The organism is Kribbella orskensis, assembly GCF_004342085.1.
GTDB classification, from domain to species: Bacteria; Actinomycetota; Actinomycetes; order Propionibacteriales; family Kribbellaceae; genus Kribbella; species Kribbella orskensis.
This window is the reverse complement of record NZ_SLWM01000001.1, coordinates 563,652-620,666: the sequence shown is the minus strand read 5'-3', so window position 1 is coordinate 620,666 and position 57,015 is coordinate 563,652. Positions and strand designations below refer to the sequence as shown.

General features: G+C 69.3%; 50 protein-coding genes and 1 pseudogene (2 of these 51 running past the window's edge). 28 read left to right on the top strand and 23 right to left on the bottom strand.

The features are described from left to right. Both EV644_RS03030 and EV644_RS03025 read left to right on the top strand, forming a co-directional pair. On the top strand, positions 1-1,148 hold the 3' portion of the coding sequence (locus EV644_RS03030) for an LCP family glycopolymer transferase (protein WP_132187061.1). The gene continues 325 nt to the left of window position 1, outside the view; only the last 1,148 of its 1,473 coding nucleotides appear in the window; its start codon lies beyond the left edge, outside the window; its stop codon occupies positions 1,146-1,148. A 7-nt stretch (positions 1,149-1,155) separates the two neighbouring features. Further along, entirely contained in the window at positions 1,156-2,187 is a 1,032-nt protein-coding gene (locus EV644_RS03025; protein WP_132187062.1) for a glycosyltransferase family 2 protein, read from the top strand. A 312-nt stretch (positions 2,188-2,499) separates the two neighbouring features. On the opposite strand, the gene EV644_RS03020 is transcribed toward EV644_RS03025, so the two are convergent. The 5 genes from EV644_RS03020 to EV644_RS03000 all read right to left on the bottom strand — a co-directional run bounded on the left by EV644_RS03020 (position 2,500) and on the right by EV644_RS03000 (position 6,853). After that, the gene (locus EV644_RS03020; protein WP_132187063.1) at positions 2,500-3,264 is read right to left on the bottom strand and encodes an ABC transporter ATP-binding protein; all 765 of its coding nucleotides are present in this window, start codon (positions 3,262-3,264) and stop codon (positions 2,500-2,502) included. Beyond that, positions 3,257-4,147, bottom strand: a complete 891-nt coding sequence (locus tag EV644_RS03015) for an ABC transporter permease (RefSeq protein WP_132187064.1) — start codon at positions 4,145-4,147, stop codon at positions 3,257-3,259. Before EV644_RS03015 ends, EV644_RS03020 begins: the two co-directional genes overlap by 8 nt. A gap of 152 nt (positions 4,148-4,299) precedes the next feature. Continuing rightward, positions 4,300-5,019 carry a tyrosine-protein phosphatase gene (locus EV644_RS03010; protein ID WP_241997790.1) on the bottom strand — a complete coding sequence of 240 codons (720 nt, stop codon included), beginning with the start codon at positions 5,017-5,019 and terminating at the stop codon, positions 4,300-4,302. Continuing rightward, positions 5,016-6,128 carry an iron-containing alcohol dehydrogenase family protein gene (locus EV644_RS03005; RefSeq protein WP_132187065.1) on the bottom strand — a complete coding sequence of 371 codons (1,113 nt, stop codon included), beginning with the start codon at positions 6,126-6,128 and terminating at the stop codon, positions 5,016-5,018. Before EV644_RS03005 ends, EV644_RS03010 begins: the two co-directional genes overlap by 4 nt. Further along, positions 6,116-6,853, bottom strand: coding sequence for a phosphocholine cytidylyltransferase family protein (locus EV644_RS03000; RefSeq protein ID WP_132187066.1), 738 nt, complete (start codon positions 6,851-6,853; stop codon positions 6,116-6,118). Before EV644_RS03000 ends, EV644_RS03005 begins: the two co-directional genes overlap by 13 nt. A gap of 159 nt (positions 6,854-7,012) precedes the next feature. Between EV644_RS03000 and galE the strand changes: the two genes are divergently transcribed. Continuing rightward, entirely contained in the window at positions 7,013-7,984 is a 972-nt protein-coding gene (galE, locus tag EV644_RS02995; protein WP_132187067.1) for a UDP-glucose 4-epimerase GalE, read from the top strand. Positions 7,985-7,990: 6 nt separating this feature from the next. On the opposite strand, the gene EV644_RS02990 is transcribed toward galE, so the two are convergent. Genes EV644_RS02990 through EV644_RS02980 form a run of 3 tightly spaced genes read right to left on the bottom strand, consistent with a single transcriptional unit; the run spans position 7,991 to position 10,264 of the window. Continuing rightward, entirely contained in the window at positions 7,991-8,764 is a 774-nt protein-coding gene (locus EV644_RS02990; protein ID WP_132187068.1) for a class I SAM-dependent methyltransferase, read from the bottom strand. A 34-nt stretch (positions 8,765-8,798) separates the two neighbouring features. Further along, a complete protein-coding gene (locus EV644_RS02985) occupies positions 8,799-9,581 on the bottom strand; it encodes an SDR family NAD(P)-dependent oxidoreductase (protein ID WP_132187069.1) in 783 nt (260 codons plus the stop codon). Continuing rightward, entirely contained in the window at positions 9,581-10,264 is a 684-nt protein-coding gene (locus EV644_RS02980; protein WP_132187070.1) for a TIGR03089 family protein, read from the bottom strand. The genes EV644_RS02985 and EV644_RS02980 overlap by 1 nt, the downstream gene beginning before the upstream one ends. Before the next feature lie 63 nt (positions 10,265-10,327). On the opposite strand from EV644_RS02980, the pseudogene EV644_RS47640 reads away from it, so the two are divergent. Continuing rightward, positions 10,328-10,459: pseudogene (locus tag EV644_RS47640) on the top strand (twin-arginine translocase TatA/TatE family subunit); the annotation flags it as partial. A 27-nt stretch (positions 10,460-10,486) separates the two neighbouring features. Here EV644_RS47640 and EV644_RS02970 read toward each other — a convergent pair. Further along, the gene (locus EV644_RS02970) at positions 10,487-11,392 is read right to left on the bottom strand and encodes a LysR family transcriptional regulator (RefSeq protein ID WP_132187072.1); all 906 of its coding nucleotides are present in this window, start codon (positions 11,390-11,392) and stop codon (positions 10,487-10,489) included. Between the two features lie 70 nt (positions 11,393-11,462). Here EV644_RS02970 and EV644_RS02965 point away from each other — a divergent pair, with 70 nt between their 5' ends. The 6 genes from EV644_RS02965 (at position 11,463) to EV644_RS02940 (ending at position 18,375) form a co-directional block, all read left to right on the top strand. Then, the gene (locus tag EV644_RS02965) at positions 11,463-12,311 is read left to right on the top strand and encodes an SDR family NAD(P)-dependent oxidoreductase (RefSeq protein ID WP_132187073.1); all 849 of its coding nucleotides are present in this window, start codon (positions 11,463-11,465) and stop codon (positions 12,309-12,311) included. A 24-nt stretch (positions 12,312-12,335) separates the two neighbouring features. Beyond that, positions 12,336-13,673 carry a hemolysin family protein gene (locus EV644_RS02960; RefSeq protein WP_132187074.1) on the top strand — a complete coding sequence of 446 codons (1,338 nt, stop codon included), beginning with the start codon at positions 12,336-12,338 and terminating at the stop codon, positions 13,671-13,673. Further along, positions 13,670-14,746: a hemolysin family protein gene (locus EV644_RS02955; RefSeq protein ID WP_132187075.1), complete on the top strand. Its 1,077-nt coding sequence runs from the start codon at positions 13,670-13,672 to the stop codon at positions 14,744-14,746. Before EV644_RS02960 ends, EV644_RS02955 begins: the two co-directional genes overlap by 4 nt. A 134-nt stretch (positions 14,747-14,880) precedes the next feature. Continuing rightward, positions 14,881-16,014: an NAD(+)/NADH kinase gene (locus EV644_RS02950; protein WP_241997794.1), complete on the top strand. Its 1,134-nt coding sequence runs from the start codon at positions 14,881-14,883 to the stop codon at positions 16,012-16,014. Beyond that, the gene (locus EV644_RS02945) at positions 15,998-17,266 is read left to right on the top strand and encodes an alpha-amylase family protein (RefSeq protein WP_132187076.1); all 1,269 of its coding nucleotides are present in this window, start codon (positions 15,998-16,000) and stop codon (positions 17,264-17,266) included. Before EV644_RS02950 ends, EV644_RS02945 begins: the two co-directional genes overlap by 17 nt. 11 nt (positions 17,267-17,277) lie before the next feature. Next, a complete protein-coding gene (locus EV644_RS02940; RefSeq protein WP_132187077.1) occupies positions 17,278-18,375 on the top strand; it encodes a mannose-1-phosphate guanylyltransferase in 1,098 nt (365 codons plus the stop codon). A gap of 83 nt (positions 18,376-18,458) precedes the next feature. Here EV644_RS02940 and EV644_RS02935 read toward each other — a convergent pair whose 3' ends face one another. The 3 genes from EV644_RS02935 to cofD all read right to left on the bottom strand — a co-directional run bounded on the left by EV644_RS02935 (position 18,459) and on the right by cofD (position 21,218). Further along, the gene (locus EV644_RS02935) at positions 18,459-19,181 is read right to left on the bottom strand and encodes a thioredoxin-like domain-containing protein (RefSeq protein ID WP_132187078.1); all 723 of its coding nucleotides are present in this window, start codon (positions 19,179-19,181) and stop codon (positions 18,459-18,461) included. Positions 19,182-19,269: 88 nt separating this feature from the next. Continuing rightward, on the bottom strand, positions 19,270-20,244 hold the full coding sequence (locus EV644_RS02930; RefSeq protein WP_132187079.1) for a coenzyme F420-0:L-glutamate ligase: 975 nt from the start codon (positions 20,242-20,244) through the stop codon (positions 19,270-19,272). Further along, the gene (gene cofD, locus EV644_RS02925; protein WP_132187080.1) at positions 20,241-21,218 is read right to left on the bottom strand and encodes a 2-phospho-L-lactate transferase; all 978 of its coding nucleotides are present in this window, start codon (positions 21,216-21,218) and stop codon (positions 20,241-20,243) included. Before cofD ends, EV644_RS02930 begins: the two co-directional genes overlap by 4 nt. 115 nt (positions 21,219-21,333) lie before the next feature. Between cofD and EV644_RS02920 the strand changes: the two genes are divergently transcribed. The 4 genes from EV644_RS02920 to EV644_RS02905 all read left to right on the top strand — a co-directional run bounded on the left by EV644_RS02920 (position 21,334) and on the right by EV644_RS02905 (position 27,830). Next, on the top strand, positions 21,334-22,596 hold the full coding sequence (locus EV644_RS02920) for a hypothetical protein (RefSeq protein ID WP_132187081.1): 1,263 nt from the start codon (positions 21,334-21,336) through the stop codon (positions 22,594-22,596). A 308-nt stretch (positions 22,597-22,904) separates the two neighbouring features. Beyond that, positions 22,905-23,156 carry a WhiB family transcriptional regulator gene (locus EV644_RS02915; protein ID WP_020389877.1) on the top strand — a complete coding sequence of 84 codons (252 nt, stop codon included), beginning with the start codon at positions 22,905-22,907 and terminating at the stop codon, positions 23,154-23,156. Positions 23,157-23,442: 286 nt separating this feature from the next. Beyond that, the gene (locus EV644_RS02910; protein WP_132187082.1) at positions 23,443-26,355 is read left to right on the top strand and encodes a glycosyltransferase family 2 protein; all 2,913 of its coding nucleotides are present in this window, start codon (positions 23,443-23,445) and stop codon (positions 26,353-26,355) included. Next, the gene (locus EV644_RS02905) at positions 26,352-27,830 is read left to right on the top strand and encodes a DUF5719 family protein (RefSeq protein ID WP_132187083.1); all 1,479 of its coding nucleotides are present in this window, start codon (positions 26,352-26,354) and stop codon (positions 27,828-27,830) included. Before EV644_RS02910 ends, EV644_RS02905 begins: the two co-directional genes overlap by 4 nt. A gap of 1 nt (position 27,831) precedes the next feature. Here EV644_RS02905 and EV644_RS02900 read toward each other — a convergent pair whose 3' ends face one another. Beyond that, positions 27,832-28,278, bottom strand: a complete 447-nt coding sequence (locus EV644_RS02900; RefSeq protein ID WP_241996013.1) for a metallopeptidase family protein — start codon at positions 28,276-28,278, stop codon at positions 27,832-27,834. A gap of 31 nt (positions 28,279-28,309) precedes the next feature. Between EV644_RS02900 and EV644_RS02895 the strand changes: the two genes are divergently transcribed. The 8 genes from EV644_RS02895 (at position 28,310) to EV644_RS02860 (ending at position 35,496) form a co-directional block, all read left to right on the top strand. Further along, on the top strand, positions 28,310-28,702 hold the full coding sequence (locus tag EV644_RS02895) for a DUF3499 domain-containing protein (protein ID WP_132187084.1): 393 nt from the start codon (positions 28,310-28,312) through the stop codon (positions 28,700-28,702). 99 nt (positions 28,703-28,801) lie between these two features. Then, on the top strand, positions 28,802-29,890 hold the full coding sequence (locus EV644_RS02890; RefSeq protein WP_132187085.1) for a Gfo/Idh/MocA family protein: 1,089 nt from the start codon (positions 28,802-28,804) through the stop codon (positions 29,888-29,890). Next, positions 29,883-30,626 (top strand): ThuA domain-containing protein, encoded by a 744-nt coding sequence (locus EV644_RS02885; RefSeq protein WP_132187086.1) that lies wholly within the window; start codon positions 29,883-29,885, stop codon positions 30,624-30,626. The genes EV644_RS02890 and EV644_RS02885 overlap by 8 nt, the downstream gene beginning before the upstream one ends. 37 nt (positions 30,627-30,663) lie before the next feature. After that, on the top strand, positions 30,664-32,040 hold the full coding sequence (locus EV644_RS02880; protein WP_132187087.1) for a phosphomannomutase/phosphoglucomutase: 1,377 nt from the start codon (positions 30,664-30,666) through the stop codon (positions 32,038-32,040). Between the two features lie 10 nt (positions 32,041-32,050). Further along, positions 32,051-32,263 (top strand): Trm112 family protein, encoded by a 213-nt coding sequence (locus EV644_RS02875; protein ID WP_241996012.1) that lies wholly within the window; start codon positions 32,051-32,053, stop codon positions 32,261-32,263. Next, on the top strand, positions 32,260-33,339 hold the full coding sequence (locus tag EV644_RS02870) for an SIS domain-containing protein (protein WP_132187088.1): 1,080 nt from the start codon (positions 32,260-32,262) through the stop codon (positions 33,337-33,339). The genes EV644_RS02875 and EV644_RS02870 overlap by 4 nt, the downstream gene beginning before the upstream one ends. Next, positions 33,333-34,505, top strand: coding sequence for a mannose-6-phosphate isomerase, class I (gene manA / locus EV644_RS02865; RefSeq protein WP_132187089.1), 1,173 nt, complete (start codon positions 33,333-33,335; stop codon positions 34,503-34,505). Before EV644_RS02870 ends, manA begins: the two co-directional genes overlap by 7 nt. 31 nt (positions 34,506-34,536) lie before the next feature. Further along, entirely contained in the window at positions 34,537-35,496 is a 960-nt protein-coding gene (locus EV644_RS02860; RefSeq protein ID WP_132187090.1) for a cation diffusion facilitator family transporter, read from the top strand. A gap of 15 nt (positions 35,497-35,511) precedes the next feature. Here the strand turns inward: EV644_RS02860 and EV644_RS02855 are convergent, their stop codons facing one another. Further along, positions 35,512-35,880 (bottom strand): MerR family transcriptional regulator, encoded by a 369-nt coding sequence (locus EV644_RS02855; protein WP_132187091.1) that lies wholly within the window; start codon positions 35,878-35,880, stop codon positions 35,512-35,514. Positions 35,881-35,998: 118 nt separating this feature from the next. Here EV644_RS02855 and ahcY point away from each other — a divergent pair, with 118 nt between their 5' ends. Continuing rightward, the gene (gene ahcY / locus EV644_RS02850) at positions 35,999-37,435 is read left to right on the top strand and encodes an adenosylhomocysteinase (protein ID WP_132187092.1); all 1,437 of its coding nucleotides are present in this window, start codon (positions 35,999-36,001) and stop codon (positions 37,433-37,435) included. An 88-nt stretch (positions 37,436-37,523) separates the two neighbouring features. Here the strand turns inward: ahcY and EV644_RS02845 are convergent, their stop codons facing one another. Continuing rightward, positions 37,524-38,486 (bottom strand): RDD family protein, encoded by a 963-nt coding sequence (locus EV644_RS02845; protein ID WP_241997796.1) that lies wholly within the window; start codon positions 38,484-38,486, stop codon positions 37,524-37,526. An 81-nt stretch (positions 38,487-38,567) separates the two neighbouring features. On the opposite strand from EV644_RS02845, the gene EV644_RS02840 reads away from it, so the two are divergent. Continuing rightward, positions 38,568-39,566, top strand: coding sequence for a stage II sporulation protein M (locus EV644_RS02840; RefSeq protein ID WP_132187093.1), 999 nt, complete (start codon positions 38,568-38,570; stop codon positions 39,564-39,566). A gap of 31 nt (positions 39,567-39,597) precedes the next feature. Further along, positions 39,598-40,365: a DUF1206 domain-containing protein gene (locus tag EV644_RS02835; RefSeq protein WP_132187094.1), complete on the top strand. Its 768-nt coding sequence runs from the start codon at positions 39,598-39,600 to the stop codon at positions 40,363-40,365. Here EV644_RS02835 and EV644_RS02830 read toward each other — a convergent pair whose 3' ends face one another. From EV644_RS02830 to EV644_RS02820, 3 genes are read right to left on the bottom strand one after another with little or no spacing between them, the layout of a single operon-like run. Continuing rightward, entirely contained in the window at positions 40,366-41,958 is a 1,593-nt protein-coding gene (locus EV644_RS02830; protein WP_132187095.1) for an ABC transporter permease, read from the bottom strand. Beyond that, positions 41,955-42,851 carry an ABC transporter ATP-binding protein gene (locus tag EV644_RS02825; protein WP_132187096.1) on the bottom strand — a complete coding sequence of 299 codons (897 nt, stop codon included), beginning with the start codon at positions 42,849-42,851 and terminating at the stop codon, positions 41,955-41,957. Before EV644_RS02825 ends, EV644_RS02830 begins: the two co-directional genes overlap by 4 nt. Then, on the bottom strand, positions 42,848-43,483 hold the full coding sequence (locus EV644_RS02820; RefSeq protein ID WP_132187097.1) for a TetR/AcrR family transcriptional regulator: 636 nt from the start codon (positions 43,481-43,483) through the stop codon (positions 42,848-42,850). Before EV644_RS02820 ends, EV644_RS02825 begins: the two co-directional genes overlap by 4 nt. Positions 43,484-44,336: 853 nt before the next feature. Here EV644_RS02820 and EV644_RS02810 point away from each other — a divergent pair. Together EV644_RS02810 and EV644_RS02805 are read left to right on the top strand one after the other, a co-directional pair. Further along, positions 44,337-45,002 carry a response regulator transcription factor gene (locus tag EV644_RS02810; RefSeq protein ID WP_158292727.1) on the top strand — a complete coding sequence of 222 codons (666 nt, stop codon included), beginning with the start codon at positions 44,337-44,339 and terminating at the stop codon, positions 45,000-45,002. Between the two features lie 70 nt (positions 45,003-45,072). Then, positions 45,073-46,074, top strand: coding sequence for a sensor histidine kinase (locus EV644_RS02805; protein ID WP_132187099.1), 1,002 nt, complete (start codon positions 45,073-45,075; stop codon positions 46,072-46,074). A gap of 63 nt (positions 46,075-46,137) precedes the next feature. On the opposite strand, the gene EV644_RS02800 is transcribed toward EV644_RS02805, so the two are convergent. From EV644_RS02800 to EV644_RS02780, 5 genes are read right to left on the bottom strand one after another with little or no spacing between them, the layout of a single operon-like run. Beyond that, positions 46,138-46,623: a hypothetical protein gene (locus EV644_RS02800; RefSeq protein ID WP_132187100.1), complete on the bottom strand. Its 486-nt coding sequence runs from the start codon at positions 46,621-46,623 to the stop codon at positions 46,138-46,140. Next, entirely contained in the window at positions 46,620-47,594 is a 975-nt protein-coding gene (locus EV644_RS02795; protein WP_158292726.1) for a multicopper oxidase domain-containing protein, read from the bottom strand. The genes EV644_RS02800 and EV644_RS02795 overlap by 4 nt, the downstream gene beginning before the upstream one ends. Before the next feature lie 29 nt (positions 47,595-47,623). Continuing rightward, positions 47,624-49,624 (bottom strand): multicopper oxidase domain-containing protein, encoded by a 2,001-nt coding sequence (locus EV644_RS02790; protein WP_158292725.1) that lies wholly within the window; start codon positions 49,622-49,624, stop codon positions 47,624-47,626. A 13-nt stretch (positions 49,625-49,637) separates the two neighbouring features. Further along, entirely contained in the window at positions 49,638-50,909 is a 1,272-nt protein-coding gene (locus EV644_RS02785; RefSeq protein ID WP_158292724.1) for a multicopper oxidase domain-containing protein, read from the bottom strand. A 57-nt stretch (positions 50,910-50,966) separates the two neighbouring features. Beyond that, positions 50,967-56,213, bottom strand: a complete 5,247-nt coding sequence (locus EV644_RS02780; RefSeq protein WP_158292723.1) for a hypothetical protein — start codon at positions 56,211-56,213, stop codon at positions 50,967-50,969. 265 nt (positions 56,214-56,478) lie between these two features. Here EV644_RS02780 and EV644_RS02775 point away from each other — a divergent pair, with 265 nt between their 5' ends. Beyond that, positions 56,479-57,015, top strand: the 5' portion of a protein-coding gene (locus EV644_RS02775) for a copper resistance CopC/CopD family protein (RefSeq protein ID WP_158292722.1). It continues 1,212 nt past the right edge of the window; the window shows 537 of its 1,749 coding nt (coding positions 1-537); it begins with the start codon at positions 56,479-56,481; its stop codon lies beyond the right edge, outside the window.

The window sequence follows — 57,015 nt, the reverse complement described above, 5'->3', positions numbered from 1 at the left end:
CGCTGACGCTGGAGCGCAGGCACCGGCTCACCGCGAGCATCCTGGACGGCGTCCTGGTCTTCCTGGTCGTCGGCGCGCTGATCTGGGGCAGCACGATCGTCTCCTCCCAGCGCGACTTCGTCGCCAGCGTGTTCGGCAACGGGAAGAAGTCCGAGGCGGACAAGGGCCGCTACAACGTGTTGCTGCTCGGTGGCGACTCCGGCGCGGACCGGATCGGCACCCGGCCGGACAGCATCACACTGGCCAGCGTCGACGCGAACACCGGCCGGACCGTGCTGATCGGGCTGCCGCGGAACATGGCCAAGGTGCCGTTCCCGGACGGCACCCCGATGGCCAAGCAGTTCCCGGACGGCTTCAAATGGGCGGACTGCGCCGAGAACTGCCTGCTGAACGGCGTCTACACCTTCGCCGACGGACACAAGCAGTTGTTCCCCAGCGACCCGAACCCCGGCGTCACCGCGACCAAGCAGGCGGTCGAGGCGATCACCGGGCTGAAGGTCAGCTACCACGTGCTGATCGACCTGGCCGGCTTCCGCGACCTGCTGAACGCGGTCGGCGGGATCACCCTGGACGTCGGCAAGCGCGTCCCGATCGGCGGCATCGGCTCGCCCATCAAGGGCTACATCGAAACCGGCAAGAACCAGCATCTGGACGGCTATCACGCCCTCTGGTTCGCGCGGTCGAGGGCCGGTGCGACAGACTACGAGCGGATGACCCGGCAGAAGTGCGTGATGACGGCGATGCTGAACCAGCTGTCGCCGCAGAAGGTGCTGACCAAGTTCCAGGGCATCGCGAAGGCGAGCAAGAAGGTCGTCAACACCGACATCCCGTCGGGTGAACTGGGCACCTTCACGGATCTCGCGCTGGACGCGAAGAAGCTGCCGGTGTCAAGCTTCTCCGCGGTCCCACCGCTGATCCGCACCAGCAACCCCGATTTCGAGCTGATCCGGAGCAAGGTGGCCGAGGCGATCGGAAAGTCCGAAGCGCTGGACAAGGCGACCGATGACGGAGACGGTAAGAGCGCGAACACCCCGAGTAGTACTCCGGTGAAGAAGCCGAGCACCTCGGCCGACCCCGGCAAGACCAGCAGCACCCCGTCCAAACCCGGCAACGACGTCGACGACGTCGCCTCGATCTGTAAGGCCTGACCTGAACATGTCCTTGTCCCCTTGGCCCCCCGTGTCCGTCGTGATGCCGGTGCTGAACGAGGAACGCCACCTCGAAGAGGCGGTCGGCCGCGTCCTCGACCAGGAGTACCCCGGCGAGCTGGAAGTGGTGCTGGCGATCGGTCCGAGCAAGGACCGGACCCAGGAGATCGCGGACCGCCTGGCCGAGGCCGACAAGCGGATCACGATCGTGGCGAACCCGTCCGGCAAGACGCCGTCGGGCCTGAACACCGGGATCGCCCACGCCCGCCACGACATCGTCGTACGGGTCGACGGGCACGGTGTGCTGACGCAGGGCTACATCACCCGGGCGGTCGAGGTGCTGCACGAGAGCGGCGCGGACAACGTCGGCGGCGTGATGGCGGCCGAGGGACGCACCCCGATCGAGATGGCCGTCGCCTGCGCATACCGGTCCCGGCTCGGGCTGGGCGCCTCGACGTTCCACCAGGGCGGCAAGGCCGGGCCGGCCGACACGGTGTACCTCGGCGTCTTCCGCCGGGCCGCGCTCGAACGCGTCGGCGGCTTCGACGAGACGATGCACCGGGCCCAGGACTGGGAGCTGAACTACCGGATCCGCAAGACCGGCGGGCTGATCTGGTTCAGCCCCGACCTGTCCGTCACCTACCGGCCGCGCTCGTCCTTGCAGGACGTGGCGAAGCAGTTCTTCCACACCGGCCAGTGGCGCCGCGAGGTGATCCGCCGGCACCCGGAAACCGCCAACAAGCGCTACCTGGCCCCACCGGTCGCGGTAATCCTCCTCGCCCTCGGCACGATCCTGGGCATCATCGGCCTCGCCACCGGCATCAGCTGGCTCGACATCGGCTTCCTGGCGCCCCTCGGCTACGCCCTCCTCCTCCTGGTCGGCTCAGCCATGGAAGGCCGCTACCTCCCCTGGAAAGCCCTCTTCTGGCTCCCGTTGGTGTGCGCCACCATGCACGTCTCCTGGGGCCTAGGCTTCCTCATCGGCCTCCAGGAGCGCCCCGTCCCGCCCGCAGCCACCGCCCCACCCGCCACGGCCTAGTACGGCGCCCCCTGTGGCTCCTCGTCGCCGCTCAGGGAGGCCAACTGGTCGCGGTGGAGCGCGTGATCGCCGGACGGGCTAGGGGTGGTGACATGACCGCGGGGGAGGTGGCCAGGCGGCCCGACTCGCCTCGCCCGTCCTCAGCGATTACCGGGCACGCCGTTGCCTGTGAGGCGACGTAGGAGCCCGATGTCACCCATCCACTACCTGATCCGATCCAACCCACCTGCACCCACCCGCCCACGGGACGTAGGAGCGCGCGCAGGGGGTAGGTCAACCGGGTGACGAGGAGCCGCGCGGCGGGTCGTTGTGCTAGCGGGCGGCCGTTGCTTCTCGGTTGTAGGCGTGGACCACCTCGCGGACCTCGCCGTCCATGCGGAGGACGCCTTTGTCGAGCCAGATGGCTCGGTTGCAGGTGTCCAGGACGACGTCGAGGCTGTGGCTGACCAGGAACACGGTGCCGGCTTCGGTGCGGAGATCTTTGATCTTCTGTTCGGAGCGGACGCGGAACTCGGCGTCGCCGGTGGCCAGGGCCTCGTCGACGAGGAGGATGTCGTGGGTCTTGGCGGAGGCGATCGCGAACTTCAGCCGGGCGGACATGCCGGAGGAGTAGGTCGACATCGGCAGGTCGATGAACTCGCCGATCCCGGAGAACTCCACGATCTCGTCGTACCGCTGCTGGATCTCGTCCGGGGACATCCCCATCGCCAGGCAACCCAGTACGACGTTCCGGTCGCCGGTCAGGTCGTTCATCATCGCCGCGTTGACGCCGAGCAGGGACGGCTGGCCGCCGGTGTAGATCGCGCCGGAGGCGGGCGGCAGCAGCCCGGCGATCGCCCGGAGCAGGGTCGACTTGCCGGAGCCGTTGCGGCCGATCACGCCGATCGCGTCGCCCTTGTACGCCGTGAAGGTGACGTTCTTGACCGCGTGCACCTCGCGGATGGTCGGGCGGTCCTGGCGTTTCAGGATCCGGCGGAACGCGGTCGCCGCGGTGCCCTTGCCGCCCTGGCCCGCGATCACTTTGTAGATGATGTTGACGCCGTCGGCGATCACCGTCGGCACTGCTTCTTCAGCCACGGCCGTACCTGTCCTCCGCGCGCCAGAAGTAGATGAACCCGCCGACCAGCGCGATCACGGCCCACGCGGCCGCGATCGGCCAGGCGTACGGCAGTTGGTGCTGCTCGTGCTGGTCGAGCAGCGCCCGCCGGACGATGTCGATGTACGCCGTGATCGGGTTCAGCGCGAGCAGGTGGATCACCCAGGGCGGCGCATCCAGCGCGGCCAGCTTGTCGGGGATCGAGAAGAAGATGCCCGAGGCGTACAGCCAGGTCCGGGTGACGAACGGGAGCAACTGGCTGATGTCGGAGACGAAGGTGCCGAGCCGGGCGAAGATCAGTGTCATACCGATGTTGAACATCGTCTGCAGTGCCAGCGCCGGGATGACCAGGAACCACTTCAAGGACACCCCGTCGGTGAATCCGACCAGCAAGAACAGGATGCCCATCGAGACGGCCATCTGGTTCAGCTCGTTCACCACGTACGCCAGCGGCAGGGTGGCGCGCGGGAAGTGCAGGGTGCGGATCAGCGACATGTTCAGCGAGATCGCCCGGGAACCCTCGGTCATCGAGCGCTGCGTGTAGGTGAAGACGAACATCCCGCAGATCAGGAACGCGGGGTAGTTGGGGATGCCGTTCTTGGTGCCCAGCAGCACCCCGAAGGCCAGGTAGTACACAGCTGCGTTCAGTAGCGGGGTGAGCACCTGCCAGACCGACCCCAGCCGCGCACCGGCGTACATCGCGTAGGTGCGCGCCCGGGCATAGCTGACGATGAACTGGCGGCGGCTCCACAGTTCGCGGAGGTAGCCCGGGAGCTCCGGTCGTGCTGAGCTCCTGGACAACCCGTGGCGCTCGGCCATGGCCGCCAGCTCAGCGGTCCCGGCCGGGTCGGCGGCGGTTGACATGCGGGCCAATCTACTGGCCACCACCTACCCGTTTCACACCGGCAGCCTCTGTGTCGCTCAACCGCCGGGGCGGCATGGTGGTCACTGTCCGTTCTTGACCTCGCGCAGCCGTCCGGTCTCGGCCTGAATGGCGGCCTTTTGCGTCGCCGCGGTCAGGCGAGCAAGCGGGCCTTGAGGGTTTCTAGTTGGGCTTCGGTGAGGCCGCCGTGGTGGAGGTAGGGGACGGGGCCGCCGTACTTCGTGTCCAGGTGGCGGAGGATGGCGGTGAGGGAGGCGGGGCGGGTGTCGCGGAACTCGATCATCTCGGGGTGGAGGGACTCGTCGGGTTCGGCGGCTAGTTGTTCGGCGAGCATCGGGGCCAGGCGGGCCTGGGTGAGGGCATAGTCGGCGACGATCTCGTCCTCCGGTACTCCGGCCGCCGCCAGCGCGAGGGCGACCACCATGCCGGTCCGGTCCTTGCCGCCGTAGCAGTGCACGACCACCGCGCCCTCGGGGGCTTCCGCGATCGCGAGGACCGCGGCCGCGAAGTACTCCGGGCGCTGGTCGAGCATGGCGATGCAGGTGCCGACGATGGTGGTTTGGTCGCCGGGGTCGGCAGTGTCCTGGACCGGCACGTGCATCCCGATCGGGTCGGCCGTGAAGGGCGTCGGGAAGCCGGTGACCTCGGCCTCCGACCGCAGATCGACGACCCGGCTCACTCCGGCCTTCCGGACGATGGCGACACCTTCAGGCGTCAGGAACTGCAGACAGTCCGAGCGGATCAGGGCGCCGGTCCGGATCACCCGGCCGTCGCTGGTCGGCAGTCCACCGAGATCGCGGGCGTTGCGGCAGTCCGGCCAGTCCAGGTGACGGTCCACGGGCGCTGAGCTCACAGGTCCTCCAGAACGGTTCCCTCAGGGCTGATGGCAGGCGACGCGATCCGCGCAGAGGCGTGGTCGTTGAACGCGCTCACCTTGGCCTCGATCCGGGCGGGCGTCAACGCCGCCTCCTCCAGCACGGTGAACCGGCCGGGCCTGGTCTGCGGCGCGTACGCGACGATCGCCTCGAACTCCTCCAGGCTGAACCCCAGATCCGCCGGCCGTACCGGCAACCCGTGCCGGTACAGGCAGTCCACGGTCGCGTGGAACGTGTCGAGGTCCCCGCGCAGGAACCACGCGAACGCGGCGCCGAGCCCGACCTGCTCGCCGTGGTAGGCGCGCCGGGTCGGGTGCAGCAGGTCGATCGCGTGCGAGATCTCGTGGCAGGCGCCGGACGACGGCCGCGACGAACCGGCCACGACCATCGAGATGCCGGACAGCACCAGCCCTTCGGCCAGTACGGCAAGGAAGGTGTCCTCGAGGATGCTGCCCGGGTGGTTCATCACCGCTTGCGCCGCGGTCCTGGCCAGCGATACCGCGAGCCCGTCGATCTCCTCGCCGCGCAGGCTGTGCGCGGCCTCCCAGTCGGCGATCGCGGACAGGTTCGAGACGATCTCGCCGATGCCCGACCGGACCGATCGCGGCGGCGCCTGCGCGATCAGGTCGAGGTCGACGAGGACGGCGATCGGCGCCGGTACGCCGTACGAGCCGCGGCCGGCGTCGTTGTCGAGGGTGCTGATCGGCGAGGCGATGCCGTCGTGCGCGAGGTTCGTCGCGACGGCGACCATCGGCAGCCCGAGCCGCGCGGCGGCGAACTTGGTCACGTCGAGCACGGTGCCGCCGCCGATTCCGACGACCGCGTCGTACCGCTGCCGGCGGATCTGATGGACCAGCTTGATCGCGGTGTTGATCGAGCCGCCGTCGACGGTGAACCAGTCCGCGCCGGCCAGCCCGTGCCGGAAGGTCTCCCGCACCACCGGCCCGTACGTCGCGCCGACGGCGATCGCCACCCGCCCCGAGGTGGAGATGCGCTGGTCCGCCAGGATCGCCCGCAGCTCCGCCAGCGCGCCACGCCGTACGTCGACGACCAGCGGCGCGGGGATCATCCGGGCTAGGAGGGGCATACGATCTCGCGGGCTCGGGCTAGGTCGTCGTGGTTGTCGATCTCTACCCAGTCGACCTTGCCGATCGGGGCGACGTCGATCCGGAGGCCCTGGTCGGCGAGCAGCTGGTAGCCGTCTTCGTAGTACAGGTTGGGATCTCGTTGCCAGGTGAGCTTCAGCGCTTCCGTGAGGGCGGCCGCGGCGTCCGGTTCGATCAGGGTGACGCCGATGTACTCACCCGTGGCCTCGGCCGGATCCATCAGTTTGGTGATGGTGCGAACGCCGTTCTCGGACGTCCAGATCACCTTCATCTCCTCCTCGGCGAGGGACTTCTCGGTGTCGAGGGCGAGGATGATCTGCCGGTCCTCGCCGCGCGCGTCGAGCAGCGTCCGCTGGACCGAGGCCGGGTGGACGGTGTCGCCGTTGGCCAGCATCACCCCCTGGCTCAGCAGGTCGCGGGCGCACCAGAGGGAGTATGCGTTGTTCCAGGTCAGGGCCTTGTCGTTCGGCACCAGCTCCAGCGTCACGCCGTACCGGTCCTGGAAGTCGTTCACTCGGCCTGCGATAGCGTCTGCGGCGTACCCGACCACGATCGCGACGTCGGTGATGCCGACCTCGGCGTAGTTCGCCAGCGTCAGGTCGAGCACTGTTGTGGTCGCGTCGATCGGGACCAGCGCCTTCGGCAATGTGTCGGTATACGGGCGGAGGCGGCGGCCGGCACCGGCGGCGAGGACTAGTCCCATCATCCGCGCATCCTAAGCGCAGACCACGCCTTTCCTCCCGGTTCGGAACAGCCTGCGCAGGCGAGCTGGATGTGTATTTGTGAGTGAATCTGATCGTTTATGTGGTTAAATGATGGTGAGGGCGGCGCCAACGCCGGACCGGGTAGATGGGAGCATCTGGGTATGACATGGCTGGTGACTGGCGGGGCGGGATACATCGGGTCGCACGTGGTGCGCGCGTTCCTGGCGGACGGGATCGACGTGGTCGTGATCGACGACCTGTCCAGCGGCAAGGCCGAGTTCCTGGTCGAGGGCGTGCCGTTCGTCGAGGCGAACCTGCTCGACGGTGAGGCCACCCGCAAGGCGCTGGAAGGCGTCAGCGGCGTCGTGCACCTGGCCGGCTACAAGTACGCCGGGGTCTCGGTCGAGAAGCCCATGCACACCTACACCCAGAACGTCACCGCGATGGTCTCGCTGCTCACCGCGATGGCCGACACCGGCGTGCGCAACATCGTCTTCTCCTCCAGCGCCGGCGTCTACGGCACCCCCGAGGACGAGGTGGTCACCGAGCAGACCGCGCCGAACCCGCAGAGCCCGTACGGCGAGACGAAGCTCATCGGCGAGTGGCTCCTTGCGGACCAGGCGAAGGCGCTCGAGTCGCAAGGCGGCAAGCTGAACCACACCTCGCTGCGCTACTTCAACGTCGTCGGCTCGGGTGACCCGAAGGTCTACGACGCCAGCCCGTACAACCTCTTCCCGATCGTGTGCAACCTGTTGAGCCAGCGCAAGGTGCCGCAGATCTACGGCACCGACCACCCGACGCCGGACGGCACCTCGGTGAAGGACTACGTGCACGTGGCCGACCTGGCCCGGGCGCACGTCGCCGCCGCGCGTGCCCTCGACTCGGGCAAGACGCTCGAGCGGGTCTACAACCTCGGCAGCGGCACGGGCACCTCGGTCCGCGAGATCATGGACGCCGCCCGCCGCGTCACCGGCATCGACTTCACCCCGACCGAAGGCCCGCGCCGCCCGGGCGACCCCTCGCGCGTCGTCGCCTCCGGCGAACTCGCCGCCCGCGACCTCGAGTGGAAGAACACCCATACCGTCGACGAGATGTTCGCCACCGCGTGGGAAGCCTGGCCGAAGAAGCCCTGACCTGCTTCAGGGTTTGACGCCCTCGAAGCAGGCGGCGGGGATGGTGAGCGTCACCCCGCCGCGCCGGTTGAGCTCTTCCTCGACGGCAACCAGTACTTCGTCGCCCGCGACCGTCTGCCAGCCGTCGAGGAACCCGAGCCGGATGAAGTAGTGGTTGAAGAGCGCGGTGCCGTCGACGTACCGCTGGGTGAAGGTGTCCCGGCCGGCAACCGTCGCGGTGAACCCGGCCGATTCCAGCAGAGCAAGGGTTCCGGCGACAGTGGCCCGGTGGTTGACGTGCTCGTCCAAGGGCTTGCGATCCTGGCCGAGTCGGTCGAGCACCTCACCGAAGACGTCGTAGAACTCCGCCATGTGCCCGACCAGGTTGGTGCTGATCAACAGCCGACCTCCAGGCCGCAGTACACGATGGCACTCCCGCAGTACGACATCCGCGTTGTCGAAGTTGTTGATGCCGAGGTTGGACACCACGACATCAACCGACCCGTCGTCGAGGTCGAGCTCGGACGCATCCCCAACCACCACGTCGACATTCCTCAACTTCAAGAACTCGACCTTGCGCCGCAACACCTCCATCGCATCGCCCCAGGGATCGACTGCAACCACCCGCCCAGCCCCACTCCGCTGCGCAAGCTCCACCGTCAGAAACCCAGTCCCCGCCCCGACGTCCACGATGGTCTGCCCCCGGCGCAACGGCACATGCTCCAACAGCAGCTGCCCAAACGGCGCCGACCACAACGGCAGTTCGTCGTAATTCGCAGCAACCCCAGCGTCGATCTCCACGTTGCCGACATTACGTGGCGAGAGTGTCCGCGGCTCAGTACTCCTTGTGGGCCGGGCCCGAGGTGGTCAGGTCGAAGAGGCCGGGGCCGGTGAGGATGCCGCCTTCCACCGGGAGGGTGTGGCCGGTGATCCAGGCGGCGTCGTCGGAGGAGAGGAAGGCGACCGCGGCCGCGATGTCCTCGGGCTCGCCGACCCGGCCGAGCGGGTACATGGTCTCGAACCTCTCCAGCGTGCCCGGCTGGTTGTCCCAGTTCGGCGTCCGGACGGTGCCGGGGGCAACGACATTGAAGCGCACCCCGAGAGGGCCGTACCGCGCGGCGAAGTTCTGCGACATGACGATCTGGCCGGCCTTGGCGGCGGCGTACTCGATGTTGCCGAAGGCGGCCACGCCGTTGACCGAGCTGATCGTGACCACGTTGCCGCGGGTCTTGACCAGGTGCGGGAGCGAGGCCTGGATGCAGCGCGCGGCGCCGACCAGGGTCAGGTCGAGCTGACGGTGCCACTCCTCGTCCGTGGTGTCCTCGGGCACCGTGCTGACGATGCAGCCGCCCGCGTTGTTCACCAGTACGTCCAGCCGGCCGAACCGCTCGGCCGCCGCTGCCACCGCCGCGTCGACGTCATCCCGCGACGTCACGTCGACCTTGATCGCGAGAGCCCGGTCAGCGCCGATCTCCTCGGCCACAGCCGCGATCTTGTCCTCCTGCAAGTCGGTCACGACCACGGACCCACCCTCGGCCGCGATCCGCCGCGCCACGGCCAGGCCGATGCCCTGGGCCCCCGCGGTGACCAGCGCGACCTTCCCCTCGAATCGCTGCATCAGCTCTCCTCCAGTACTCGGTCGACCTTCTCGTCGGCGATCCGCCGGTCCAGCTTGGTTGGGTCCAGGTTCCGGCAGAGCACGATCGAACCGCCTCCGGCGACCACGCCGACGAGGGTGCCGAGGCCGTCGGGCGAGACCAGGTCGACGGTGGTGAGCACCCGGTCCGTGATCGGCGTCGCAGCTTCGATCACCTCGGCGTGCGTCTTCTCGTCGTACGCCGGAGAGCCGGGCGTGGGCGGATCGAAGGGGACGAACAGGTCCGGGTGGTTGTAGACCTCGGCGCCGTAGTCGTGCACGCCATCGGGCAACGGCTCGCGGAACCGGCCGCCCAGGGGCAGCAGCGCGGACGCGATCGTCTCGCGCGAGCCCCGGACGCCGAAGTCGGGCCCGGTGATCGCCAGCGAGCCCTCGCCGGTGGTCACGGCCGCTCCGGCGGACCACGCGGACAGCGCCCAGACCACGCCCAGCCAGTGCGGCGGCAGGCCGAGCGCGACGGTCTCGCCCGACTCCAGGTCGTACTCGTCGACGAGCAGGTTGGCGGTCTTCGAGACCCAGTTCGCGGTGGTCACCGCGCTGAGCTCGATCCGCTCGCCGGACGTGTCGTCGTAGTACGTCAGGAAGGGGTTGGCACCGTCGCGGCGGACCGCGGCGGCGAACAGGTCGGGCAGGGTTCCGGTCACGCCGCAACCCTACGTTCGGGCACCGACGTATGTTGGTTGGGGACTCGGGAAAGAAGGATCGAGATGGTGTCACAGCTGGCGCTGCCCGAGGGTGGCGAATGGATCATCCTGCTGGCCGTCGTGGTCGTGCTGTTCGGCGCGAACAAACTGCCGGACCTGACCCGCAACGCCGCCCGCGCGCTGGTCGAGTACCGCAAGATCACCAGCGGCGAGGACAAGGTTTCAGGGGACGGTGGTGCGCAGGGCGTCGGCGAGGTGGGCGGCGGCGTCGGTCAGCCGGCCGGGCAGCCGGGCCAGGACGATGCGCCGCAGCTCCTGGGGCCCGCCGTGGACGGCGATGATCCGGACACCGGGCGGCGCGGCTCCGGCGAGTGACGCCGACACGGTAGTCAGCCCGGCTCCGGCCGCGACCAGGTGCAGCTTCGCCAGCCAGTCGCGAGCGGTGTGGGCGATCTCCGGCCGCTCGTCGAGCCCTGGCCAGACCCCCATCAGAGTGTCCTCGCCGGCGGCCGGTCCCGCGATCCAGCGTTGACCTCGCAGTTCGGCCACGTCCACCGAATCGCCCGCGGCCAGCGGATGACCGGTCGGCACCGCGAGCATCAGTGACCTCTCGATCAGCGTCTCCAGTTCCAGCGTCGGAGACTCCGCGTCCAGCGGCCGGAAGGGCGGCGCCGAGGCGAGCAGTGCCAGGTCCACGGTCCCGGCTCGCAGCGCGCGGACCAACGACGGTGTCGAACCTTCCCGGCTGACCACCCGGATCGCCGGCTGCGACCGGCGCAGCGAGGCGATTGCCCGCGGCAACAGCACCGCGCCCGCGCTGGGGAACCAGCCGAGCCGCACGGTGCCACCTTCCGCCGGCAACCCGGCCAGCTCACGGGTGGTCGCGTCGATCTGGTCGAGCACGCGCGCCGCGTTCCGCAGTACGACCTGTCCCGCGGTGGTGAGGCGGACGCCGTCGCGGCGGCGCTCCAGCAACGAGGCGCCAGCGGCCCGCTCGATCGAGGCGATCTGCCGCGAGACGGCCGACTGGGTGTAGCCCAGGGAGGTCGCTGCCGCGGTGAAGGTGCCGCGCTCGGCGACCTCGCGGAAGACCCGCAGGGCGACCAGGGAGACGTCGGAGAAATCCATGACGTTTACGCATACTAGCTGTGCCCAAGTCTCGTTGGTGTCATGGAGGAGGCGTTCCTAGCCTGGCGGCATGACAGCTCAACGCATCGCCCTTGTGACCGGGGCCAACCAGGGGATCGGCTTCGCTCTGGTCGCCGGACTGGCCGCCCGCCTGAACTCCGAGGACCTGGTCCTGCTGACCGGCCGCAATCCCGAGCGCGTGGCCGAGGCCGTCCGGCGGATCGACGGCGTCGCCAAGGTGGAGGGCCGCGTCCTCGACGTCACCGACGCCGACGCGATCGCCGCTCTCGCCGAAGAACTTCAGGAGGCGTACGGCGGCGTCGACCTCGTGGTCTCGAACGCCATCGGCCCGCTGACGCCGGATCGCCCGCAGGCCGAGCAGGCCGACGAATTCATCGCCGTCGCCAACGGAGGCACCACCGCCGTCCTGCGCTCCTTCGGTCCCGTACTCCGGCCAGGCGGCAGGTTGCTCGTGGTGGCGAGTTCTCTCGGCACGATCGACCACCTGGACGCGCAACTGCACCCGCTATTCGACGGCGTCACCCTCGAGCAGGTCGAGAAGGCCGTCGAGGACTGGCGACAGGCGATCCACGAAGGCACGGCCGAGGATCAAGGCTGGCCGCACTGGATCAACCTGCCCTCCAAGGTCGGCCAGGTGGCCGCAGTACGCGCAGCGGCCGCCGAGCGCCGCGCCACCGATCTCCCGCTGAACACCCTGATCGCCTCGGTCTGCCCGGGCCTCGTGGACACCCGCGCCTCTCGCCCCTGGTTCGACGACTTCAGCCAGGCCCGCACCCCCGAGGCCGCCGTCGTGCCGATCCTCGACCTCCTCCTCGCCGACCACCTCGACCCGGCCAACTACGGCGAACTGATCCGCGACCGCAAGGTCCTGCCCTGGCACCCCGCAGTGCCCGGGTAGCTGGAATGCTCGTAAAGTCGGTTCATGTTGATCCTGATCGGCCTGCTGCTGATCCTGGCGTTGACCGTTGCCACCGGCTACTTCGTGGCGCAGGAGTTCTCCTACGTCGCCGTCGACCGCAACCGGCTCCAGGCGCTGGCCGAGGCGGGGGACGGCGCGGCCGAGCGGGCCCTGAAGGTGACCTCGCGGCTGTCCTTCGTGCTGTCCGGCGCCCAGATCGGGATCACCGTCACCGCCCTGCTGGCCGGGTACGTCGCCCAGCCCTACCTCGGCGCGGGGCTGGAGGAACTGCTCGGTACCGCGGGACTGCCGCGCAGCGTCAGCCTGTCCGTGTCGGTGATCCTGGCCTTGCTGCTGGCAACGATCATCCAGATGGTGTTCGGCGAGCTGGCGCCGAAGAACCTGGCGATCGCCCGCGCCGAGGCGATCGCGCTGCGGCTGTCCCGGTCCACCCTGATGTACCTCACCGTCGCGGGACCGCTGATCCACGTGTTCGACTCGGCCTCCAACCGGATCCTGCGCCGGGTCGGCATCGAGCCGGTGGAGGAACTGCCGCAGGGCGCCACCGCGCAGGACCTGGACCGGATCATCGCCACCTCCTTCGAGCAGGGCCTGCTGGACCAGGACACCACCCGGCTGCTGGATCGCGGGCTGGACTTCCGCGACCGGATCGCGGGCGAGGTGATGGTGCCGCGGGTCGACGTGATCACCGTGCACGAGGACGAGCCGCTGAGCCGGGTGGTCGAACTGCTCGACGCCGGGCACAGCCGGTTCCCGGTGATCGCCGCGTCGGTCGACGAGGTGGTCGGGGTGGTCGCGATCAGCGACGTCGTCGAGGTGGAACCCGCGGACCGTCATCACGTCACCGTCGGCTCACTTGCCTCATCACCCGTGATCGTCCCGTTCACCCTTCCGCTTCCCGTAGTACTGGAACAGCTCCGTACTGCGCACCGCCAGCTGGCGATCGTGGTGGACGAGTTCGGCGGCTTCGACGGGATCGTGACGCTGGAGGACATCGCCGAGGAACTGGTCGGGGAGATCCACGACGAGGACGACCTGCCGGAGCCGGACCTGGTGCCGAACCCGGAGGGCAGCTGGACCTTCCCGGCCCGCTGGCGGATCGACCAGGTGGACGAGGCCCTCGGGATCTCGCTGCCGGAGGACGAGTACTACGACACCGTGTCCGGACTGGTGATGGCCCGGCTCGGGCGGATCCCGGTGGTCGGTGACGAGGTGGTGGTCGAGTTGCCGCAGCGGTTCGACCACGACGGGCGTCCGGTCCCGTCCGAGCGGGTCAGCCTGAGGGTGGAGACCGTGGTACGGCATGTGCCCGGCCTGGTCCGGGTGGAGCGGCTGTCATGAGTACCACCGTCGCGCTGCTGATCTCCGTGCTGCTGTTGATCCTCAACGGGTTCTTCGTCTCGGCCGAGTTCGCCCTGGTCGCGTCCAAGCGGCACCGCCTCGAACAGGCAGCCGCCCAGGGCAGCCGGTCCGCCCGGGCCGCGATCGCCGGGGTCAGCGAGTTGTCGTTGATGCTCGCGGGCGCCCAGCTCGGGATCACCCTCTGCACGCTCGGTCTCGGGGCGCTGGCCGAGCCGGCGGTGGCGCACCTGCTGCACCCGTTGTTCGAGCTGATCGGGCTGCCGGACGGTGTCGGGCACGTGATCTCGCTGATCATCGCGGTCGGCGGCATCGGCCTGCTGCACGTCCTGCTCGGCGAGATGGCGCCCAAGTCGTGGGCGATCAGCGACCCTGAGCGGTCCGCGCTGTTGCTCGCGCTGCCGTTCCGCGCCTTCACCACCGTCTTCCGCCCGCTGCTGATCGTGCTCAACGGCATGGCGAACCTGTGCCTGCGGGTCCTCAAGGTGACACCTCAGAACGAGCTGGCGAACGCGCACGGTCCGGAGGAGCTGCGGCTGCTGATCGAGTCGTCGCGCGAGCACGGCACCCTCGAGGCCGCCGAGCACGATCTGCTCACCGCGATGCTCGCCCTGCAGAACACCACGGTCGCCCAGGTGATGACCCCGACCTCCCAGCTCGTCACGGTGCCGGACGCGGCCACGGCTCGCGAAGTGGAGCTGGCCAGCGTCCGTGAAGGCCGCTCGCGGCTCGCCGTGGTCAGCACCGGTACTGCGATCTGCGGGATCGTGCACGTCCGCGACGCGAGCCGCGCGACGACCAGCGGCGGTCATACCCTCCGTGCGGCGGACCTGATGACCGAGCCGCTGCGGCTGCCCGCCGACACTCCGGTGGCGGCGGCGATCCGGATCATGCGGGAGCGTCGCGCCCAGCTGGCCGTCGTCCAGGACGGCGACCAGCCCGTCGGCGTGGTCGCCCTCGAGGACCTGCTCGAGGAGGTGATCGGCGAGTTCGACGACGAGACCGACCCGATCATCACCGCCGCCGTCAAGCGTCGGTCGGCAGAAGCAGGGTGAACCTGCACCCCTGGCCGACGGTGCTGGTCGCGCCGCCAGAGCCGGGGGAATGTCAGGGGAATGTCGGCCGACGGTGGGGATACCGTCCGCGCGTCATACCGTGGTGGCGAACACCATTTTGCGAGGAGCAGCCTGTGCCTGTCAGTCGTCTCGGTCTCGTCGTTCATCAGGGTCGCCCGCTGGCCGTCCAGGCCGCCGAGGTGGTCCGCGAGTGGTGCACGCGGCACGACATCGGTTGCACCGACATCGACGTGTGGAAGAACCAGGAGCACCGCCGCGGTGGGATGGCCGAGATGCAGCACGCGGGCAGCCCGGACCTGGTCGTCACGCTCGGCGGCGACGGCACCTTCCTGCGCGGTGCCCGGATCGCGGCCAAGAACGACGCGGCCGTGCTGGGTGTCGACCTCGGCAAGGTGGGCTTCCTGACCGAGGTGGCCTGCGGCGACGTCGAGGAGGCGCTGGAGGCCGTCCACCACGGCGGCGCCACCATCGAGGAGCGCATGACTCTCACCATGCGCGCCTCCCGGCCGCTGGAGATCCCGACCGGCATCGACGCGTTCCTGCGCTACGGCCACGGCCCGGCACTCCCGCCGCCCGCTGTCCGGCCCGAGACTGTCGAGGGAGACGGCTGGGGCGTCGCCCTGGACGTGACCGCCCTGAACGACGTGGTGCTCGAGAAGCTCGCCCGGGACCACCAGGTGAGCCTCGGCGTCTACCTGGCCGGCCGACTGCTCGCGTCGTACTCCGCGGACGCGGTCATCGTGGCCACCCCGACCGGCAGTACGGCGTACAGCTTCGCGGCGGGTGGCCCGATCCTGTCGCCGAACATGGAGGCGGTCGTGTTCACACCGGTCGCTCCGCACATGACCTTCAACCGGACTGTGGTGGCAGCCCCGGACGAGCCGGTTTTGCTGCGGGTGCTGCCGCACTCGGGACAGGCTGCAGTGAGCATCGACGGCCAGTTGCGCGGAGTGCTGGATCCAGGCGACTGGATCGGCGTCTACGGATCGCTCCGGCGGCTCCGCCTTGTCCGCCTTGGACCCACTGACTTCTATGGCCGTCTGCGCGACCGCTTCCGGCTCACGGACGCTCCTGCGACCGGTATCGACGGAGAAGCCGATTCGGTCTTCCGGCCCGATACCCCCGCGCCACCGGACCTGGCCCACCTTCGCCTCCCGCCACCGCGTAGCGCGGCGGTCATCCCCGACCCGGTGGCCTGTGACCTTCCCGCCGACAAGGCCAGGAGTGCGGATGACTCCGTGGGTTGAGCACGCCATCTGGTGGCACGTGTACCCGCTGGGGTTCGTGGGCGCCGAGCAGACGGCTGACCCTCCCGGTACCCCGGTTGCGCATCGGCTCGGCAGGTTGGAGGGCTGGCTCGACTACGTGGTGGAGCTGGGGTGCTCCGGGCTCGTGCTCGGACCGGTGTTCGCCTCGGAGACCCACGGCTACGACACGGTCGACCACTTCCGCATCGACCCGCGGCTGGGTGATGACGAGGACTTCGACCAGCTGATCGCGACCGCGCACGGCAAGGGGCTGCGCGTCGTACTGGACGGTGTGTTCAACCACGTCGGCCGGAGCTTCCAGGCGCCGCCCGAGTGGTTCCGGCCGGGCGACACGTTCGAGGGGCACGAGCATCTTGTCGTGCTCAACCATGACGTGCCCGAGGTCCGGCAGCACGTGGTGGACGTGATGTGCCACTGGCTCGAGCGAGGTGTCGATGGCTGGCGGCTGGACGCTGCCTACGCCGTACCGCCCGCGTTCTGGCGGCAGGTGCTCGCCGAGGTCAGGCCGCGGTACCCCGAGGCGTGGTTCTTCGGCGAGGTGATCCACGGCGACTACGCGGCTTATGCGCAGGAGAGCGGGCTCGACTCGATCACGCAGTACGAGCTGTGGAAGGCGATCTGGAGCTCGCTGAACGACGGCAACTTCTACGAGTTCGCCCACGCGCTGAAGCGGCACGACGAACTGCTCGACACCTTCGTCCCGCAGACCTTCGCCGGCAACCACGACGTCACCCGGATCGCCTCGAAGCTGGACGACGAGCGGCATCTCGGTCACGCGGTGGCGATTCTGTTCACGGTCGCGGGAATCCCGAGCGTCTACGCCGGTGACGAGCAGGCCTTCCACGGCGTGAAGGAGGAACGCGTCGGTGGCGACGACGCGATCCGCCCGGTCTTCCCGGCCCGGCCGGACGAACTCGCCGAGGACGGCTGGCCGACGTACCGGCTGCACCAGCGGCTGATCGGCGTACGGCGTCGCAACGCGTGGCTGGTGCGGGCGCGAACAACCGTGGAGCACCTCACCAACGAGGCGATCGCGTTGCGCTCGGGCGAGGGCGGCGACCAGGTGCTCGTGCTGCTCAACATCGGCGACGAGGAACACCGTTTCCCCGTGGAGCTGGACGGCTTCGAGCTCGCCGTCCGGCCGGAGGATACGGCGGATCCGGTGGACCCGGCCGCCGTACCAGCGCACAGCTGGTACGTGTTGGCGACCGGACCTGGTCACTCCGGGTAGGCTCCCTCCCCATGCGAAACGTGGTGATCCTGGCCGGTGGCTCGGGCACGCGGCTGTGGCCGCTGTCCAGGGCCGACAAACCCAAGCAGGTGCTGCCGTTGGCGGCGGGCAACTCGTTGCTGCGAGTGGCCTACAACCGGCTGCAGGGTCTCGTCGACCCGGCCAACATCTACGTCTGCACGGTCGCCGCGCACACCGAGCTGGTCCGCGAGGAACTGCCGGAGCTCGGCGAGCACAACATCATCGGCGAGCCGGTCGGCCGGGACACCGCGAACGCGGTCGGCCTGGCCTCAGCGGTGGTCGCCCGCAACGACCCGGACGCGGTGCTCGCGATCGTCGGGTCGGACCATCTGATCACGCCCGAGGCGGAGTTCCGGGCCGCGATCGAGAGTGGCTTCGAGGTGGTCGAGCAGCGCCCCCGATCGCTGGTGACGTTCGGGATCGAGCCCACCCACCCGCACACCGGACTCGGGTACGTCGAACGCGGCGACGCGATCGACGGCACCGCGGCGTTCGTGGTCGACCGGTTCCGGGAGAAGCCGGACCGCGCGACGGCCGAGGAGTACCTGGCCACCGGGCGGTTCTGGTGGAACTCGGGCATGTTCGTCTGGCGGGCCGAGACCGTGCTGAGCGTGCTCGACGCGCTGCTGCCGGAGTCCGCCGCGCAACTGCGTCAGGTGGCTGCGGTGTGGGACGCCCCGGAGCGCGAGGCGACGCTGGCCGAGATCTACCCGACGCTGCGCAAGATCAGCGTGGATTACGCGGTGATGGAGCCCGCCTCGCAGGGCAAGGTGGACGCCGACGTGGTCGTCGTACCGATGCCGGTGCACTGGCTGGACGTCGGCTCCTGGGCCGCGCTCGCCGGCACCTACGAGGTTGATGCCAAGGGCAACCGTCATGACGGGTCGGCGCTCAGCTGCCTGCTGGACTCGCACGACAACGTGATCGTCACCGACGACCCCGACCACCTGATCGCCGCCGTCGGCCTGCGCGGCCACATCATCGTCCACACCCACGACGTCACCATGGTCTGCCCCCTGGCCGACGGTGAACGCGTCAAGGACCTGGTAGCCATCGTCCAGTCCGACCACGCCGACCGCTACGTCTGACCCGGCGAGCACTGCCCGCGAGAACGACGAAACCCCCGGAATCCAAAGGGATTCCGGGGGTTTCGGTTGTTCGGGAAGCTGGATCAGCCGCCGTTGGGCTCCTGGGCGTCCAGCGCCGGGTACTTGTCCATGAACTGCTGGAGTGCCTCGCCGCTGACCGAGCCGCAGAACTGGCGGTGGCCGAACGCGGTGGTCTGGCCCTGGGCGTTGCCGCTCCAGTGCGAGAAGGCGATGTTCTTGCCGGCGGGCCAGGGCTGCTGGCCGTCGGACTCCTTGAACGGCGCGGCGATGAACTTGCCGTTCGAGCTCTCCGGCAGCTGGGCCTTGGAGATCTTCTCGATCAGCGCCACCTGGTCGGCGTTGTTCGCGGTCGCCTCGTTGTACCAGAGGATCGTGTAGCCGTGCTCCAGGTTGTGCACCAGGTTCGGCACCGGCGGGCGGTCGTCGGAGGTGTAGAACTTCTTCCCGAACGGCGCCCAGACGGCGTAGTGCGGGCCCGACGACGGCGGGGACACCGGGTACGGGATGACGGTTCCGTCCGGCTGGTGGTCCTGGGTGCCGGTGGCCTTGTCGTCGGTGGCCTTGTCGCAGGAGGCCTCCGCGGCGGAGACGCCGAGCTCGCTGATCGCCATGTCCCGGATCCGGGAGTCCTGGATCAGCTTGATCGCCGGGTAGGCGATGATCGCGAGGCCGACGACGATGGAGGCGGCCACGATGATCAAGGTGCGGCGCTTGTCGGACCGGGCCTGGTCCCGCTGCATCTTCTCGATCAGCTCGCGGCGTGACTGCTTCTGAGACTTACCCACAGTGATTTGATCTTCCCGGGTCTGCGGCGGTCCCGTGCCGCCGTGCGCCTGCAGTGTACGCAAGCTGTCTGAGAAGTTGCCTAGAAAACTAACGAGACCGTGAGCCGAACGTGACCGTTGCCTCACTCCCCGGTCCCGTCCGGACGGTGACGCCGTAACCCTCGGCATGCAGCAGCACGGCGAGCCGCTCGGCGATCACGCCGACCGCGACCGCGTCGTCCCCGAACACGGCGACTGAGCCGTCCAGCAGCTCGATGTGGACGTCCTCGTCATCCACCAGCAGGCCGTCCCACAGGGCCGGATCCACGTCACGAGGCCCGGTCGGCGCCCGCCGCTGCAGTACTGCGGCCCGCGCCGCCTCCCGCGTGCCCAGGCTGAACAGGTCCAGCTCCGCGTCCCGCACGAGCGCCCGAGCACCGCTCCCGTGCTCCCCAGCAGGCAGAACCACGTCGGAGAGCCCACGCAGTACTGCGACCGGCACCCCGTCGGCCTTGCCCTTCACGAGCTCGCTGGCCGAGGCGATCTCGTCCGCCAGGGCGGGCTCGGTGACCGCGAGCACGTTGCCGTGGCTGTCCGTAGTCCCGCGCAGGTCCTCGATCACCTGGATTCCGGCGGCTCCGATGGCCAGGTCGGTCTGGCCGTTGCGCCAGGGCCGCCCCAGGGTATCCGTGATCACGATGCCCACGTTCACGTCGTACCGGTCCTTCAGGGCCGTGCGGAGATTCCGGGCGGACAGGTCCGGGTCGACCGGCAGCAGCAGAACCGTGCCGGGCGAGGTGTTCGAGGTGTCAGTGCCCGCGGCGGCCATCACCAGGCCGTGCCGCGTCTCCACGATCCGGGTGTCGCCGCGCTGGGCGACGACCCGCACCAGCTCGGCGTCGATCGCCTCGTCGCGGGTGGCGGTGGTCAGCCGGCCCTCGGTCTTGCTGACGATCTTCGAGGTGACCGAGACCAGGTCACCGTCGCGCAGGTCGGCCGCGTCGCCGATCAGGCCGGCCAGGTCGTCCCCGGCGGCGATCTCGGGCAGGCCGGTGACCGGAAAGACCTCGAGGTGCTTCCTCACCGGCGGACCGCCTCGGCCAGCGTGAGAGCGGCATCGGCCATCGCGGCCGTCGCCGTGTCGTCGGTCATCCACAGCGGCACTGCTTGGGCGTGAATGCCCGCCGTCGCGATCGACTCCAGTTGCGCCGAGTCGGACGTGTCGATCAACCAGCCGTCCAGTACTCCGCCCGCGGCGCGGGCCCCGTAGTGCGTGGCGACCGCGGCGGCGGTGGACTCCACCCCGATCGCGGCGAGCACCTTGTCCGCCATCCCGCGGACCGGGCCGGTGCCGATGATGGGGGAGATGCCGATCACCGGTGCGGCCGTCTCGCGGACCGCGTCCCGGATCCCGGGGACGCCGAGGATCGTGCCGACCGAGACCACCGGGTTGGACGGCGGCAGCAGCAGCGCGTCGCACTCCGCGATGGCATCCAGGACGCCGGGCGCCGGTTTCGCCTTCTCCGACCCCACGGCGACGATCTGGTGCGCGGTGACCTCGGCATGCAGCCGGACCCAGTACTCCTGGAAGTGGATCGCCTTCTTCGTGCCGGGCCGCTCAGGGTCGTCCACCACTACGTGCGTCTCGACCCGGTCGTCGCTCATCGGCAGCAGCCGGACCGGCAGGTTCCACCGGGCGCAGAGGGCCTCGGTCACCGCGGCCAGGCCGTAGCCGGCGTCGAGCATCTGGGTGCGGACCAGGTGGGTGGCGATGTCGCGGTCGCCGAGGCCGAACCAGGTCGGCTCCACGCCGTACGCCGCGAGCTCCTCCTTGATCACCCAGGTCTCGTCCTCGCGGCCCCAGCCGCGCTCGGCCGAGATGCCGCCACCGAGGGTGTACATCACCGTGTCGAGATCGGGGCAGACCCGCAGGCCGAACAGGGTGATGTCGTCCGCGGTGTTCCCCACCACGGTGATCTCGGCGTCCGGCCGGGCCTTCAGCAGGCCGCGCAGGAAGGTGGATCCGCCGATGCCACCGGCAAGCACTGTCAATCGCATGGGAACAGTCTCCACGAGTCGTCAAAGCAACGGACCACCGCGGGACTATGCTGCCCGGGTCCGATTGTGCATGAACTGTCAGTTGAACGGCCCCCAACATTCCCGAGGAGCCCTCGTGGTCACCGACGCAACCAAGAAGCTCAGAGAGCCGGTCGCGTACATCTTGCTCGCCTTCGCCGGCCTCGTGGCCCTGGCCTCGCTGATCCGGCTGTTCGTCGGTGGCGCCGGCTTCACCGCCGCTGCCGGCGGTGTGCAGGGCACGCTCACCCCGCCCGGACTCACCGCGCTGGTGGTGCTGATCTCGCTCGTCGCCTCCGTCTGGCTGGTGAACGAGGCCGGGGAGCGCACCCCGAACGCCCGCACGGTCACCCTGGCGGCACTGTCGATCACCGGTCTTGTCGTGCTGCTCGGGCTGATCACCGCCTTCGCGGGCTTTTCCGAGACCGGCACCGCCGGGCTCAAGATCGTCGGCTTCCTCTACGCCCTCGCCGGCCTCGCGCTCTACGGCGCGGCCGGTCTGTACATCCTGAAGACCTTCCAGGCACTGCCCGCTCCGGTCCGCGCACCGAAGGCCGGCGCGCACGGCCAGTTCGCTGGTCAGGGCGGCCAGAGCGATCAGGGCCAGTACGGCGGCGCGCAGTACGGGCAGCAGGGTCAGTACGGCGCCCAGCAGGGCCAGCAGTACGGCCAGTACGGCGCCCAGGGGCAGTACGGCCAGCCCGAGCAGAGCCAGTACGGCGCTTACGGCGCGGGTGCTGCCGGAGCAGGTGCGGGCGCTGTCGGTGGTTACGCCGCGGCGCAGGGCGGCGAGCAGCAGTGGCCGCAGGAGCAGAGCTGGAACCAGGGTGAGCAGCGGGCCTGGTCCGCTGGCGACGCGGAAACGCAGCAGCCGCAGGGCGAGGCCCAGCCGGCCGAGCAGGCCTGGTCGGCCGAGGGCCACGGTGCCGAGCCGACGCAGCAGTGGAGCCCCGAGGGTCAGCAGCAGTGGTCCGGCCAGGACCAGGGCCAGCAGTGGCCGCCGCAGGAGCAGCAGTGGGGCGGTGCTGACGCAGGCCAGCAGCAGTGGGCCGGTCAGGAGCAGTACGGCCAGCAGGCCGCCCAGCCGGAGTGGCAGGGCGAGCAGGCCCAGCCGGCCGCCGATCCGCAGGGCGAGCATGCCTGGACGCAGCAGGGCTGGCAGCAGGGCGACCAGGCCTGGCAGGGCGAGGAGGCCGCTCCGGCGGCTGCGCCCGAGCCCCAGGCCCAGCCCGAGGCCGAGGCCGAGGCGGTCGACGAAACCCGCGTAGAACCGCGGGTTCCGGAGACCCCGAAGGACGACGATTCCCAGCCGCAGCAGGGCCAGCCGGAACAGCAGGGTTGGTGGTCCCAGCCTTCCTGACCGGGAAGCGACAAGCTCGTGGTGCGGTTCTGATCACATCCGGCGAGCTGTGAAGGACGACGAGAGGTCTGTGCAGACAGGCCTCTCGTTCTTTTGCAGCCGTGTTGCGGATGAAGCCAATAGCAGACCACGGCTTGACTTTCGTGGATTGCAGGAATGTAATTTCAACCGTGTCGTTCGTTAGGACACTCGGTATCGGGGACCGTTGCCAAGCGCAGGACGGACGAGGTCAGGCATGTGGATCGCAAACCCACATGTACAGGGGAACGAACAGGGTCGAGGAGGGTCGTACCGTGACAGAAACGCTGATGGCGATTGTCGACGGTGAGGCGATCGAGGAGGAGCCGAACTGGCAGGAAAGGGCGTTGTGCGCCCAGACCGATCCAGAGGCTTTCTTCCCGGAGAAGGGCGGATCCACCCGCGAGGCGAAGAAGGTCTGCCTCGGTTGCGACGTGCGGGGCGAATGCCTCGAGTACGCGCTGCAGAACGACGAACGCTTCGGGATCTGGGGCGGTCTGTCGGAGCGGGAGCGCCGCAAACTGAAGAAGAAGGCCGTCTGAGAGCCTGACCGATCGACGGGTGGTGGTGCCCTGCCACCCCAGCCGTCACACCAGCCACCGATGCGCTGTTCAATCAAAAGCAGCGTCGAAAAGTCAACACAAACTTCCGTGTGAGGCCCCGGCCGGACTTTGTCCACCGGGGCCTACGGCTGTGAGCGGGCAGTTGCACGGTTCGCGTAAGGTGAGTCCTCGCCACGCACCTGAACGGGTGTGGGGCGTGCCGGTGTAGTCGTGCCGGCACGGTCCGGGCACGCCGTTCCTTTCCCCTGAGGTGTCACTGCTCCGCATGGAATCTGAAGCTCCGGCCGGCTGGGAGTTCTTCGACGCTGTCGATTTCCCGACCGACCCCACCGACGATCCGCTGGGTCGCGCGCGGATCAGGCATGTCGTCACCGCCGTCGTGGTCGGGCACGAGGGAGCCGCCTGGCTGCCCCGGCTGACCGAGGCCCTGTGGGCGCTCGAACGGCGTCCCGAACGGGTGATCGCGGTCGATACCGGCTCCACCGACGAGACCGCCGAACTGCTCGCCGAGATGCCCGGCGTCGAGCCCGTGGTCAGCCTGTCGGCCCGCTCGGGCTTCGGTACCGCGGTGACCCGCGGGCTGGAGACGGTCGGTTTCGCGCCCATCCCCTCCTCGGTCGGCCCGTACGGCGACGACGGGCTGGCCACCGTGGTGGAGTGGCTGTGGCTGCTGCACGACGATTGCGCGCCGGCCCCCAAGGCACTCGAGCAAATGTTGCTTCAGGCAACTTTAGCGCCGGACACCGGGGTCTGGGGACCGAAGCTGCGGCTGTGGCCGCGGGACCGGGAACTGCTCGAGGTCGGCGTCACCACCTCGCTCGGCGGTCGCCGCGACACCGGTATCGAGATCGGCGAGCTCGACCAGGGCCAGCACGACCAGCCGCGCAACGTGCTCGCCGTCAGCTCGGCCGGCATGCTGGTCCGCCGCGACGTCTGGGAGTCGCTGCACGGTTTCGACCCGAAGCTGCCGATGTTCCGCGACGACATCGACTTCGGCTGGCGAGCCAGCCGGGCCGGCTTCAAGGTCGGTGTCGCCCCGGACGCGGTGGTCTACCACGCGCAGGCCGCGGCGACCGGTGAGCGTGCCCTGGCAGGGACCAGGCGGCACGCGTACCAACTCGACCGCGCGCACGCCTACTACACCGTGCTGGCGAACGCGCCGCGCAAGCTGCTTCCCCTGCTGGTGCTGAGGTTCCTGCTCGGCACCTTCATCCGATCGGTCTGGTTCCTGCTCGGCAAGACGCCCTCGGGCGCGGTCGACGAGTGGACCGCGCTGATGGGAACGCTGCTCGCCGGTGGCTGGACGAAGGCCCGCAAGGACCGCCGACGCCTCGACAAGGTGTCGTACGAGTCGATCAAACCGCTCTTCTCGCGCTCGGTGCACGCGCTCCGGCACAACCTCGAGGAGACCGGAAGCACGATCTCCGAGCGCCTTCGCGAAGCCTGGGCCGACGAACCCGAGGAACAGGTCGTCACGACCGCCCGCCGGGCGAAGAGCACGGCCCGGGTCGCGCAGGACCAGCCGCGCTGGCGTCGTCAGATCATCCGCCGGCCGTTCCTGGTGGCGTGGGTCTTCCTTTTCCTCGGCGCTTTCGTGGCCGCCCGCAGCCTGATCGGTGGCGGCGTGTTGCGGTCCAACCTGCTGCTGCCCGCGCACGAGACCCTCGGCTCGTTGTGGCACGCCGCGGCGGCCGCACCCCCCGGCGTGACCCCGCCTGCCTGGCTCGGCCAGTTCTGGGCGCTCTCGACGGTCACCTTCGGCCCGACCGGTGCGACCAACGTCATCCTGCTCGGTGCGATTCCACTTGCCGCCTTGTCCGCCTGGGTGTTGTTGCGCGCCTTCGTGGTCGATCGAGTCGCCCGCGCCTGGGGCGCATCGGCGTACGGGTTGGCGGTGTTCACCAATGGCGCGATCTCGCAGGGCCGGCTGGGGACGTGTGTCGCGGCGATCGTGCTGCCGTTGCTCGGTGCTGCCGTGCACACGGTGGCGCGGCGGCGACGGGTGGTCATCCAGGGCAGTTGGCGGGCCGCGTGGTTCGCCGGCATCTGCCAGGCCGTCCTGTTCGCCTTCACTCCGGCGCTCGGCCTGCTGGTCAGCATCTGCTTGGTGGCAGGTGCGCTGCTCGGCCTCGGCTGGCGGCGACAGGGACGGCAGTTGGTGTTCTCCGTCGTCCTCGGCATGCTGCTCGTGCTGCCCTGGACCATCGAGTTGATCCTGCACCCGTCGCGGCTGGGCCAGGAAGCAGGCGGACCGCCCACAGCCGCGGTCGGCCCGGGCGACAGCATCGCCCGCCTCCTCACCGGTACTCCGGTGGGTGCGCCGACGCCCTGGTGGTTCGCAGTACCGCTGATCGTGGTGGCTCTGCTCGCGCTCACGCGGCGGTCCCGCCAGCGGTACGAGATGCTCGGGTGGTTCGCCGCGTTGTCCGGAATGGCCGGCGCGCTGGTGGCCAGCCGCCTCGGTGGTGGCAGTGGCCCCCTGATGTTCCTGATGACGGCCGGCTGGATCATCGCGGTCACGGTCGCCTGGGACTCGGTCGGGAAGTCCAGGCAGATCCTCGTCCAGGGTGTGCTCGCGGTCGTCCTCGTCGCCACCATCGTGACGGCCGGGTTCTGGCTCGTCCGGGGTGCTGACGATCCGCTGCGGCGTGGCCCGGAGCAGGACCTCCCGGCGTACCTGATGTCCGCGCAGGGTCCACCGGAGAACGCGTCGATCCTGGTGGTGCGCAAGGAGCTCGACAACCCGATGCGGTTCTCGCTGGTACGGAACGGCGGGCCGCGGATGGGATCGCTCGAAGCGGCGCCGACGGCGGAACAGACACAGCCGATCACCGACATCCTGTCGACGCTCGGCGGCGGTGGCACCGGTGAGGAAGGACGTCAGCTCGCCGCGCTCGCGATTGACTACGTCTACCTGCCGGCACCGGTCGACCCGACGCTGATGTCGACACTGGACTCGCTGCCCGGCCTGACCCGCGCCAGCGCCGAAGCGGATGACGCTTCCTGGCTGGTCGACCGCACGTCGATCGAAGGCAAGGTGCCGTTGCAGGACGACGTGCGCAGTCTGTGGCGGGTGCTCGGCATCATCGCCTGGCTGATCGCGCTGGTGTCCTGCCTGCCGACCGCGCGCCGCACGGTCGCCGTACCGCACGGGACCCATGCCAGGAGGGCTTCGTGACCAGACTGCTGTCAGACGTGCGGGTCCGCGTCGCCGCCTGTGTGCTGGCGATGGCGGCTGTCGCTGGGCTCGCTGTGGTGACCCATCCCAAGGAGCCGGTAACGCGGCCCGAGGCGGTCGGCGAACCCACTCCTACGGTGGTGAACCGGACGGCGCAGGCCTGCCCGGTGCCGAGCGTGGGTGGCAAGGTGCAGAGCTTCGTCAACGCGGTGGCTCCGGTGCTGCCCAAGGACACGCCGATTGCCGAGGGTTCGGCCAAGCCACTGTCGATCGCGCCGTTGCCGAAGACTTCGGACCCGGTCGGCTCGCTGCTGGTCCGGGGCCGGCTCGCTTCCACCGCCCGCGCCGCGAAGCCGGTGCCGCTGTCGATCCAGGGCACCGGCCCACTGGCGGCCGGCACGGTCGGCACCAGTACATCGATCTCCACCGAAGGCGTGAACCGGGGCATGGCGAGTGTGCCGTGCCAGACGCCGGGCTCCGACTTCTGGTTCGTCGGAGCCAGCGCGGCCGCCGGGCACCGCGAGGTCCTGGTGCTGACGAACCTCGACAGCGTCAACGCCGAGGTGAACGTCTCGGTCTATGCGCCGGGTGGCGCGCTGGACCTCCCGAACGCCCGCGGCATCGTCGTACCGGCCCGGGGGAGCGCGGAGCTCTACCTGAGCCTGGTGGCGCCCAAGATGCGCGACCTGGCGCTGCACGTCGTCTCCACCGGTGGCCGGGTGGCGCCGGCGCTGCGCGACAACGCCACGAACGCTGACGGTCCGGCCGGTGTGGACTGGCTGCACGCTTCGGCTCCGCCGGCGAAGTCACTGGTTGTGCCGGGTATCGCGCCGGGCGCCGGCGAGCGGTCGGTGACGCTGGCCAACCCCGGCGATCTGCAGGCGGCCGCGACCCTGACCGTCAACGGGCCGAACGGGCCGTTCAAGCCGGCCGGGCTCTCGACCGTGCAGATCCCGGCCGGTGCGGTGAAGTCGGTGCGGCTGGACAAGGTGCTGAACGGAGACGCGAGCGCGATCACGATCAGCTCGGACCAGCCGCTGGCCGGCTCGGTGCGCAACGTCGACGCCAGCGGCACCGAGTTCTCCTCGATGGGGTCGGCCGAGGCCCTGAGCGGTCCGGCGTACCTGGTGCTGCCGCCGCACGCGCAGCCCGCGCAGTTGCAGGTGACCGCGCCGAGCAGGCCCGCGAGTCTGCGGTACGAACTGCGGGACGCGGCCGGCAAGGTGCTCAGCACTCGCACCCTCGACGTGGTCAACGGCGCGACCAGCACGATCCCCTTCAAGGCGCAGGCCGGACCGACCTACCTGATGGTCGAGCAGACCCGCGGCTCGATGGTCGCCGGTGTCACGCTGATGCCGCCGGCCAAGCTGGGCGAGGACGAGGTGCCGCTGGTGGCCTCCTGGCCGCTGACCACCTCGCTGGTGTTCCGCGCGCAGCTGGGTGCCCAACCGGACGTCCGGGCCGCGCTGAAGTAGCTCAGTCGTCGTCGGTGTCGAAGTCGGGGTCGATCTGCTCCGGCGACAGCGCCAGCACGTCGGCGAGCTCGAGCACCAGGGCGGACCGGACCAGCCAGGTCAGGCTGGTGCCGGACCGTTCGGCGCGCAGTTCGATCGGCCGGCGGAACACGACGATCCGGTAGGGCTCGTGCGAGGTGCCGCCGGTGGAGTGCGTCAGCGGGATCTCGCCGGCGTGGACGTCGAGGTTCGGCACGTCCTCGATCGCGAACTCGACCCGCGCGACGACCTGCGGGAGCCGTTTCTCCAGCCGGGTCACCTCGATCGCGACCACCTCGTCGAACTGGGCCGCGGCGGACCGCTGCAAGGGCAATCCACGCGGCGCGAAGCTGCTCGGCCTGCTGATCGGCCCGAGCATGCCGCGCCCATGGCGGTCGATGTGCCTGCGATGACGGCGAGCCTCGGTCACGCGATCAGCCTAGTGGGGGTAGCGTCTGGTCGTGAGCATCGCCAGGATCTGTTCGCGCGCCGCCTGCCATCGGCCGGCCGTGTCGACGCTCACCTACGTCTACGCGGACTCCACCTGTGTGCTCGGCCCGCTTGCGACGTACGCCGAACCGCACTGCTACGACCTCTGCGCCGACCACGCCGACCGGCTGACCGCCCCGAACGGCTGGGAGGTGATCCGGCTCGCTCCAGATCCCGCCGCGGCCGGACCCTCGGACGACGACCTCGAGGCGCTGGCGAACGCAGTACGGGAGGCGGCGCGGCCGTTGCCGCCGACGCGTCTCGGTCATCCGGCCCCGGGTGCCCCGGTCGAGGTGGCCCGCCGCGGCCACCTGCGCATGCTCCAGGACCCGGACACCACCGCCTCGGGCACCGAACAAGCCTGATCCTGCTGGCCCTGTTCCGGCCAGGGCGGCGTGTTGGAATGTGTTCCGTCACGTGGGATGAGGTTGACCACGTTGTCAGGTAGTGACAAGACTCGTGGTGTGAACGATCAAAAATTACGGGTCGGAGTGATCGGGCTCGGCTTCGCCGGGCAGACCGCGCTCGAGGCCTTCTCGGAGTTGCCCGATGTCGAGGTGGTCGCGCTGGCCGGCCTCGAGACCGACACCCTCAAGGCTCTCGGAGCCCAGTTCCAGGTGCCGCAGCTGTTCGAGAAGTGGGAGGACCTGCTCGCCGTCGACGGCCTGGACGCGGTCAGCATCGGCACCCCCACCCAGCTGCACGCGCCGATCACCCTCGCGGCACTCGACAAGGGCCTGCACGTGCTCTGCGAGAAGCCGCTGGCCAGGACCGTGGCCGAGGGCGTCGCGATGGTCGAGGCGGCGAAGAAGTCCGGCAAGGTGCTGAAGGTGGTGTTCAACCACCGCGAACGCGGCGACGTCGCCGTCCTCAAGCACCAGATCGAAGAGGGCCTGCTGGGCCGCATCTACTACGCCAAGGCGCACTGGATGCGCCGCAACGGCATCCCCGGCATGGGTGGCTGGTTCACCAACCGCGAGCTGTCCGGCGGCGGCCCGCTGATCGACCTCGGCGTGCACATCCTCGATATGGCCCTGCACCTGCTCGGCGAGCCGAAGGTGACAACGATCACGGCGAACACCTTCGCCGAGCTCGGCCCGCGCGGCCGGGGCAGTGCCAGCAGCGTGATCCGGCCGACGGTCGACACGCTCGGTTCCAAGTTCGAGGTGGAGGACCTGGCGACGGCGTACCTGCGACTCGAGGGCGGCGGCGCGTTGCAGCTGGAGACCAGCTGGGCGACCTACCGGGCACCGGGTGACAACTTCGGCATCGAGCTGTTCGGTACCGAGGGCGGCGCCAAGATCGACGTCCAGAACTACACCACCACCGACACCCTGAAGATCTTCACCGACGTCGGCGGCGTGCCGGCCGAGGTGAAGCCCGCGACCGGAGCCGGGCTCGGCCACCGCGCGGTGGTGAGCGAGTTCGTCGCGATCGTGCTGAGCGGCGACTGGTCCGCGCACAACGGGTCCGAGGCACTCGTCCGGACCCAGGTCATCGATGCCGCCTACGCCTCGGCGAAGGCCGGACGAGAGGTAGTGCTGAATGACTGAGCCGATCCGCGTCACCGTCTGGGGCGAGAACGTCCACGAGCAGGACGACGCCCAGGTGCAGAAGGTCTACCCGGACTCGATGCACGAGACGATCGCCGCCGGCCTGCGGGCCAAGCTCGGCCAGGACGTGGTGGTCCGGACCGCGTGGCTGCAGCAGCCCGAGCACGGGCTGACCGACGAGGTGCTCGCCGACACCGATGTGCTCACCTGGTGGGGGCACCGCGCGCACGGCGACGTGGACGACGCCGTGGTCGACCGGGTCCAGCAGGCCGTGCTGTCCGGGATGGGCCTGATCGCGCTGCACTCCGCGCACTTCTCCAAGATCTTCATCAAGCTGATGGGCACCACCTGTTCGCTGGACTGGCGCAGCGAGAACGACCGGGAGCTGCTCTGGACGGTGGCTGCCGGGCACCCGATCGCGCAGGGGGTGCCGCACCCGCTGGTGATCGAGCAGGAGGAGATGTACGGCGAGCTGTTCGACATCCCGCAGCCGGACGAACTGGTCTTCATCAGCTCGTTCTCCGGCGGCGAGGTGTTCCGCTCCGGCTGCTGCTACCGCCGCGGCCAGGGCCGGGTGTTCTACTTCCGTCCGGGCGACCAGGACTTCCCGACCTACCACCAGCCGGAGATCCAGCAGATCATCGGCAACGCGGTCCGCTGGGCCGCTCCGACCAGCCCCCGGCAGCTCCCGCAGGTGCACCACCGCAAGAACCCGGGCTGGTTCCAGGCGTCCTGACCATCAGTTCCAGGCCTGGGCCAGATAGGGTCCAGGCATGGTAGACGTTGCTGCGATCTTCAAGGCGTACGACGTGCGGGGGGTCGTTCCGGACGAGCTGGACGAGTCGGTGGCCCGGGCGACCGGTGCCGCCCTCGTCGAGGTGCTGGACGTCCTGAGCGGTCCCGGCGCGGTCGTGATCGGTTACGACATGCGGCCGTCGAGCCCCGGGCTCGCGGCTGCCTTTGCCGAAGGAGTGACCAGCGCCGGTGCCGACGTGATCGACATCGGCCTGGCCTCCACGGACATGCTGTACTTCGCCTCCGGCCGGCTCCAGCTGCCCGGCGCGATGTTCACCGCGAGCCACAACCCGGCGAAGTACAACGGGATCAAGATGTGTCGCGCGGGGGCCTCGCCGGTCGGTGCGGAGTCCGGTCTGCGCGACATCGAGGACCTGGTGGCCAAGTCCCTGGTCGACGGGATCGCCACGGTCGCGGCGCCGGGCAAGGTCACCCACAAGGACATGCTGACGGCGTACGCGGACTACATGCACGAGCTGGTCGACCTGTCCGGCATCCGGCCGCTGAAGGTGGTGGTCGACGCCGGCAACGGGATGGGCGGCCACACCGTGCCGGCCGTGTTCGCCACCGGCCCGGTCCAGATCGTGCCGCTGTACTTCGAGCTGGACGGCAACTTCCCGAACCACGAGGCCAACCCGCTGGACCCGAAGAACCTGGTCGACCTGCAGGCGAAGGTCCGCGAGACCGGGGCCGACCTGGGCCTGGCCTTCGACGGGGACGCCGACCGCTGCTTCGTGGTGGACGAGAAGGGCGCCCCGATCTCGCCGAGCGCGGTCACCGGCGCGGTCGCCGTCCGCGAGCTCGCCAAGCATCCCGGCTCGGCGGTGATCCACAACCTGATCACCTCCAAGGCGGTCCCCGAGCTCATCACCGAGCACGGCGGTACGCCGGTCCGCACCCGGGTGGGGCACTCCTTCATCAAGCAGAAGATGGCGGAGACCGACGCGGTGTTCGGCGGCGAGCACTCGGCGCACTACTACTTCCGTGACTTCTGGCGGGCCGACACCGGCATGCTCGCGGCGCTGCACGTGCTCGCCGCGCTGGGCGAGCAGGACAAGCCCGCCAGCGAACTGTTCGCCGTCTACGAGCGTTACGTGGCCTCGGGTGAGATCAACAGCCGGGTGGACGACGCGGCCGCGACGGTCGCGGCGATCGAAGACACCTACGGCGACCGCGACGGCATTACCGTTGACCACCTGGACGGTCTGACCGTCGACGCAGGACAGTGGTGGTTCAACGTCCGCGCGTCCAACACCGAGCCGCTGCTGCGGCTCAACGTCGAGGCCGCAGACGCCGCCACCATGGAGCGTGTCCGCGACGAAGTCCTGGCCCTGATCACTGGTGCACCGAAGTAAAAGGAAAGTGATGACTCCTCCTAACATGAACCTCGACCCCGACCTGCTGAGCATCCTGGTCTGTCCGAAGTGCCGGTCGGAGTTCCGGGTCGACGACGAGGCGAGCGAGCTGGTCTGCACCAACGCGACCTGCGCGCTGGCCTACCCGGTCCGCGACGACATCCCGGTACTGCTGATCGACGAGGCCCGCGAGACCAAGAACGAGGCTCCCGAGAACGCATGAGCTCCTTCGACGACTCGCGGCTGGACGATCCAGCCGCTCTGCAGGCAACCGACCACCTGTTGCGCCGCCTGGCAGGGGCCGGGGCGCGGGTCCGGGCCGAGATCGACGCGTCCGAGGACGCGCTGTCCCAGCTGGGTTCCGACGGCTTCCGCCCGCGGGCGATCGTCGCCGCCGGCCGGGACGCCCGGCTGGTCCGTGCGGTGCTGGAGCCGGTCTGCCCGGTCCCGTTCGTGGCCTGGCCCGGTCCGGGGCTGCCCGGCTGGGCCGGTCCGCTGGACCTGGTGATCGTGCTCGACGGCACCACCGGCGACTTCGCGGCCATCTCCGCCGCCGCTGAAGCGGTACGCCGGGGCTGCGGGCTGATGGTGGCCTCGCCCGAGGACTCGCCCGTGGACAAGGCGTCGGCCGGGTCGCGCCACGCGATCCGCCTGCCCTCCCAGTCCGACGACCAGCTCGCGGCCGCGGTCGCAGTACTGCAGGGGCTGCACCAGCTGGACCTCGGGCCGGCGGTGGACGCCAAGGCGGTCGCGGCGATGCTCGACGACGTCGCGATCGAGTGCTCGCCCAACAACGAAGTCGCGTCGAACCCGGGCAAGGACCTGGCCCTGATGCTGGCCGACGCCCTCCCGCTGGTCTGGGGCGGTTCCGTGCTGGCCGCCCGGGCGGCTCGCCGCGTGGTGGAGGCCATCCGGCTCGCCAGTGGCCGTCCGGCGCTCGCGGCCGATGCGGGGCACCTGCTGCCGGTGCTCGCGAACCAGCCGCCGCGGGACGTGTTCGCGGACCCGTTCGACCAGCCCGAGGATCTCCGGCCCGGTCTGGTCATCCTGGACGACGGCATCGACGACCCGAGCGTGACGGAGACCCGTCGCCAACTCGAGGACAAGGCCGAGCGGCACGACGTACGGGTGCACGTGGTGACGCAGGCGAACGGCACGGACGTCGCCCGGTACGCCGCCCTCATGCAGCACGGCCGGTACGCCGCCGCCTACCTGGGTCTCGGCCTCGGGCGCTACGGCACGGCCGCCGAGGATTCGCCTGCCGGCTCGGGGAATCCCGCGGAGGATCCGGCGTGGTAGCTCGGCTCCAGAACACCATCCGGGACTACGCCTGGGGCTCGCGGACCGCGATCCCCGAGCTCACCGGGGTGGAACCGGACGGCTCCCCGCAGGCCGAGCTCTGGATGGGCGCGCACGAGTCGGCGCCCTCCGTGCTCCCCTCGGGCGAATCGCTCTACGACCTGGTCTCCTCGCGGCCGTCGGAGGTGCTCGGCGCCGAGGTCGCCGAGCAGTTCGACGGCAGGTTCCCTTTCCTGGCCAAGATCCTGGCCGCGGAGCAGCCGCTCTCGATCCAGGCGCACCCGTCCCGCGAGCAGGCGATCGACGGGTACGCGCGGGACGAGGCGGCGGGGATCCCGCGCGACGCGGCCGACCGCAACTACAAGGACGCCTGGCCGAAGCCGGAGATCCTGATCGCCCTCGGCCCGTTCGACGCGCTGGTCGGGTTCCGGCCGCTCGAGCAGACCGTGGCGCTGCTGGATGCCCTCGACGCCAAGGGGCTCGACGACCTCACCGACCTGCTGCGCAACGGGAAACTGCAGGATGCGTTCACCGAGTTCATGGGCACCGACCGCGACGCGATCCGCCCGCTGGTCGCCGCCCTCGGGGAGGCCTGCCGCGCCTATCGGGGCGACACCTTCGCGCTGGAGGCCGACAGCCTGGAGAGGTTGTGCGAGGAGTTCCCGGACGACCCCGGAGTACTGGCCGCGCTGCTGCTGAACCGGGTCCGGCTCGAGCGGTTCCAGGCCGTCTACCTGCCCGCCGGGAACGTGCACGCTTATCTGCGCGGCACCGGGTTCGAGGTGATGGCGAACTCGGACAACGTGCTGCGGGGTGGCCTGACTCGCAAGCACGTCGACGTCGCGGAGCTGGGATCCGTGGTGGATTTCGAGCCGCTCGCCTCGCCGGTGCTGGAAGGAACCCCCGTCGCGCCGGGCATCACGGCGTACGAGACGGGCTGTGAGTACTTCGCCGTCCGCCGGATCGAGCTGACCGAGGACGGGCTGGAGGTGCCGGCGGCCGGGCCGCGGATCGTCGCCTGTGTCGACGGATCCGCCGTGGTAGGTGCCCAGGGCACCGAAGACGCCGTGGCGTTGTCCGCCGGGCAATCGGCGTTCCTCGAAGGACCCGAAGGACCCTGTACCCTGCGTGGTTCCGGCACGGCGTTCGTCGTGTCCGCTCGCTGAAACCCCTGAAAAGCACGGAGGAACGGGCAAAATGGCTGGTGGCGGTAACAAGGCCGTCGTCGCGGCACTGCTGGCGAACACCGGTATCGCGATCACGAAGTTCGGCGCCTGGGCCCTGACCCAGTCGGCGTCGATGCTGGCCGAGTCGATCCACTCGCTGGCCGACGCCGGGAACCAGGTGCTGCTGCTGATCGGGGCGAAGCGGGCCAAGCGGGAGGCCGACGAGCTGCACCAGTTCGGCTTCGGGCGCGAGCGCTACGTCTACTCGTTCATCGTCGCGATCGTGCTGTTCAGCGTCGGTGGTCTCTTCGCGCTGTACGAGGGCTACCACAAGGTGCACGACCCGCACGGGATCGACGACTGGAAGTGGGTCCCGGTCGCGGTCCTGCTGGCCGCGATCGTCATGGAGTCGTTCTCGTTCCGGACCGCGATCGTCGAGGCGAACAAGGTCCGCGGCCCGGTCCGGTGGGCCCGCTTCATCCGCAACGCCCGGGCGCCCGAGCTGCCGGTCATCCTGCTGGAGGACTTCGCCGCCCTCACCGGTCTGCTGCTGGCGCTGATCGGCGTCGTGCTGACCCTTGTCACCGGCAACGGAGTCTTCGACGGCCTGGGCTCGATGGCGATCGGCGCGCTGCTGGTCTGCGTCGCGATCTTCCTGGCGATCGAGATGAAGTCGCTGCTGCTGGGCGAGTCCGCGACCCGCGAGGCGCAGCAGAAGATCGTCACCGCGATCGAGAGTACGCCGGGCGTCCAGCGCCTGATCCACATCAAGACCCTGCACCTCGGCCCCGAGGAGGTCCTGGTCGCCGCCAAGGTCGCCGTCGAGCCGGACGCCGACGCCGCCTCCATCGCCGAGACCATCGACGCCGCCGAGGTCGCCGTCCGCGAAGCCGAACCGATGTCGGTCCACATCTACGTCGAGCCCGACATCTACGTGGAGGGCCACCAGCCGGCCCCCCGCCCCGCAGTCCCCGAGGCCCCCGGCCACTGACCCGTCGTGCGAGGGTCAGCGGGGTCGGTGAGGTGGGGGTGGGAGGACGCCGGAGCGGCCCAGCCACCGGAGGGCTCGTTCCCGGTCGATCTCGGCGAGGCTGGGGGGTGCGGAGAGGCGGCCGGTGCGGTAGCCGAGGTTGCGGATGTCGGCGGCTACCGAGGGTTCTGCCAGGGCTTTCAGGGCGAAGGCCAGGGCGGCGGGCGTCACGTCGTAGCGGTGTTCCAGTTCGAGGGCGAGCTTGACCGCGGCGAGGTCGCGGTCGTCGTACTGGCGCTGGGAGTTGCGGCCGGCCCGGGAGCGCGGCAGCAGGCCGAGCGCCTCCCGATAGCGCAGCATGCGGGGAGTGGTGCCCAGCAGTTTGGCCGCTTCAGTGATGCGCATGCCACTCATCTTGACATTTCAGTGTCAGAAACGCCGCCCAGGCGGTCAAATACCCTGCCTGCGCCCTCTAGGCTCTGGCAGGCAGGAAGCAATCACAGTCTTCAGGGGAGCGGAACGCATGACGTTCGATTACAAGGTGGCAGACCTCGGACTCGCGGAGTTCGGGCGCAAGGAGATCCGGCTGGCCGAGCACGAGATGCCGGGCCTGATGGCGATGCGCGCGCAGTACGGCGAGAGCAAGCCGCTGGCCGGCGCCAGGATCATGGGCTCGCTGCACATGACCATCCAGACCGCGGTGCTGATCGAGACGCTGGTCGCGCTCGGCGCCGAGGTCCGCTGGGTCTCCTGCAACATCTTCTCCACCCAGGACCACGCGGCCGCCGCGGTCGTCGTCGGTCCGAACGGTACGGCGGACGCCCCGCAGGGTGTCCCGGTCTTCGCCTGGAAGGGCGAGACGCTGGAGGAGTACTGGTGGTGCACCGAGCAGGCGCTCACCTGGCCGGGCAATGACGGCCCGAACATGATCCTCGACGACGGCGGCGACGCCACCATGCTCGTGCACAAGGGCACCGAGTTCGAGAAGGCCGGCGCCGTTCCGGACCCGTCGACCGCCGAGTCCGAGGAGTACGGCGTCGTGCTGTCGGTGCTGACCCGGACGCTGCAGGAGGACCCGCAGCGCTGGACCACCATCGGCCAGGGCATCAAGGGTGTCACCGAGGAGACCACCACCGGCGTGCACCGGCTGTACGAGATGCACAAGGCCGGCGCGCTGCTGTTCCCGGCGATCAACGTCAACGACTCGGTCACCAAGTCGAAGTTCGACAACAAGTACGGCTGCCGGCACTCGCTGATCGACGGCATCAACCGCGCCACCGACGTGCTGATCGGCGGCAAGGTCGCGGTCGTCTGCGGGTACGGCGACGTCGGCAAGGGCTGTGCGGAGTCGCTGCGTGGTCAGGGCGCCCGGGTGATCGTCACCGAGATCGACCCGATCTGCGCGCTGCAGGCGGCGATGGACGGCTACCAGGTCACCACCCTCGACGACGTCGTGGGCACCGCGGACATCTTCGTCACCACCACCGGCAACAAGGACGTCATCACCGCGGACCAGATGTCGCGGATGAAGCACCAGGCGATCGTCGGCAACATCGGCCACTTCGACAACGAGATCGACATGGCCGGGCTGTACAAGACGGCCGGCATCGAGCGGGTCACCATCAAGCCGCAGGTCGACGAGTTCCGCTTCGCCGACGGACACACGGTGATCATCCTGTCCGAGGGCCGGCTGCTGAACCTCGGCAACGCGACCGGTCACCCGTCGTTCGTGATGTCGAACTCGTTCACCAACCAGGTGCTGGCCCAGATCGAGCTCTTCGCCAAGACCACCGAGTACCCGACCGACGTCTACGTGCTGCCCAAGCACCTGGACGAGATGGTCGCCCGCCTCCACCTCGACGCGCTCGGCGTGAAGCTGACCGAGCTCTCGAAGGAGCAGGCGGAGTACCTGGGTGTCCCGGTCGAGGGCCCGTACAAGTCGGACGCCTACCGCTACTGAGCTCCCGCAGTACCGCGTACGCACGCCAAGGCGCCCCGTTCTCCGAGCGGGGCGCCTTCGCGTTGCCCGGGGGGCTGTTCCCTGGCGGTCAGTAGCTCTGGCCGGGCTGGTTGCTGCCGGGTGCGTGCCACCCGCCGGGGTTGACCACCGTGTCCTGCGGCCGGGGCGCAACTGGCGGTGGCGGCGAGTACGGCCTTTGCTGCGGTGTGGGGTAGGGCTGCGGGGCGCCGTACGGGCTGGGGGGTGCGTAGGGGCTGGCGGGGCCGAAGGGGCCGGTGTTGGTGCCGTAGGTGGGGCGCTGGGTGGCAAGCCGGGCGAGCTCTCGGCGGCGGCGCTCGGCCAGTACTGCGGACAGGAACGCGGGCGAGGAGATCGCCACCGGCGGCGAGGGCGCCGTGACTCCGCCGACGCGGAAGGCGAGCGCATCCCCGAGCGCGACCTGCGCCGCCGGTTCCAGTTCGGTATAGCGCGCCAGATAGTCCCGCGAGGTGTTCGCCAGTTCGTCGGACAGCCGCGACAGCTCCAGAGACTGGGCCCACTGCACCAGGTGTCCCGGCACGAACAGCGGCGGTGATGCCATCGGCTGGTGCCGTTCGCGGATCACCACCGTGCCTGACACCATGTCGCCGATCCGCTTGCCCTGCTTGTTCATCAGGCTCGCCACGATCCCCGGGCAGGCGGCGAACCACGGCGCGAAGTCCACGAACAGCCACAGCAGGTTCCGCACCAGCGCTTGCCGGAACCGGATCGAACTGCCGTCGTCGCGGACCACCTTGAGGCCGAGCATCATCTTGCCGAGCGTCCGGCCGCGGGTCAGCGTCTCCATCAGCACCCGGTAGCCGATCAGCACCAGCAGCAGCACGATGAAGACGAGCGCGACCCCGAGCGCCTCGCTGGCGCCGCCGATCAGGAAGCCGAACAGCGACGTGAGCAGCACAACGATCACGATGCCTTGGATCGTGAGGTCGATCGCACAGGCCAGCGCCCGGGTCGGCATCCTGGCGATGCGCACCTGGAGGACGACCGCTTCCCCCGTGACCAGCTGAGACACCGTTCCGCCCCCCTCCGCCAAAGACACTTCGTCCGGCTAGTCTGCCAGCGCAGGGAGCCAGAGCGAGCGACAGGAGGGGTGATGGACGTCGAGGCGTTCGTGTCCGTGCATCAACCCCAGTGGGATCGGCTGGCCCTGCTGACCCGCCGCCAGCGAAGGCTGAACGGCGCCGAGGCTGATGAACTCGTACTGCTCTACCAGCGCGTCGGCACGCACCTGTCGGCGCTCAGAGCCGCCGGTGCGGACCCGGTGACCGTCGGCCGGTTGTCCGGCCTCATCGCGGACGCCCGCGGCGCAGTGACAGGCGCTCAAGCACCTGTTTGGCGAGACATCTCGCGGTACTTCCTGGTGAGCTTCCCTGCCGCGCTGTACGTCTCGCGGCGCTGGTGGCTCACCATCGGCCTGCTGTTCTACCTGGTCGCGGCCTGGATGGCCTGGCGGATCATCGCCCATCCGGAGGTGATCGAGTCGATCGCGACACCCGCGCAGATCCAGGAACTGGTCGACAAGGACTTCGCCGCCTACTACTCGGAGAACCCGGCCCAGGACTTCGCCCTGCGGATCTGGATCAACAACGCCACCATCAGCGCCGCGGTCCTGGCGATCGGGGTGCTGCTGATCCCGACCTTCTTCGTGCTCTGGAGCAACGCGGAGAACCTGGGCGTCACCGCCGGCCTGATGATCGGGAACGACCGGGCGAACGTGTTCTTCGGCCTGATCACCCCGCACGGCCTGCTCGAGCTGACCGCGGTGTTCGTCGCGGCCGCGGCCGGGCTCCGGCTCGGCTGGGCCTGGATCGCACCCGGCCCGCGGACCCGGATGCAGGCGCTCGCCCAGACCGGGCGGGCCACCGTCGGGATGGCGATCGGCCTGGCCGTGGTCCTGCTGATCACCGGACTGATCGAGGCCTTCGTGACTCCCTCGCCGCTGCCGACCGCCGTACGGGTGGGAATCGGGGTGCTCGCGGAGGTGGCGTTCTTCGCCTACGTGTGGACTCTCGGTCGCCGCGCGGTTCTCGCGGGTGACTACGGCGATGTCGAGGCCGCCGACCGCGAGGCGAGTGCTCCAGTCTCCGCCTGACCGACCGTTTGCCGGTGGGTACGAGAAAGCAATGAGGACCGCCGAGGAAGCCCAGCAAAGCCGCGTGTACGACTACGCCATCACCGTCGGCCTGATTGCCTACGGCGTGGTGTATCTGCTGATCGCCTGGATCGCCCTACAAGTCGCCTGGAGCAACTCGTCGGAGGAAGCCTCGCAACAGGGCGCCCTCAAGGAGCTCGCCAGCAAGCCGTTCGGTGAAGGGCTGCTCTGGATCGTTGCCATCGGCCTGTTCGTCCTGGTGATCTGGAAGGTGCTCGAACTCGTCTACGGCCATCTGAACACCGAGAAGAAGGTGTCCTCGATAGGGCGCGGCATCGTCTACCTCGCGCTGGGCGTCAGCGCGGTCAAGGTCGCGATGGGCTCGAGCCAGTCCGGCACCAGCCAGTCGAGCGGTATGACCGCCAAGCTGATGGAGAACGGCGCCGGCCGGGTGCTCGTGGTGATCGGCGGCCTGGTCCTCGTCGGCGTCGGCGTCCGGCAGATCTACAAGTCGGTGACGAAGAAGTTCCTCGAGGACCTCACCGGCGGCGTCTCGCGGCCGACCGTGATGCTCGGCCGGGCCGGCTATGCCGCCAAGGGGGTCGCGTTCATCACTATGGGCGTACTCTTCGCCTGGGCCTCGATCAGCTACGACCCGAAGAAGGCGGGTGGCCTCGACACGGCCATGCGTACGTTGAAGGACCAGCCCTTCGGCGACGTGCTGCTCACCCTGGTGGCTCTCGGCCTCGCGTGCTTCGGCGTCTACTGCTTCGTCTGGTCCCGCAACGCCAAGCACTAGTCAGGCCGGTATGTCGCGGTGGCGGAGGCCGGCCAGGCCGGCCGCTGCCAGCGCTGCGGCGATGGCCAGCAAGGCGATCACCGGCGTCGCTGCCATGCCGCCGCCCGGCAGCGCTGGGAGCTGGGCGAACGGCGAGATGTCCATCACCCAGTCGTCGAGCTGGACCGCCGCACCGGCGATGCCGAGCAGCAGGCAGATCGCCGGTGCCACCCAGGCCGCGGGCGACAGCCGGGGAGCCAGTCCGACCAGAGCGATCGCCACCGCCGCCAGCACCCAGACCGCAGGCAGTTGGACCAGCGCGGCCTCGATCAGCCGGGGCACCTGATGACCGGCATTGCCCGCCGCGGCCCCGTAGGCAAGACCCGCGGTGAGTCCGGCTGCCAGCAGCGCGGCAGCCGGTCCGAGCAGGGCGAACACCAGATGGCTCGTTGCCCAGCGCAACCTTCCGGTCGCGGTGGCGAGCACCGGTTCCGCCCGTCCGCCGGTCTCCTCGGCCCGCAACCGCAGCGTGGCCTGGACCGCGTAGGCGGCCGAGATCAACCCGACGATCGACATCACGCCGACGAAGTACGAGTCGATCAGTCCGGTCTTCCCGCCGATCCGGGCGAAGAAGTCCCTGGCCGCCTGGTCGTCGCGCATCAGGTCGCCGACCCCCTCCGCGACACCGCCGAACAACACGCCCAGCAGGGCGAAGGCGGAGACCCAGGCAGCCAGCAGCCCTCGGTGCAATCGCCACGCCAACGCGAGCGGAGTACGCAAGGACGGCGCTCCGGAAGCTGGGCCCAGCCGCGCAGGCAAGAGCCCTGAGCCGACGTCGCGCCTTGCGGACAAGGAGACCGCGACCGCCACGAGTACGCCGGTGATGGCGATGACGAGAACGGCGACTCCCCAGTGGTCGCCGCCGTACGGGCGGATCCGTTGCAGCCAGCCGATCGGCGACAACCAGGACAGCCAGGCCAGACCGCCGTCGGCGTGAGCGCTGGTGTCACCCGCCGCGCGGAACGCGAACGCGGCACCGAGTACTGCGATCGCGATGCCGCGCGCGGTACTGGCGGCAGCTGTGAGCTGGGCGGCGACGGCTCCCACGGCCGCGAAGAACCAGCCGCTGACGGCGAACTGGATGCCTAGGGCAACTGATCCGGCGAGGGGCAGGTCCTGGCTGGACATCCCCAGGACCAGCAGGACGGCGAGGAGGAGATTGGCGGCGAACACCGTGGCCAGGGCGGCGGCCAGAGGGGCGTGCCGCCCGACGACGGTCGACCCGAGCAGTTCGCGACGACCGGTCTCCTCCTCGACCCGGGTGTGGCGGATGACGGTGAGCAGGCTGATCAGCCCGACGATCACCGGCACGAACCCGACCCGCCAGGTGATGAACTCGCCGAGGCTGGTCCCGGACAGTTCGCCGTAGAGCGTCACGAATCCCGCGTTGTCGGCGTACTGCCGGCGGGAGGCCGCGGTCGGGAACAGCTCGTTGAAGGAGGAGACGTAGCTGACCGGGATCAGCGTGAGGATGACGATCCAGAGCGGCAGAATCAGCCGGTCCCGCCGCAGGATCAGGCGGATCAGGCCGCCCGTGCCGGTCAAGGTGCTCATCGGGCCGCCGCCGGTTCGTACAGGCGCAGGAAGAGTTCTTCCAACGTGGGCGGCTGGCTGATGAGACTGCGCACACCGGAGTCGGTCAGCTGGCGCAGTACTGCGTTGATCGCGTCAGCGTCGACCGCGAGGCTCACCTTGCCGTCCTCGACCTTCAGATCATGGACGCCGGGCAGGTCCGCCAGACCGTTCGGCGGTCCGGTCAGCTCGGCGTGGATCGAGGTCCGGGTCAGGTGTCGCAATTCGGTCAGGGTGCCGGTCTCGGCAGCGTGCCCGGAACGGATGATGGTGACCCGGTCGCAGAGCGCCTCCACCTCGGACAGGATGTGGCTCGACAGCAGCACCGTCGTCTCGCTCCGATCGCGGATCTCCTGGATCGACTGGCGGAACGCCTCCTCCATCAGGGGATCCAGGCCGGAGGTCGGCTCGTCGAGCACCAGCAGTTCGACCTCGGAGGCGAGCGCGGCGATCAGGGCGACCTTCTGCCGGTTGCCCTTGGAGTAGGTGCGGGCCTTCTTCCGCGGATCCAGGTCGAAGCGCTCCAGCAGTTCGGCCCGCCGCTTCTGGTCGAGCCCGCCGCGCATCCGGCCGAGCAGGTCGATCGCCTCGCCACCGCTCAGGTTCGGCCACAGCGTCACGTCGCCGGGTACGTAGGCCAGGCGCCGGTGCAGTTCGGTCGCGTCCGTCCACGGGTTGCCGCCGAGCACCTCGGCGCTGCCGCTGTCGGCCCGGGTCATGCCGAGCAGGATCCGGATCGTGGTGGTCTTCCCGGCGCCGTTGGGTCCCAGGAAGCCGTGTACCTCACCGGTGTGAACCGTCAGGTCCAGTTCGTTCAGGGCCCGCGTGCGCCCGAAGGTCTTGACCAGGCCCTCGGTGCGAATCGCCTCGGTCATCGTTGTCCTCCATCGTCCATTCGATCCATCGCGGTATGCAGTTGAGCGGCCTGCTCGGGAGTGAGCAGGACGTGGGAGAAGGCATCCACAAAGCCTCTGTTCAGCCGGACATGGCCGGCCGGTGTGTCGAGATCCACGCCGAGCGCGCGGGACATCTGGTCCTTCATCAGGAAGACCCCCAGCTGCATCGCGACCAGTACCGCGGCGTACGCCCGCAGGTCCCTGGTCTCGACCTTGCCGCGGGTCAGCCACTCCTCGCTCAGCTGGACGGCGTCGTCGAACAGGGCGCCCGCCGCATCCGAGCCGTCCACCATCGACCGCACCAGATAGCCCTGCAGAGCCCTCATGGTCGGATGCAGTGCCACCATGCCGGCGGTGTCCGTCAGCCCGCCGCCCTCGAACATCTGGTCGCGCAGCCGGTTCATCTCAGCGGTCGCGTAGGCGTCGCAGGCGTCGCGCAGGGCTTCCTTCGACCCGAAGTGGTGCCGGATCAGGCCGGACGAGACGCCTGCGGCAGCGGCGATGTCGCGGATCGACGCGCCGTCGATACCGCGTTCGGTGAACAGCCGCAGGGCCGCGTCCCTGATCCGGGCGCGGGCGGTCAGATCCTCGCTGGCACGGTCAGCCGCCATGGCGTGTTCCTCTCGGACTTCGAAAACTACACACACGAGCAAGTTACTACACAAGCGTGTAGTCGCCAAGGGATGAGGAGTCGCGCACTGGAAAGTTGCTGCCTGTCGGCTGGTAGGGGAGAGGTGACAGTTGCTGGAAGCAAATGAACTCTCGGTGGAAGTCGCCTCCCGCGGCAGGCGCGCCCTGCCGCGGACGGGGTCAAGCAGTCCGTCAGCACGGGCGAGATCGTCGCACTGGTAGGGGAATCCGGCTGCGGCAGGACCACTCGCCCGGACGGTTTCCCGGGACGGCTGGGCGGGGTGGCGGCACGGCTGGCGGGTTCCCGGCGGCTGGCGGCTTGTAAGGCGTCAGCGGGCGAACACCCCGTCATCGGAGGGCCGATGGCGGGCCTGGACCCGATGGCGCGCGGTTGAGGCCGCACCTTGTGCACCAAGTGAGCGTTCGAGCCGCCCGGGTCTGCTCAGCTGGTGCACAAAGTGCCGGCATGGGGGCCCACCGGCACCCTTGGGCAGGGAGCTTCCCGGGCTCGCAATTCGGTGACTTGGTGGAAAGTGGAAGTACCTGGGTCCGCCTGCGGGCGTCCTGGTGTGCCGGACAAGAAAGGCACTTTCTTGTCACCAGGCATCGGGGAGGGAACCCATGACCGCGCAGGAGAGCACCGACGAGCGGCCCCCAAGCCCCACAAGCCGCTGGACCTCGTCTAGGGCCGGTTGGCCCCTTCCGCTGAACGCCAAGGCGGGAACACAATGGCTGTGGGTGGGCAGATCGGTGGGGGCCCCGGCCTGGCGCTGTTCGGACGATGGTGCCCGGCATGCTGTGTGCCCGGTCATGCATGACGGCCGAGGGGGTTCGATGACCAGGATTCTCGTCATTGACGACGAGCCGGATCTGCTGGGTTTCGTCGGCCACGCGCTGGAGGCCGAGGGCTATCACGTGCTGACCGCGATCGACAGCACCGAAGGGCTCCGGGTGGCGCTGACGACCAAGGTCGACCTGGTGGTCCTCGATCTGCTGATGCCGGGGCTCGACGGTCAGGCGGTGCTCACGGCCCTGATGGCGCACGACCCGACCACGCGGATCCTGGTCCTGTCCGCCACGGAGGACAAGCAGGCCCGGGTCGCCTGCCTCGAGGAGGGCGCGGTCGACTTCCTGGCCAAGCCGTTCCTGCTCCGCGAGCTGATCGCGCGGGTCCGGTCGCGGTTGCTGGCCGAGCCGGTGGCCCGGCCTTCCGACGTGCTGCGGGTCGGGACCATCGTCCTCAACACGCGCACCCGTCGGTTGCAGGTCGGCGAGCGGACGGCTGAGCTGTCGCAGCGCGAGTTCCTGCTGTTGCAGCACCTGATGCGAAACCCGGACAGCGTGTGTTCGCGCCAGGAGTTGCTCTCGGAGGTCTGGGGCTATGACTTCGACCCGTCGACGAACCTCGTCGACGTCTGCGTCGGCCGGCTCCGGGCCAAGCTGCGCGACGACGTGATCCGGACGGTGCGCAATGTCGGTTATCAGCTACAGACAGCGTGACCGGAGCGCCGGAACCCCGGCGGCGCGGCAGACCAGGCCTTGGCGTCTGACCACGCGCGGGGAGCAGGTGGTGGACGGCGCGCTGGCGGCCATCATCATCGCGATGCTGGTGCTGATGGTGAGGATGCCCGGCCAGGAGACGATTCCGTACCACATCCTCTTCCTGTCGCTCACCATCGTCTACGGCTTCAGGGTCTGGCCGCTGTGGCCGACCGTCCTGGTGACGCTCGCGGTGACGGGAGCGACCGGCTGGATCCTCGGCTCGCACGCCTTCAGCGGGATCATCGACCGGGCGGAGCTCGCGGAGGTGCCCCTGATGCCGGCGCTCTTCGTGGCGATGGTCTGGCACGCTCGCCGCCGGGTCGCCGCCCTGCGGCAGGTCGAGCTGATGGCCGACCAGCGCCGGGCCAGTCTGGAGCGCGAGCGCGGCTTCTTCCGGGACACCTCGCACGCCCTCCGTACGCCGCTGACGATCGCTCGCGGTCATCTCGAACTCGCCGCCACCGGTCCGGTCCCGGCAGTCGCGAGCCAGCGCATCGGAGTCGCCGTCCACCAGCTCGAGCGGATGTCCGCGTTGTCTGACCGGTTACTGGCACTCGCCCGGCTGGACGCCGGCGAAGAACTCGAGATGAGGCGTACGGACATCGGCGCGCTGGTCAGTCAGATCGGCCGGAACTGGAGTGCCGGTACTGATCGGCACTGGGTGGTGATCTGCCGGCCGACGCGCGTAGTGGACTGCGATCCGGAGTGGATGGAGCTCGCGTTGGACGCGTTGATCGAGAACGCGGTGCACTACACCGGGCCGCGCGACACCATCAGACTCGGCTGTATTGCGATGCCGGACCGGTACATGATCACGGTCGACGACTCAGGACCGGGCATCCCGGCCGAGCAGCTCCCGCACGTGTTCGAGCGTTTCTGGCATCGCCGGCCGCCCGACGGCCCGATGGGTAGTGGTCTGGGCCTGCCGATGGCGAAGGCGGTGGCAGAGGCCCACGGGGGAGTACTCCGGGCGATGACCAGTCTGGACGGTGGCGCCCGGTTCGAGCTGACCGTGCCGACCGGGCGGTGACGCGGCCCACGAAACAAGGCGACCGCGTACGGCGGCCGTCGGGACAACCGGCCGCCGCACTCGTCAGCGGACGGTGACGTGCTCGACCTGGGCACCGCCGAGCAGCACGGTGACACTCGAACCCCGGCGGACCCAGTTCCCCGGGTTCTCGAAGACCAGGTAGTAGGTCTCGCCCGCCGTGTACTTGCCGGTGTGGGCGTGGTTCATCAGCAGGTCGCGGACGACCAGACCGGTTCGCTCCTCCACGACGGCCGGCGGCGTCGCGGCGTCGTGCACACTGTTCGCCAGGTTCGGGTCGAGCACCTGGAACCGGAGATCCAGCAGCCCACCCCCGCCAGTGACAGCGACCCGGGTGATCCGTACTCCGCTGCGCTGGGCCAGCCCGTCGGCATCCACCGCGGTCCGTCCCCAGGCCACCTCGACGGCAGTTGTGGCCGGTGGTGTGGAGGAGGCCTTCCCCGGCCCGTACGTCAACCAGACGGCCAACGCACCCGCAGCCAGCATGCTGCCGACCACAGCACCCAGAGCCAGCCGCGGCGCGCGAGTCATGGCTGGATGAAGGTCAGCATGCCGCCACCGGTCGCCGGCGTCGGCGAAGTACCGGTCTGAGGGCCGTTGGTCAGGTGCAGTTGCCGGTTGTACAGCGGGAAACCATGACTACTCGGCGGACTGCCGACGGGCACGGTGACCACAGTGTCCTCGGTGGCACCGGCCGGGATCGTCTCCGTGCTGGCAGGGAAGGCGTTCGTCAGCAATCGGGCATCGCGGGCGACGACCTGCTGATGCGTACCGAGCAGTGTCATCGACGTGTTGTCGTAGCCGGCGTTGAGGTACCGCAGCAGCACCCGCTGCCCAGCGGTCGCGCTGATCGGCGTGGTGTTCGGGTAACCCTTCCCGTTGATCAGCCAGTACGTCGCCCTGTAGTTCTGCAGGTCGAACGTGTCCGGCGCCGCGTTGAAGGCCGGATCGATCGCCATCAGCACGAGGACCGCCTCGACGTCGTACGCCGTATCGGGGGTGCCGTAGGCCTGACCTGGAACCGACGAGCGGACCAGGAGTGCGCCGGACAAGCCCATGGCCTCCTGCCGGCCCGCGTTGCCGCCGCTCTGGTAGAGGTAGGTGCCGGGCCGGCCGGCCGTGAAGGAGCGGCTGACAGCCGCGCCTGGGGCCGCGTCGGCCGGCCCGGGGTCGAAGGTCACGCCGGGGATCTCGAAGGACACCGCGTGTCCGGGCGGCAGCGCGTTCCGGACCGTGATCGTGACCAGGTCGCCCTGGTCGACCGCGAGTTGCGGTCCGGGCAGGCTCGCGGTCGCGGAGTTGCAGTCACCCGCGGCAGCCGGGATGCCGAACCCCCAGATCGGGACCGTTCCGCCACCGGGTAGCGGGGCCGTTCCCGTGACGGCGCACAGCTCGATCGAGACCGTCGCGGCCGAGGCCGAACTGCCCACGCAGCTCAGGCCGAAGGTAGCCAGCAAGAGCACCACCAGGACCCGGGTCCTGCGGTGGACGGATGTACGCATCGCCCATCTCCTTTGCCGCTCGTGCCTGGTCATGGCGCGTCGTACACGATCTTCATCAGGTCGCCCCAGGTGGAGAACGCGACCGGTGCCGTGGGGGTGAAGCGCTGGGTGTGGACCAGCACCCGGATCTGCCCCTTGTACGAACCGGTGCCGATGTAGGCGTCGGCCGGTCCGGGCAGCGTCCAGGTCGAGCTCACATCCGTCGACCCGACTGCTTGCGGCTGCGCAGGCGGTGCCGGCAACGTCGTCCAGCCCGCGGAAGTCGCGTTGCTGCAGCCCGCGGCGCCTGCGATCGTCCAGTTGCAGACCTTGACTGTCTGCTGGGGCAGGTTGGAGGGCAGCACCGGGCAGGTGGCGGTGGTGGTGACACCGCAGTTGCGGCCCTTGTAGAGCACCTTGAGGTTCTGGCTACCGGCCGGGACACCGCCGAACGCGCCGTACCAGTCCGTGGCCAGTGCGGTCAGCGTGGAACCGGTGACGTGGCTGGCGGCTGTCGTCCCCAGTTGGCCGCGAGCAACGGTCCAGGTGGTGGTTCCCTGCCCTGCGGTCACCTGCAGGATCTCGTTGTCGACGCGGACGAAGTACGGCCCGCTGGTCGGGAAGCCTGCCGCGGAGGCGACCGTGATGCTTGTCTGGGCCGCAGTGGTCGCGGTCGGACGTGTCGTCGTCTTCGGGTTGACCTGGTAATAGACGCCGTCCGCGAGCCCGAGTGCGGTGACCGCTCCCGACTTGAGGGTGGCGCCGATCAGCCCTGTCGAGGTCGGCGAACCGAAGCAGCCGCCGGGCGGGTCGACCCTGAGCAGTGTGCCCATCCCGCCGAAGCCCTGGTCGAAGTTGGTGAACTCGTTCAACGCGTGGCTGTGCAGCGGGAAGTACCACTCACCGCAGAGGTTCTGCGAGGTGGTGCCGACCGGAAGCGTGCCCTTGCTGCCCAGATACGGGCTGCCGGCGTACCAGGTGTTGCCGTCCTTGAAGAACAGGTTGCGGTAGTTCGGCTGGGTCACCGGCAGCGGGTTCGTGGCCGGGTTCCAGTTGTCCTGGTCGTCCCAGCGGAGCAGGTAGTCCTCGGTCTGCCCTGAACCGATCGTCTCGCCGAAGTGCTCGGTGGACGCGACCAGCCGGCCGTCCTGGGCGATCTGGCGGGTGTGGTTGCCGTGCGGGTGGAACGGGTGATTCACCGCCCCGACGTTGATCATCCGGATCAGCGCCGGCAGGGTGTTCGTCGCCGTGTTGGGCTGGATCCGGACGAGCGAACCATAGGGCTGGTTCGGCAGCAGGGCCGAGCCGTTGTCCTGGATGGTGTCCGGGAACTCCCGGCCGTTGATGGCGAAGTACCTGTTCCGCAACGTGTTCACGTCGTACGTCGTGCCCACCTCGACGGCGTGGTGGAGATCGGGATCGATGTCACTGAGCAGCAGCAGGTACTCCCGGGCCGGATCGAAGCGGGTTCCGGTGTCGTAGGCGTAGTCGGGCCCGAGCGCCGGCCGGATCACCAGCGCGCCGGTCAATCCCATCTCTATCTGCTTGACGACGTCCGAGCCGCTCTCATACAGGTAGGTGCCCGGCTGACCCGCCACGAAGGTGTACGTGACTGCGCCGCTCGTAGCGGCCTCGGTCGTGAGCAGTCCTGGGGTTCCACCAGTGGCCGTGACGGTGGCGTCCTGGCCGGGGAACACGATGGAGGTTGCCTCGGGCAAGGTGTTGCTCAGGTGCACGACCACCGTCTGACCTTGCGTCGCGCACAGCACTGGACCCGGGCTCTGGAAGTGCCCGTTGTCCGGGGCGTCGGCGTTGGCGTAGCTCCACATGAAGACGCTGTTGCCGTCCGGGGTGTCGATGGTGCCCGACTTGGCGACCAGGTTGAACGTGTGGGTCGAGCCCGCCACGGTGCCCGGCGTACAGATCATGCCGATCGGTGGGGCGTCCGGCGGCAGCGCGCTCGCGTGCAGCGAAGCCGGTACTACGACGCCGCCGGCCAGGGCCAGCACGACCATCACCCGGCGGATGCGTTGCAACGTCCTGCGTGTCATCGTCGCCTCCTGCTCAGACATAGGTCTGGCTCACGGCGGTCTGCGGGGGCAACGGGTTCTGGTACACCCGAACCTCGGTCATCATCCCGCTGGGGCCGGGCGCGCCGAGGCTGGACAACCTGCGCCAGTCCCGGTTCTTGAAGTAGTAGACGTTGTAGCTGCCCCGGCTGTCGGTGTCGGACGGCCGTGTTGCCGCATAGGCAGGAGCGTCGAACAGCAAGTCCCTGGCCTCGCCGGGCCCGATGTACAGCGTGTTGGTCCAGTACGACGTGTCGACGGTGCCGTTGCGCAGCAGCGAGGCGTCCTGCCCGACCACGTGCATCGGCAGGCCGGGCAGTTGCATCGCATGCTGCTGGTAGCCCAGGTTCGCCAGCCGAAGCAGGACCCGGTCACCCGGGTTCACCTGGATCAGCGCCGAGTTCGGCAGGCTGTAGTCGGGTGCGTCGTCGTAGTTCGCGTTCGGTGTGGCGATCCGCAAGGTCGCGGGCAGCGCGGGGTCGTCGTTCGGCAACAGTGTCTGCGGATAGCAGCGGCCGTTCAGAGTGAACCACTGCGGCTCGTAGTCCGTGGCGATCGACTCTTGGATGTCGCGGTCGCCATCGTGGAAGGTGCTCCAGTACTCGTTCAGCAGAATCGCGAAGTGCCGGTCGTAGCCGGTCGACCCGTCACCGTCGTTGTAGGCGAACCGTGTGAAGCCCCCGAGCGACGTACCGTCCTGGAGTGGGCGCACGAACACGATGCCGGTCATCCCCATCTGCACGTGCTCGACGTCCTCGAAGTGGCAGTGGTACATGTACGTGCCCTCGCGGTGCGGCCGGTAGAAGTACGTCAACTGCCGGCTGATCGGTACCGCGACGGACACCTCGGGGACGCCGTCGTTCAGCGGTGACGGGATGTCGAAGCCGTGCCAGTGGATCGTGTGCGAGTCGGTCAGGTCGGGGCGTTGCACCAGGCCGAGGTTGGTCAGGGTGATCTTGATGTCGTCGTTCTGCCGGAAGTCCAGCGTCGGTGCGCTGGTCTGCGCATGTCCCTTGTACTGCTGGATCAGCGCGTCCACGGTGGCCGTCGGACTGACCGGGATGAACCCGAAGATGTACAGCGGGTCGTTCTCCCGGCCAGGCACCACGGCATACCCGTCGGTCGCGGCCAGGGCCAGCGTGGTGGTGGCCGCGGAGGCGGTCCCGACGGCCTGGATCACCCCGCCGGCGGCCAGGGTGCCCAGGGCGCCGAGCCCGGTGGCCTTCAGGAAACCCCGGCGTCCCAGGCCGGCCTTCTGCGGTGCCATCGCGTCCTCCCTCGGAGCGCCTGCTCGCTGTTTGCTCATGGCAACTTCACGCTCACTTCACGGCAGTGGGACGGGTACGCCGGTCAGTTCGTCCGCGCCGAGATCCCATGGAGTCCGGATCCGGGGCGTCCGCAGTTGCGGCCGGTACTGGCTGTCGTAGTCGCCCAGTCCACCGAGTGCGGGGGTCAAGCTCGGTGCCTGGATCCCGCCGCCCAGGCAGGGGCTGGGCGCGGCGGGCGGCGGTACGGTGGCGTTGGAGCAGCGGACCCCGCGGTCCACCAGCGGGGTGGTGCCCTGCAGGTGGTAGTTGCCAGTCAGCCCCACGGGCGGATCGGCGCCGGTGATGGTGACGGCCGCGGTCTGGGGGTCGAGCCGGGAGCCGGACACGGTCAGCTCGAGCGTGAACGGCGTGACGAACAGCGGGTCGGTGCCGACGATGTTGCCCTGGCCGGCCGGCAGCGCGTGCTGGATCCCGTCCGGACCGAGGATCTGCCCGTTGGTCAGGTCGGAGTAGCGGGGTACGAAGGTGTCGGCGTTGTTCGTCGTCCCGTGCACCTCGAAGTCGATGAACCCCTCGTCCACCAGGGTCGCGCCCGGCCCGAAGCCGGTCAGGGTGAAGGCGTTGTTGTTCCAGAAGATGTCGTTGAACTGAGCCGTCGGCCTGGAGAAGTCCGGCCTGGTCGCGGCATTCGGGTACTGCGCGACGTAGCGGGCGTCGTTCTGCCAGAGCGGGTCGTTGCCCTCGGAAGCGAGTCCGGCCGAGTGCGGGACCCCGATCGCCGAGTTCTCCGACGAGGCGGTGGACACGTTGTTGGCCACGGTGTTGTTGATGATCCGCACGTTCGACGAGTCGTCGAGCAGCATGGCGCCACCGATGTCGGCCGAGCCGTTGTCGACGATCATGTTGTCGCGAATGCTGATCGCGGCGTTCAGCGCGTCGAGCACGAACAACCCGCCGCCGTCGTCGGCGGAGTAGTTGCTCTGGATCAGGTTCTTGTCCAGCGACACCGCGCCGGTGCCGTCGCCGAGCGCGCCGCCGCCGACCGGGATCTCCGACTCGATCGCCACGCCCGCGCCGGAGTCGACGGAGTCGTTGTAGTAGATCTGGTTGTCGTGGATGTTCCCGTTCGGGCTGAGCCCGATGTGGGAGACACCCGCGCCGTAGTTGACGCTGAAGTTCGAGCAGACGATGTTGCTCGCCACCTCGTAGTCGTTCGAGCCGTAGAAGATGCCCACGCCGCCGGCCTGGGTCAGGCCGCCATTGCCGAGCACTCTGTTGTTGGCGATCCGGACGCTGTAGTTGTGACCGGCGTGGGCGTAGGGCTGCCCGACACCGATGCCGCCGGCAACGACCCCGGAGTTGTTCTCGAGCACGTTGTTGGTGAGTTGCTCGTTGTTGATCGAGGCCTGCAGCTGGATGCCGCCGGCGCCCTCACCCGACCCGGTCATCAGGGCGACACCGTCGACCCGGGACTGGTTGAAGGCCGGCTGGTTCAGCGCGGCCGTCACCGGCGTCAGGTTGTACGCCGCGGTGTCCTGGGCGACCACCGTCACGTCCGCGCCCCGCAGTACGGGGTGGGACGGGTCGGCATACGGGCCGTGCGCGGTGACCAGGGCGTCGTAAGCCGTCGCGTTCTGCTGGAAGTAGCGGCCGTCGATCACCGAGCCGAGGACGTGGAACCGTGGGTCCTCCGGGTCACGCGCCTGGAACTCGTGCGCGCCGATGATGCCGCCCGGGCCCTTGCCCTGGATCTTCAGCGGCTTCCACACCAGCACGTTCTCGTTGTAGGTGCCTGGCTGCAGCACCAGCAGGCTCTTCGCCGGCGCCGCGTCGATGGCGGTCTGCAGCTGGTGGCCGGTCAGGGTCGGCGCCGCGACGTTCACCACGTTCGGGTTGTAGCTGACGGTGTTGGTGCCGGTGCCGTTCGAGCCCATCACGTGCAGGGTGATGCCGTTCGCGGTGGACACCCCGCCGTTGACGTCGGCAGTGGTCAGGGTAAGCTGCTTCGGCCCCGGCCGGAAGGTTGCATTGGGCAAGAGGTTCGCCGCTATGTTGGAGGCGAGCGCGGGCACGTTGATGACGATGGTGTCGGGCGTACCGGTAGTGCCGGACGTCCCGGGCGTCCAGCTCACGATGCCGCCGTTGGCTCTGGTCAGGGTCTGCACCTGGCCGTTGCGCGCATCGGTCAGCGTCGCCCGTACGCCGGCGCCGCCGGTGGCCGTCCCCGTGGTCCCGATGAAGTCACCCTGGATGGTGATCTGGCGACTTCCGGTGGCCGGAACGACCGGTGTGGAGACCTGGAGCAGCTCGGGCCGGGCGGGAACGGCCGGATCCTCGCAACCGGTGCCCGAGATCGGGTCGAGCGGCAGGTCGAGCTGCGTGGTCAGACCCGGCCACGCCTCGGCCGGTGTCGTGGCGGTGAGCAGGTTCGGGTTGTAGCCCGCGTTCGGGGCGGTCTTGCTGCCGGGATCATCGACCTTGACAAGGTACATGCCGGGGCAGGGGCCTTGCGGGATCGGGCAGTTGAGCGTCTCGGTGGACGGCACGAGCGCCTCGAAGGAGCCGTCCGGGCTGGTCGTCACGGTGGTGAGCAGCCGCCAGTTGTTGGCGTCGTACGGCAGGTTGGCGTTGCCGCCGGGGCCGGCGGTGTCGACCCGGGCGTAGATGCCGACCGGGATGCCGCCGATCGGCCGCGGCTCGCCGTACCACGGCGACTGCGGGTTGCGCTCGAAGTAGATGTCGTTGAACACCTGGCCGACCAGGCGCCCCGGTTCGGCCACGTCGCCGATCCGGGTGTCGTCCGCGTTCTCGCCGTTCGGGTCGGTGAGGAAGTTGGTCATCAGGTTGAAGTCGGCGTTGGCGTTCTGGCTGTTCTGCAGCACGACCAGGCGCTTGTCGCACAAGGGTGCGTGCGCGCCGGAGACGCCGAAGTAGTTGCTACGGGTCACCAGGGTCGACTGGTCGATGACGTGGTCGTCACCGGTACAGGGCGGTGGCGGGATGGCCGGCGTGAAGTGGTTGCCGAGGTCAACGTTCACGTCCTCCTCGCGGACCGGCCGGTAGAGACAGCCGGTGCCGTCGCCGGGGACGGCGCCCTTGGCATGCGTGACCTGCTGGGAGCCGGCCGGGTTGCAGCTGCGCGTGTCGGTACCGTCGGTCGGCATCACCACGTGCGTGATGTAGGTGCCGGCGACCAGGGGGGTTGGGTCGCCGCCACCCGTACAGGTGCCGTCGTCGGCTGCCAGGTCGTAGCCGCCCGGGCAGAAGTCGGCGAAGGCGTAACCGCCGTCGAACGCGCCGTCCTTGGTCTGCTCACCGGTGATCGGGACCTCGAGACAGTTCGGCCCGATGGCGGGGTTCAGGGTGCTGCTGATGTCGGCGCCGGTGGCGTCGCGGACGGAGCAGCCGGGGGCGTAGGTGGCGGGGTCGGACGGTGGGGTGCCGCTCGGCTGGGTCCAGTGATCGGTCACGTACTTGTTCACGACGACGTCGTCGGCGGTGTTGGGCTCACCGTCCGGGCCGAGCGCCTCGAGGTAGACCGTGACGTCGGGGACCGCGGGCTCGTAGTCCTCGTGAGCCTGCATCCGCGCGTCGAACTCGTTGCGGGTGGTCGAGAAGTAGGTGATGCCGACGATCTGTCCCGGCGTACCGGCGGGGTAGTCCGTCTTGCCCCAGTCGACCGTCGCCCGGTGTCCCTCGGTGAGCAACTGGTTGGTGAGGAGCGCGCCACCGAGGTCGGTCGGGATGTGCGTCACGACGCTGGGGTCGTACTCGTCGTGCACGGCGGCGCCGCTGACGCCGAACCGCGCGAAGCCCTGCTCGTTGACGATCCAGCGACCGAGCGGGCCGCCCTCCGCCGTCGGGTACTGGTAATAGCCGGACGGGTTGGTGACAGTGGCCTCCTTGATCGAGCCGTCCCGCCACCGCTGGTCCATATCGGTGTTGGCGATACTGGGTTCACCGGAGTCGCGGACACCGTTGCCGTTCAGGTCCTTGTAGACATGGCCGTCCAGCCAGCCGAACCAGCGGGACACGCCGAGTCCCTGTTCGTCCGGGCGGACCGGATCGGGATCGCCGACAGTGACTGTCTCACCGGCTCCCACTGTCACCGGGACGATTCGCATGATGTAGGACAACTGTTCGTCCCAGAGCGCGAGGTTGTAACTGCCCGGCGGCACGTTCTGGATGTCGAAGTTGCCCTGGGCATCGCCTTGGTCGATGAACACGGTGCGGTCCGTGCTCGAGTCGCTCAGCGCCACGAACGGCTGCTCCACCGGCTCGCCGAGGGTGAGCTGGTCGAACGGCGGCCAGCCCTGCCAGTTGCGCGCCGTACCGGTGATCTCACCCGTGCCGGGGGTCGCGAAAGGCTGCGGTGAGCAGACGAAGCCGAACCAGTAGGCGGTCCGGGCCGTCGGCGGCTCCCAGAGCTGCTCGCCGGGCGCGCCGGTGCCGTCGCTGCCTTCCTCGACGGGGGCGAGCAACTGGAGTCCACCGTCGATCGTGGTGGTCTGGTACCAGCGGCTGTCCGGGTTGCTGTTGCAGGCCTTGTCCGGTGGGTGCACGTCGATGAAGTAGGTCGCGGGACCGAGGTCGTTCAGCTGGGCGAAGCCGTCGCCGTTGGTCAGGCACAGGCCACCACACAACGGCTGGTTGTTGTAGTCGACCGTGACGGCGCTGTGGGTCTGCTCCTCGAGCCCGACCTGGAAGCCGGTCAGGCCGCCCTCCTCCGTGTCAGGTGCGCCGTTGGCCCAGGCGTTGTCCTCGAAGACGAAGACCCGGATCTTGCCCAGTGGCAGGGGATGCGCCTCGCTCTGCACCGTCAGGTCGATGCGCGCGGTCAGATTGCCGGTGACATCCGCGTCCGCGGGCAGGGTGATGTGCTTGCCCCACAGCTTGTGGTCCACCGCGCGGACCGAGATCAGGTACCGGCCGGCCGGCAGCGAGACGGTGTCGCGGACCTCGTTGCCCTCGCGCACGATCGGGCTGTTGCTCTCGGTGTTCAGCGCCTTGGGATCGTTCGGCAGCTTCGTGTTGTCGAGGTTGACCACATAGTTGAAGTGCGCCAGCGGCGTACCGGTGGGGAAGTCCCGGGCGTCGATGGTGACCTGACAGCCGCCGGACGGACAGGCGGCGGCTGCCTGGGCCTTCGGAGCGGCCAGCGGTCCCGACGAGCGCAGGGACGCGATTCCAGGCAGGAAGGCGAACACCATCGCGAAGACCACCAGCCGGGCGATCGACGATCGCTTCCGGTCGCGGCGGCCAGGACGCGCAGGGGTTGTTCGTTTCCACGCAGCTGCAGACATCGGATCCACCCTCCCGGTGGCAGGAGTCAGGTTGACACCGCCTGGTGCTGACATCTGGCTGTGATCATCCGGCCGATCGCGGGGCCCGGAGCGCAGCATGACCGCACCGTCACCTGCGGGTCATCGGGCGGTCATGGAAGGCGGCCGGAGGATGACGGTCCCGTCATGAAGTGACGGTCCGGTCATGAACGGGCCGAACCATCAGGGCCCTTCCTATCGTCGAGCTGTCGGCGTCGATGCATCGGCGCCGCCGGGAAGGGGAGCCGTGCGTCGCTGCTTGGTGATGCTGGCCGTCGCCATCGCCATCGGTCTGCTGCCGTCCACGGCCGCGGCGCACACCGTTCTGGTCCGGGCGGATCCCGCCAGCGGAGCCGTGCTCGCCGAGTCCCCTGGCCTGGCCAGGCTCTGGTTCAGCGACGAGATGGCGACGAGCCGGAGTACTGCGCGCTTGATCGACCACCGGGGTGCAAACGTTGCGGGCACCCGGCTGGTCGGGGGGTCCGGTGATCCGCGGGTGATCGCAGTCGTGCTACCGCGGCTGGCGCCTGGTTCCTATGGACTTGTCTGGGAAGCCGTGTCGGCGGAGGACGGTCACGCGACGAACGGGACGGTGCTGTTCGCCATCGGCGCCGCCAGTGCCTTCTTGCCGTCGTCCGACGGATCGTCCACCGAACTGGTTCGACGGTGGGCCGCGCTGGCCTCGCTGGCCGGTCTGGTCGGTCCGCTGGCGGTATGCCTGCTCGTCGTCGGCCGACGGGAGGATCCGGAATCCGTCTTCGCAACTGCTCGCCGACGGCTCCTG

What these genes read in the sequence shown, in the direction of transcription:
- EV644_RS03025 (WP_132187062.1), top strand. Translation starts at nt 1,156, where the DNA reads ATGTCCTTGTCCCCTTGGCCCCCCGTGTCCGTCGTGATGCCGGTGCTG.
- EV644_RS03015 (WP_132187064.1), bottom strand. Translation starts at nt 4,147, where the DNA reads ATGTCAACCGCCGCCGACCCGGCCGGGACCGCTGAGCTGGCGGCCATG.
- EV644_RS03005 (WP_132187065.1), bottom strand. Translation starts at nt 6,128, where the DNA reads ATGCCCCTCCTAGCCCGGATGATCCCCGCGCCGCTGGTCGTCGACGTA.
- EV644_RS03000 (WP_132187066.1), bottom strand. Translation starts at nt 6,853, where the DNA reads ATGATGGGACTAGTCCTCGCCGCCGGTGCCGGCCGCCGCCTCCGCCCG.
- galE (WP_132187067.1), top strand. Translation starts at nt 7,013, where the DNA reads ATGACATGGCTGGTGACTGGCGGGGCGGGATACATCGGGTCGCACGTG.
- EV644_RS02985 (WP_132187069.1), bottom strand. Translation starts at nt 9,581, where the DNA reads ATGCAGCGATTCGAGGGGAAGGTCGCGCTGGTCACCGCGGGGGCCCAG.
- EV644_RS02970 (WP_132187072.1), bottom strand. Translation starts at nt 11,392, where the DNA reads ATGGATTTCTCCGACGTCTCCCTGGTCGCCCTGCGGGTCTTCCGCGAG.
- EV644_RS02965 (WP_132187073.1), top strand. Translation starts at nt 11,463, where the DNA reads ATGACAGCTCAACGCATCGCCCTTGTGACCGGGGCCAACCAGGGGATC.
- EV644_RS02960 (WP_132187074.1), top strand. Translation starts at nt 12,336, where the DNA reads ATGTTGATCCTGATCGGCCTGCTGCTGATCCTGGCGTTGACCGTTGCC.
- EV644_RS02955 (WP_132187075.1), top strand. Translation starts at nt 13,670, where the DNA reads ATGAGTACCACCGTCGCGCTGCTGATCTCCGTGCTGCTGTTGATCCTC.
- EV644_RS02945 (WP_132187076.1), top strand. Translation starts at nt 15,998, where the DNA reads ATGACTCCGTGGGTTGAGCACGCCATCTGGTGGCACGTGTACCCGCTG.
- EV644_RS02940 (WP_132187077.1), top strand. Translation starts at nt 17,278, where the DNA reads ATGCGAAACGTGGTGATCCTGGCCGGTGGCTCGGGCACGCGGCTGTGG.
- cofD (WP_132187080.1), bottom strand. Translation starts at nt 21,218, where the DNA reads ATGCGATTGACAGTGCTTGCCGGTGGCATCGGCGGATCCACCTTCCTG.
- EV644_RS02915 (WP_020389877.1), top strand. Translation starts at nt 22,905, where the DNA reads ATGGCGATTGTCGACGGTGAGGCGATCGAGGAGGAGCCGAACTGGCAG.
- EV644_RS02910 (WP_132187082.1), top strand. Translation starts at nt 23,443, where the DNA reads ATGGAATCTGAAGCTCCGGCCGGCTGGGAGTTCTTCGACGCTGTCGAT.
- EV644_RS02885 (WP_132187086.1), top strand. Translation starts at nt 29,883, where the DNA reads ATGACTGAGCCGATCCGCGTCACCGTCTGGGGCGAGAACGTCCACGAG.
- EV644_RS02880 (WP_132187087.1), top strand. Translation starts at nt 30,664, where the DNA reads ATGGTAGACGTTGCTGCGATCTTCAAGGCGTACGACGTGCGGGGGGTC.
- EV644_RS02875 (WP_241996012.1), top strand. Translation starts at nt 32,051, where the DNA reads ATGACTCCTCCTAACATGAACCTCGACCCCGACCTGCTGAGCATCCTG.
- EV644_RS02870 (WP_132187088.1), top strand. Translation starts at nt 32,260, where the DNA reads ATGAGCTCCTTCGACGACTCGCGGCTGGACGATCCAGCCGCTCTGCAG.
- EV644_RS02860 (WP_132187090.1), top strand. Translation starts at nt 34,537, where the DNA reads ATGGCTGGTGGCGGTAACAAGGCCGTCGTCGCGGCACTGCTGGCGAAC.
- EV644_RS02855 (WP_132187091.1), bottom strand. Translation starts at nt 35,880, where the DNA reads ATGCGCATCACTGAAGCGGCCAAACTGCTGGGCACCACTCCCCGCATG.
- ahcY (WP_132187092.1), top strand. Translation starts at nt 35,999, where the DNA reads ATGACGTTCGATTACAAGGTGGCAGACCTCGGACTCGCGGAGTTCGGG.
- EV644_RS02840 (WP_132187093.1), top strand. Translation starts at nt 38,568, where the DNA reads ATGGACGTCGAGGCGTTCGTGTCCGTGCATCAACCCCAGTGGGATCGG.
- EV644_RS02835 (WP_132187094.1), top strand. Translation starts at nt 39,598, where the DNA reads ATGAGGACCGCCGAGGAAGCCCAGCAAAGCCGCGTGTACGACTACGCC.
- EV644_RS02830 (WP_132187095.1), bottom strand. Translation starts at nt 41,958, where the DNA reads ATGAGCACCTTGACCGGCACGGGCGGCCTGATCCGCCTGATCCTGCGG.
- EV644_RS02825 (WP_132187096.1), bottom strand. Translation starts at nt 42,851, where the DNA reads ATGACCGAGGCGATTCGCACCGAGGGCCTGGTCAAGACCTTCGGGCGC.
- EV644_RS02820 (WP_132187097.1), bottom strand. Translation starts at nt 43,483, where the DNA reads ATGGCGGCTGACCGTGCCAGCGAGGATCTGACCGCCCGCGCCCGGATC.
- EV644_RS02810 (WP_158292727.1), top strand. Translation starts at nt 44,337, where the DNA reads ATGACCAGGATTCTCGTCATTGACGACGAGCCGGATCTGCTGGGTTTC.
- EV644_RS02800 (WP_132187100.1), bottom strand. Translation starts at nt 46,623, where the DNA reads ATGACTCGCGCGCCGCGGCTGGCTCTGGGTGCTGTGGTCGGCAGCATG.
- EV644_RS02795 (WP_158292726.1), bottom strand. Translation starts at nt 47,594, where the DNA reads ATGCGTACATCCGTCCACCGCAGGACCCGGGTCCTGGTGGTGCTCTTG.
- EV644_RS02790 (WP_158292725.1), bottom strand. Translation starts at nt 49,624, where the DNA reads ATGACACGCAGGACGTTGCAACGCATCCGCCGGGTGATGGTCGTGCTG.
- EV644_RS02785 (WP_158292724.1), bottom strand. Translation starts at nt 50,909, where the DNA reads ATGGCACCGCAGAAGGCCGGCCTGGGACGCCGGGGTTTCCTGAAGGCC.
- EV644_RS02780 (WP_158292723.1), bottom strand. Translation starts at nt 56,213, where the DNA reads ATGTCTGCAGCTGCGTGGAAACGAACAACCCCTGCGCGTCCTGGCCGC.